This is a genomic window from Colwellia psychrerythraea (assembly GCF_000764185.1).
Lineage (GTDB): Bacteria > Pseudomonadota > Gammaproteobacteria > Enterobacterales > Alteromonadaceae > Colwellia > Colwellia psychrerythraea_B.
This window is the reverse complement of sequence record NZ_JQEC01000057.1, coordinates 173015-230685: the sequence shown is the minus strand read 5'-3', so window position 1 is coordinate 230685 and position 57671 is coordinate 173015. Positions and strand designations below refer to the sequence as shown.

Genomic DNA, 57671 nt, shown 5'->3' with positions numbered 1-57671 from the left:
GCCAATTGCAGTATGGGCAGAAACGCAATATTCACAGGCATTTTTCTCAGCTAAGCCTAAAGCAATACGTTCTTTAGTTTTAGCAGTTAACTCTCCTTCGTTCGCGATAGTATGCAAACCTAAAAATGCTTTTAAAGCTGCAGGTGAATTAGCAAAAACTTTTAAAAAATTTGGCACCATGCCAAGTTGGCTTGTTATCGCGCTATAAAGCTCTGCTTGCTCTGGGTTTGCTTGCTCAGGGGTTACTAAATTAATACGGCTCATTTTTATTCCTTACTTTTATGTTTGTGTAAATAAATTTTTCGCTAGTTGTGTTATTTACTCAACTAAAGGTTAATGCTGTTAACCAGCGATGAAGTTATTGTGAAACAAAACGGTTTAATTAAGAATAGGCATGATTTACAATTAATTATTTCAATTTATGAAACAATGAGTAGGTAAAAATACAATGGATCTATTTCATTTAATGAAGGTCTATATTGCCGTTGCTGAAGAACAAGGATTTTCTGCCGCCAGTAGGCGTCTTAATATGTCGGCGCCCACGGTTACTCGAGCTATTGTGCATTTAGAAGACAAGCTAAAAGTTAAACTGCTCAATAGAACCACTCGCTATGTTCGGATGACTGAAGCTGGCACACGTTATTTAGAGGATGCCAAAAGGATTCTGCAAGACGTAAGCATTGCCAACGAAGCTGCATTAGGCATTAATTCAACACCGCAAGGAAAACTGAGTGTCACTGCGCCAGTGCTTTTTGGCCAGCAGTTTGTATTACCAGCCATCACCGACTATTTAACTCGATATCCGCAGACACAAGTAAATGCCGTATTCTTAGATAGAGTGGTTAATTTACTCGAAGAGGGATATGACGTTGGCATTCGTATTGGTGAATTAGTTGACTCAAGCATGCGCGCTAAAAAAGTTGGTAATGTTAGGTTAGTCTTGGTTGCTTCGCCGGAATACTTAAACAAACATGGTATTCCTCAAGATTGTCAGCAACTAGCACAACATACTCTTATCGCCGCCAATACAGGTAGCCTTAATCCTGATTGGCAATTCTTGGTTAACAAACAAAGCCAAACGGTGAAAATAAAACCTAGATTAATCGTGACTACAAATCAAGCGGCAATTAATGCCGCAAAACAGGGTTTAGGTATTACGCGGGTTATTTCATATCAAGTTGCCGATGAGCTTAAGGATAACCAACTAAAAGTTGTCTTAGAAACATTTGAGCATCCCGCTAAACCCATTAATATAGTACATAGAGAAGATAAGTTCTCCTCAGCTAAAGTGAGAAGTTTTATTGATTTACTCGCCAAACAACTGCAAGAAAATTCAGCCTTAAACTAAAGATTGGATTCGTAAAAAAAGAGGTGCATTTCACGCGAGTACTTTTATAAGCATGAGTACTAGCGTGAAATTAAGTTTTCAGTTCGAGCCGTCTTTAAGGTACGTGGACTTAATGCTTTTTCAGCTCATTAGCCTTTAATAACATAGACTTACTTTCTTCAAGGAAGTCACCGGCATAATCACCAAACCAGTCAGAAACAAGGTTAAAGACATCAACAAAGGCATCTTTATCATCAAGGCTGACATCTTCAAGTAGTTCTAAAAATCGGTAGGCAAACCGTTTCATCATGCTAACGTTCTCTTTGTTAGCAAAAATAATATCGGCATATAGGGTGGGGTCTTGAGCAAATAATCGGCCTACCATAACCAACTCTAATCGATAAATAGGTGAGCTCATTGCCACCAATTTTTCAATATCTGCACCTTCACTCATCAAATGATACCCGTAAGCAATAGTCGAGAAATGACGCATTACTTGCACCATCGACATGGCTTCATCATGTTCATGGGCTTCAACCGGATAAATTTTAGCACCCCACACTGTAAACTGCTCAAGTAACCATTGATATTGTTCAGGAAATCGACCTTCACAGCTAATTATAGTTTGTTTAATTAACCCGGTTACATCTGGGCCAAACATTGGATGTAAACCAACAACGGGACCTGCATGCGCCTTTTTCATTTCAAATAAAGGCGACTCTTTGATACTGGTTAAATCAGCAAGAATGCACTCTTTTGGTAAGTTATTAAGGTGATGAATAACCATAGAGGTGAGTCGAATTGGCACAGCAACAATGACTACACTCGCATCAGCTAAAATAGCTTCACTATGTGGCCAATCGTTCTGTTCAATAATATCGACTTGGTAATCTGAGCGTTTAAATAAATCAACAAAAACAGCGCCTAACTGGCCTTTACCGCCAACTACAACAACCTTTTTACACTCGGGGTTCACACAGCGATAACCACTGGCATCTTGGCTAACATACGAATCACGCATTAAGCGGCGTAAAACATCTTCAATTAGATCAGGAGATAAACCGGCGTCACTTGCTTGCAAACGTCTTTTAGCAAACAAACTCGCTTCACGTTTGCCATCGTAAATAGGTTTACCTACACTACTTTTTAATTGTCCTACTTTACTGGTAACGCTTAATCGCCTTTGTAAGAGTTTGACTAAATCACTGTCAATCTCATCAATTTCATCACGTAAACTGGTTAACTTTTTATCAAAGTCAGGATCTGAATTGGTCATTGCTATCTCTTATATAGAACTGCTTATCTTTATCTGATTATCTAAAACACACTATTTAATGCATCTTTTAATGCATTTTTTATAATATTATTGCTCAAGCTTTTAAAATAGAAAACGCGACATTAGCCGCGTTTAAATAGTTTACCTACATATTATAGGCAGAAAATAGTTAAGCAATGCGTGAGCTTAAACATCCCGAAAGTTGAGCATCAGCATCGGCTAATAGCTGCTCTGTTTCGGCAAAATCGATACAAGCGTCGGTAACTGATACACCGTAAGCTAAATCTTCTTTCGCTAAATCGCTACTTTGATTTCCCGCATTGATATTACTTTCTAACATTATACCAATAATCGATTTATTACCCGCACAAATTTGCTCAATAACATCTTGAGCAACCAATGGTTGACGAGTGTAATCTTTGTTCGAGTTACCATGGCTACAATCAACAATAATACCAGCATCAAGGCCTTGTTTAGTTAAAACTTGTTCACACTCAGCGATGCTTTGTGCATCATAGTTAGGCGCAGCGCCTCCACGTAAAATTACATGACCATCTGGGTTGCCACGTGTTTGAATCAAGGCAACCTGCCCTTGACGATTTATCCCCATAAAGTGATGTGGTGAAGCGGCCGATTGTAATGCATTTACTGCCACACCTAAACTACCGTTGGTACCGTTTTTAAAACCAATTGGCATAGATAAACCACTGGCCATTTCACGATGAGTTTGAGATTCGGTAGTACGCGCACCAATCGCAGACCAACTAAAGACTTCAGCAAGGTATTGTGGGCTAATAGGGTCAAGCGCTTCAGTTGCTAATGGTAAACCTAGCTCTGTTAAGTAAAGAATAAGTTCACGAGCTTTTCTCAAACCTGTTTCCACATCAAACGTGCCATCCATATGAGGGTCGTTTATTAAACCTTTCCAACCCACGGTAGTACGCGGCTTTTCAAAGTAAACACGCATAACCACAAATAACGAACCTTTATGTTTATTGTGCAATGCTTTTAGCTGACGAGCGTAATCTTTTGCCGCTTCAACATCATGCACAGAGCAAGGGCCTGAAATAACTAACAAACGCGGATCACGTTTGTGAATAATATCTGAAATAGTTTTACGTGATTGCTGGACAAATTCACGACCTTTTTCAGAAAGTGGTAATTCAGCACGTATTGCTTCAGGGGTGATTAATACATGTTCTGCATTCACATGAATGTCATTCGAGCTAGTTGGTACTGCTGATAATTGCTTGGCTGTTGACATGGTTTTATCCTTTATTTGTTTCTTTTTCCACAATGTGGAGCTCTAAAGTGTGTTTACGCTAGCTAAATAAACAGATTAAACATGTGAAATTAAAGGCAGGAGAACAGCTTAAAATAAGGGTTTCAGCTCAACCAAAAACAAAAACAAGAAATCGTAAAGATTTAAATACGCGATTTGTACCGTTATAATTACACTCTTTTTAAAGGATGTATAGTGTTAAAACGTAATAATTAGTTAAAATTTTCATAAAAACTTTAGTTAACATTTATCAACAAAGATTATGCCTAGCAATACAGCAATTTAACCGATGCATTAACAGATATTATTTTTGTGTACTGTCAAGTGAAAGTGCATTGCATTTGGCTGATAAAGCAAAGTTCAGCTTATTACTGGCAATGATTGTCAATGGCTGGTTATGCCGACTATTGTTAAGCTAGAATTCAGTTTATCGGCACAGTGAAAATGAAAGCAATTAAGTTTTCAAAAGGTTTAGGGGGAAATTAAATACACGTTTTTAATATAGGTAACTGCGCACGGCACGTTTAACGGCTTATGTTATTACGTGTATAATTCTTTTTAATAAGGACTATTCGTAAAAGTTAACAGGTAAACATTTCAATGAAGAAATTAGCAATACCTCTCACCATTATCTCTGCATGTTGCCTGTGTATTGACAGCCATGCACAAAGTACAATACATTGGTTCAACGACAGTGTCTTGGACTCAGCACAGCGAGTTCAAGACACTAATGTTCATATATCAACATTAGCTGATACTTCTCAGTTATTGATGAAGTCCCTGCCTCAATACCAATTTAGCACTGAATATATTCAAAGCCAGAGCATTGCCAGATTATTAAAAAAACTTCCAAATAGTTGCGCACCTAACAGAATAAAGACCCCTGAACGACTAAAAGATAATATTTACAGTTTACCGCTTAATATTTATTTAAGTTTAAAGCTGTATTATAAAAAAAACATGAAGTCTTCTATATTGCCCAAAAATGCCCTTGATGAAAACAAGCGTTTAAAATCATTAGCAGCATTATTTACGGGTAAATCAACTTACACTTTGGGAGTTAATGACGGCCGATCTTTTGGTATATTCTTAGATGCTCAAATAGCAGCACTGGAAAAGCATAATTTAGTGGTAAGAAGTGGGACTGAATCGACTACATCGCTAGTCAAAATGTTAATAAAAGATCGCATAGATTACACCATTGAATACCCTGTTAATGTGCATAGAGTATTAAAAGAGACTGCTGCAAACATATCACTTGAATCATTAGAAATAGTAGGTTCACCAAGTTATATCGTCGGTTATGTCGCCTGCAGTAAAAGTGCTGTTGGAAAACATGTTATTAAGGATATTAATGCTGCATTACAAAAACTGTATCACAGTGCTGATTTTTACCAGGCACACACTCGTTATTTAGATAAAAATGATATAGCCAACTTCAATCGCGCTTACCAAGAAACATTTCAAGTGGGTGTGCCCACAAGCAAGAAATAGACTTCTAACAAATGTATGCAGAGCAATAGGCTTGAACATGAGGGCAAAGTCTGCGCTATTCACACAAATTCCCTCATTAAATCAGCCTATTAAAATATATAAAATAGAAAGGGCATTCATGGCATTTGGTGATCAGATCTATCGCTAAGTAAAACTAATAAACACCTCTGACTCTGTCCTACTTATTAAGCTTCCTTCCATATTCATTAACTATCAACAATAAAAAAACCATTAAAAACATACAGATATTAAATTAACATTTAATACCTCAAAACGCCACCAAATAAATACGCAATAAAAAACAGATTTATTGCATACGTATTCAATATAGATAACGATGACATCGTCTGATTTTTAAGCAAATATGCAACGGCACTAAAATTAAGAAAATGGATTTATCAACAAGCTTAATAATAATTATAAATAGGACCTAAAATGAGCTATAAAATAACTAAAAATTTGATTACTACCGGCTTAGCAATTGCTTTACCACTTTTAACTATAGCGCCAGTACAAGCTGCCCCTCAGCCAACGACCTTTGTACATTTATTTGAATGGAATTGGCAAGACGTCGCTAAAGAATGTGAAGATTACCTTGGCCCTAAGGGCTATGCGGCAGTACAAGTATCACCACCCAATGAACATATCCAAGGCTCACAATGGTGGACACGCTATCAACCAGTAAGTTATCAGCTACAAAGTCGCGGTGGTGATCGAGGCCAGTTCATCGATATGGTTAATCGATGTAAGGCCGTAGGGGTAGACATTTACGTTGATGCCATTATTAACCATATGGCAAATGGCAGTGGTGTAGGTACTGCAGGCAGTAACTATGGCAATAAAAATTATCCAATGTTTAGCCCACAAGACTTCCATACTAGCTGTGCAATCAATGATTATAGTAATCGCTGGCAAGTACAGAACTGTGAATTAGTTGGATTAGCTGATTTAAATACCGGATCAGCTTATGTACAGGAAACGCTAGCAGCTTATTTAAACGACTTAACTAACATAGGTGTTGCTGGTTTTCGATTTGACGCCTCAAAACATATGTCAGTCAGTGACATTCAAGGTGTATTGGCTAAGGTCAATGCTAGCCCGTTAGTCTTTCAAGAAGTAATAGACCAAGGTGGCGAGGCCATCAGTGCAGCAGAATATACCAGTGCAGGTTTAGTGACTGAGTTCAAATATACCACCCAACTCGGTAATACCTTCAAAAATGGCAAATTAGCTTGGTTAAGTACCTTTGGTGAAAGCTGGGGTTTTATGGCTAGTAGCTCTGCCGTTGTTTTTGTTGATAACCATGATAACCAACGTGGCCACGGTGGTGGTGGCAATGTAATAACGTTTGCAGACGGCCGTTTATACGATTTAGCCAATGTATTTATGTTAGCTTATCCTTATGGTTACCCAAAGGTAATGTCTAGTTATGACTACCACGGTGATACTGATAAAGGGGCACCTAGTGTATTTGTTCATAATAATGGCAACTTAGAATGCTTTGGCGACAAGTGGCAGTGTGAGCACAGATGGTCTTACATTTCAGGTGCTGTCGATTTTAGAAATAATACCGCAGATAACTGGAGTACGACCAATTGGTGGGATAATGGTAATAACCAAATAGCCTTTGGCCGTGGTAGCTCCGGTTATGTAGCTATTAACAAAGAAGACTCTTCCCTAACAACAACATTAAGCACCAATATGGCTGCTGGCACATACTGTAATGTACTTAAAGGGGAATTATCTATTGATGGTCAATCTTGTAGTGGTGAAAGTATCTCAGTAAACAATGATGGAACAATCAATGCCAATGTAAGTGCTTGGGATGCCTTTGCAATTCACCAAGGTGCTAAAACTAATGGTGTAGTCATTCCACCAACCGATGCAGACTGGCAGCGTACAGTGATATTTATGCAAGCACAGACACAAAGCGGACAAGATATGTTCATTCGTGGCGGTATCGATCATAACTATGCTAACAGTCAATTAGGCAGGAACTGTCAAAGCAGTAACTTTGATTGTGCCATGCCAATCAAACATAACAACCTACGAAATAGCACTACAACACTATGGAAAAATAATGAAAACTATTTAGATTGGTATGGTAGTGAAATCAATCAAAACACCACAACTGAAGGTACACCACTTGATTGGACTACTAATGTTTGGCCAAGTAGTTGGGGGACATTACGCACCACAGCCATTGATGGATTTGGCGAAGATCCTTTAAATAGTTGGGGTTTACATTACTGGATGATAGATGTTGATATGGATTGCAGTAAAGCTGTTGATGGTAAGTTTGAAGTGAAAGCTTTCATTAAAAATGGCCAAGGCTGGGAAGGTGACATTGCCCAAGCAGACGCTACTTACAGTTCAAACAATCATTTCGCCCAATGTGGCAAGATTAACAAGTTCGAGTTTAATAGTAATCAAGTTGAAATCAAAAACTTTTAACTTGTTTACAAGTAAACTGACTAAACTTTTAACTTTCATACTATAGTCCATAAAAAAAGCGCCTTGCGGCGCTTTTTATTGTTCAAGTACTAGAGACCTACTAAAAAACTAGTGTTTATGCACCGTGAACAATACGTTTATCAATCAAGTTTTCTACAACACTTGGATCTGCCAAGGTTGAAGTATCACCTAAGCTATCAACATCGTTTTCAGCAATCTTACGTAAGATGCGACGCATGATTTTACCTGAACGTGTTTTAGGTAAACCCGGTGCCCATTGAATATAATCAGGTTTAGCAAAACGGCCTAATTCTTTAGCGACAAATTCACGTAGTTCAACATTTAGCTCATCTGACTCAGTCGCATTACCCATTAAGGTCACGTAACAATATACGCCTTGGCCTTTAATTTCATGTGGGTAACCAACAACTGCAGCTTCAGCAACTGCTGGATGAAGTACTAAGGCGCTTTCAATTTCAGCAGTGCCCAACCTGTGACCTGATACGTTTAATACATCATCAACACGACCAGTGATCCAGTAGAAACCATCTTCATCACGTTTCGCGCCATCACCGGTAAAGTAATTACCAGGATATTGACCTAAATAAGTTTGATAGAAACGATTATGATCGCCATAAACCGTACGTAATTGTCCTGGCCAACTTGCCGTCATGACTAACAGACCTGCATTTTCACCTTCTAAAGTATTGCCTTCTTTATCAAATAACGCTGGTTGTACACCAAAGAATGGCTTACCGGCACAACCTGGTTTCATGTCTACAGCACCAGGTAGTGAGGTAATTAAAATACCACCGGTTTCTGTTTGCCACCACGTATCAACAACTGGGCAATTACTCTTACCAACCACTTCGTAATACCAATGCCATGCTTCAGGGTTAATTGGCTCACCTACCGTACCTAACAAACGTAACGATGATAAATCAGATGCGTTAACTAAGTCATCACCAATACTCATTAATGCACGAATAGCTGTTGGCGCAGTATAGAATACGTTAACTTTATGTTTTTCACATACTTGCCAAAAACGACCAGCATCAGGGTATGTTGGCACTCCTTCAAAGACTAAGGTAGTTGCACCGTTAGCTAACGGACCGTAAAAAATATAAGAGTGACCAGTGATCCAACCTGCATCGGCAGTACACCAGTAAATTTCACCTTCTTTATAATCAAAGACATATTTATGCGTCATGGCAGCGTAAAGAATATAACCACCACAAGTATGTACTACACCTTTTGGCGTGCCTGTTGAGCCGGAGGTGTACAGAATAAACAATGGATCTTCTGCATCCATAATTTCTGGTTCACATACTGCAGCTTGTTTAGCTACGGCTTCTTCGTAGTTAATATCTACTTTTTCATTCCAAGCAACATCCCCACCTGTGCGGGCAATAACAATGACTGAATGAACATTTGGACAATCGACAACGGCCGCATCAACATTTGATTTAAGCGGAATACGCTTACCACCACGTAAAGATTCATCTGCGGTGATAACAACTTTACAATCAGCATCAAGTACACGGGCTTTAATCGATTCTGTAGAGAAACCACCAAATACTACCGAGTGAATAGCGCCGATACGGGCACAGGCTAACATGGCGTAACCCACTTCAGGGATCATCGGCATGTAGATACAAACACGATCGCCTTTTTTAACGCCACGTTCTTTTAATAAATTGGCAAAACGACAAACATGGTCGTGTAATTCTTGATAAGTAACTTTACCGTCATCCGTTGGATCATCACCTTCAAATATGATGGCGGTATCATTGGCTTTAGTCGCTAAATGGCGGTCAATACAGTTATAACTTACGTTCAGTTTAGCGCCAGAGAACCAGCTAATTTCAGAGTTTTTAAGGTCAACTTTACTTACGCTATCCCAAGGTTGATACCAATCAATAAATTCTTTTGCTTGCTCGCCCCAAAATTCATCGGGTTGTTCAATTGATTGTTTGTACATAGCATCGTAAGTTGCTGCATCAATATGAGTATGCGCTTTAGCTTTTTCAGACACTGGATAACGTAATTTTAATTCTTTCATTCTCTCTTCCTTCGGACTTAACTTGAGGTGATTAACTTGAAGTATTTTTAAATCGTTTCTTATAATTTTCTTATAGTAGTTCTTTATATTTTTTTTATATCGCTACGACCAATATTCTTTGGCTATTATTTATAACTTTATTTGAGCATGGCTACTTGGCCATAATTTATTACCCATATTTTATTGAACATATCTTATTGAGCATAGTTTTAACGTATTGCTTGCTCTATTTCCAGCAATAAAGTTTTCGCTCGTTCTACCGCTAGCAATAATTGCTTAACTAACATGCTAGAATTTTTAATTTTATATTCATATACGGCTTTAGTCTTAATTTACGTTTTTACTCTATATTTTTTACTATTAACTGTAAATAAATGTAACCATGCAATTACAATAACATTGAACCCCACCAATGACAACGCTGTCATAACCATAAATAAAAGCGGAATTTTATTGTCTATAGACGGAGATATAAAAACAAAAAAAGCACCCGCCGAGAAGCTGAGTGCTTTTTGTGAGGGTTTGCACCATAGATTATTTTTATTGATTGATAAAAACCGCATCAATAATTAACGATAACTGTATTTAAAGCTTGAGGTAGTCAAAAATTTATTTTGACTACTATATACGAGGCATATGCAGACATAAAAAAACCGAGCACTTGGCTCGGTTTTATTAATAAAGATTAAACGACTAACTATTCGTCATCAAAATCAATATCTTCTTCATCTCTTGGCGTAAAGGTTCTAATACCTTCTTTAGCGATGATTTCAATATAAAATGAAGTTAAACCTTCAACTTGAGTTTGATCAATGCGTTTATTAATATCTGATAATTGAACTGGCTCTGCTTCTTCTTTGGTATTACCAAATTGACAATCAAAGTCCCAGTAATCTGCACCCGCTGGTAATTTTTTATTGCGTTCTCTTTTCAGGTATTTCTTAACTTCATGTTTTACCGCGTCAACGCGTCTTTCAAGTTTTACTTTTTCATGGGTTAATTCAAATGTTTTTTTCATGGTTGGCCTTTAGTCAATGGCTACAATTGTTCGCTATTTAGCGCGAGCATAGGTATATATAAATCAATGCCGACTATTTTACGTTACTTTTAGCCAAGTAGCGAGATAGTGATGGCAACACAGGTAAAAAAACATGCTGCTGCCATTATTACTCTATTACAGTGACAACTTCTGGCCGGTAACAAGCACCAATGAACTTAAATCGATAACATAGCTGTTGTAGCGGCAAGCAGGTGGTGCTTAGTATTCGGCTCTACAGATGCATGACCAGAAGCTTCACTGAGAACAAGTGTTGATTTAGGTAATTGTTGGTGTAATAACCAAGCATTATCTGCCGGACAAACAATGTCATAACGACCATGAACTATTGCCGTAGGAATATCTTTTATTTTATCGCAATTGGCTAAAATTTGATTGTCAGTTAAAAAACAATCATTGACCATGTAATGCGCCTCATGACGAGCTAACGTCCAAGCATGATCATCGCCCGTTGCTGCATCAACAAATGCTTGGTCTGGTATTAAAGTACAACAACGAATTTCCCAAATACTCCACGCTGTAGCAATTTTTTGGGCTAGTTCTTTATCTTCACCAACTAACATCGCATAAGCAGCTTTAGTTGTCGCTTGTTCTCTGCCTAGTGGTAGAACATCTAAATAATCTTGCCAATAATCAGGGAATATACGTGTGGCGCCACCGCCTGAGAATGTCCAGTTAGTATCAACATCTCTGCCTAAGAAAATACCGCGTAAAACAAGGCTGGTAACACTTTGAGGATGAGTTTGAGCATACACTAAAGATAGAGTTGACCCCCACGAGCCACCAAAAACATGCCATTGCTGTATGTTTAAATGTTGGCGAATCTTCTCAATATCTTCAACTAAAAAGGTTGTTTCATTATTGTCTAAACAACCGTGCGGTAAGGAACGACCACAACCACGTTGATCAAATAGAATTATATGGTATTGCTCAGGATCAAAAAATCGTCTGTCATTAGTTGAACAGCCACCACCTGGTCCGCCATGAATAAATAACACCGGCTGACCTTCAGGGTTACCACATTGCTCTACATAAATTTGATGTTGCCCATCAACATCAAATAAGAAATCATTAAAAGGAGATATTTCAGGGTAAAATTCATTCAAGGTAGTCATTATGTCTATTCTCTTTATGCTAATTATTCTAATGAGGAACAGCCAAGTTGGTTAAGTTAATAAATCACTTAACCAACTTAGCTTTACTTAGTTTTGGTTTTAGAACTGGTATATTCAGTTAGGATTTAGCGCTAGTTTTTAACTCAGATCTAGAGCATATTTTTTTAAAATTTCAATAGGCACTATTTCTAAGGCTTTAATATGTGTTTTTCTTAAGTGAACTCTTGGCGCTCTATCACCTTGATAAGCTTCTAACCAGCGCATCGCACATAAACACCAAGTATCACCGGCTTTTATGCCTTTGAAATTAACTTCCGGTACGGGTGTTGATAAATCATTGCCCTTAAAACGTGAAAATTCTAGAAACTGCTGACTAGCTTCAATGCAAACAGTATGTGAGCCAGCATCTTGCTCACAAGTATTACACTTATTATCTCGAAAAAATCCGGTTACCGGATCACCGCCACAGGCAACTAACTCTTCACCAAAAACATTAATTGATTCATCCATTTCCATATCTTTTCTCATTGGTATGACAGTTGAACCCATCTTATACCAGTTACGATTTAAAGTGCAGAATTTCAATGACAATTAAAATGACTTTTGCTTGGAGGGTAATTACAAATATAGGAGTGATTTTTGTTTATTATCTTGCAGTCACCTCTCTGATAAACTCAACATAAAACAGTATTAATTACTCTTCATAATAAGGAACTAAAGTGCGGATCGTAGTACTTTTGCCTTCAATGGAGGAATAACTAATTGAGTAGCCATATTTACTGGCTCCTTCGACAATAGTTCTTGTACCTATGCCGTGTACTTTACCGTCGCCATGTTGGAATAATATTGTTTTATCTAATTCTTCTTGGCTCATGCCTTTACCATTATCAGTAAAGGTTCCCACTAAATAAGTCTCTTTCATCTCGATATGTACATCAAGTATTGTGGCTCCTGCGGCAATAGCATTACTGACAATATTTTCACGCAAGCGTACCAATTCGACTGGATTTAAATAAGCCTTTTTGGGCTCATCTATCATAGTGACTTGTAAGTTTATTTTTATATTATAAATTTCCATTAGCTTATCGTAAGCAGGCTTTGAGTTTTTAAGGAAGTGCTCCTGCACAGAAATCAATAAGAAATTTTTATCTGTCTGCGCTGATTCATCTGAGTCTTGATATGTTTGCGCGAGCTCATGTGATAAATCTCTAGCCCTAAGTAAACCTTTCGTCACTCGCTCAGCATAAACGTTCTGCTGTAACTCAGGGTTATTGAGCAGCAATATTTCAAAAGACCCCATGGCGATACCCAAATGATTATTTACATCATGGTTTAAAAACAATACATTTTTATTTTCACTCATAGATAAGGTTTTTTTATTTATGCCCTGTTATATAACGTAGACTATTGTAGTAAAAAAATCCGTTGCTTAAGCTATCAATACAAGAGTTAACTATGTATTTCATACTATTAATGCAAATAACCGATCTAGTTAGCCATTTTAATAAAACCTATTAGCGTAGTTATACAAAGAAATGTATAACAGAAGACAGATAGAAATAATTTAAGATTAAAGTGAGTATTGCGCTCAAATAAGGCATCAAAAAACCTATTATTTCGGACTATTTTAATTTAAGTTAACTTTTTATTATTCGCTCACTCGCGTACTAACCGGTTTAAAGCAAAAAAGCATCCTAAGACGCTTTTACCACGGCACTCATTAACTAATTCAGCATAGCTAATTGCACTTTATAATGTTGTTGCTCTCGCTCAACATACTTACCCCATTGCAGCGCGGTCTTTTTAGTGCTGATAAATTTTGACGCTTTAGCAAAAGATACCAAAGAAGATTCAAAGTGTTTAAGATTAAAATTAGCCATGCCTTGAATTAAGTGCATATTAGCAATCTCTTTAACTTTATTAACCTTACCTTTTTTATACTCAGCGTAACGAGCCAAGGCTAACTTTGACGAGCTTATCGCCTGTTGCCATTGTTCAGTATTTAAGTAAGTTTGCGCTAATAAAGCATCTGACTCGCCTGACTGTGCAATTGCACTAATACGAATCAACACCTTGATAGCTTTATTATTTTCTTTAGCGGCAAGGTAAGCTCGGGCAAGAGTGCTAAGGTTATATTTATCAGCAAAAACACTACCTTTTGCAATGGCTTGTTCCAAAATCCTAGCACTTTTATAAGGCGCACCATGAAATAAATACAGCTGCGATAAAGTAAGAACATCTGCCGACTTAATAATATAACCAGCTTGATAAGCCGCCTCCATTACCGCCATTTGTTTGTCTTCTTCAGCTATTTCACCGTACATACTTGCAAGTTGTAACCAATATTGTGGTTTATCATATAAACGCACTAGCTTTTCCATTACCTTGGTTACTTGCCTCGGTTGCTTAAGCTCATAATAACTAGCGCGTTGTAAAGTAAGCCAGTTTTCTTTCGGTAGCTTGTTTTTGACTTCAACAAGATTAATCGCCCTTTCAATATGTTTTAAGCTACTGACAAAGTTTTTGTCTTGATACAAAACTTGCGCAAATAACATTTCTTGATTAGCCGTTAATTCTTTAGCATTAGACTTTCGCCACTGAGTTAAATAAGCAAATGCCTCTTTATAGTTTTGTTGCTGCATGCTTAATTGCGCTAAAGAATAGAGTGTTGAAATGATCAAACTATCAGGAATAGCGGTCTCAGCAATAACTCTGTTAAAGCTATCAACAGCTAAATCAATATCGTCATTGCCATAATACATAAAACCGTAAAAATTGAATAACATCGCGCGCTCATAACTATTTAAACTATCAAGGCGATCTTCTACTTCTGCTAATACCGCAAAACCTTCTATTTTGTCACCTTCATCAGCTAGTTGCTGCGCCCTTGCTAATTGTGCATAAACGCGATTACGCATGGCTGGTACTTTTTTGCTTGCGCGATAACTTTGTTTTTTAACTGCCGCTTTGTCACTATTATCTACCGAACTGTCTACAGCAAAACTTTTATTAACTGTAAACATGACAAGTAGTATCAATGCTGATGTTAGTAGTAAGGCGTTTTTACTATTCATTATCTTAATCCTTATTTATTTGTTAATTTTTAACCATCAATCTCAAAACTAATTTTGTTTTGTACGCCAGCAACTTCCATTGCAATACCATCAACAACACGTGGTTTGTATTTGAACTTTGCCACCGCATCAAGAGCAGCTCTATCAAATACTCCCTCAGGTTTCGCTTGCACTACCATGGCATTACTAACAGCCCCTGTTTTGGTCACTACAAACTCAACAATAACAAACCCTTCAATACCACGAGACTGTGCTCTACGCGGGTAAACGGCAGCAACCTTAACAATCGGTAAATAATCACCATCACCACTGTCTAAACTCAAACCACCTGACAAGCCCATATCAGTTTGTATATCTGCGGCAAAACTACTTTTTATTGCATTGGTATTTGGATTAGCCTGTTGCATTTTAGGTGCTGTCATTGGCGGTGGTGGCTCTTTGGGTTTAGCTGGTTTTTGTGGCTTACGCTCTTTTTTAACGATTGCTTCATCTTTTTTTAAGCGGATAAAGTCAAGTACATTACCCTTGGCAGGGTCTGTCATCACTTCATTGCCACCAGCAATTAATTTCTGCATGCCCAAAAGTAAAAGAAAAGTCATACTTAATGCCAATGCTCCTGCTATCGCATATCGAGCGCCACTGCGTACTATGATTCGTTTCGACATATGTTGTGACATGTGCTGTGACATATTCCGTGACATATCAAGCCTCTTGCGCAGCAATTGAGACATCATAAACACCAGCAGCACGGGCCGAGTCCATTACCTTTATTAAGGTCTCGGTAGTAGATTTTTTATCTGCTTGAATAACCACAGTTCCTTGTGGGTTTTCTGCTTTTAGGCGTTCAATATTCGCTTGTACGCTACGGATATCAACTTTACGTTTATTGATCCAAATATCACCTTTATCACTAATAGCAACTAAGATATTGGCACGTTCTTTTTTTACTGCGGTAGCCGCTTCCGGCCGATTAACATCAATACCGGCTTCTTTAACAAATGAAGCAGTGACAATAAAAAAGATTAACAAGATAAAGACCACATCAAGCATGGGGGTCATATCTATTTCTTCTTTCTCATCTTGATCTTGTAACATTTGGTTTAAGTGACGCATAACTAACTCCTAAAACTTCTATTTTTTAGATAACTACTTCACTAAATACAAAGCAGCTAACTGTTGTTAATTTAATGGCTAACCGCCAAGTTATCAGCGAGTAACTCTGCTTCTTTTTTGGCATTTCGGCGTAACCAGGTCACTGTAAATACTCCTGACAAGGAACCAACCATACCTGCCATGGTAGGAATCGTTGCCCGTGATACACCCGAGGCCATTGACCTAGCATTTCCACTGCCCGAGATTGCCATGACATCAAACACTTCAATCATGCCTGTTACTGTGCCAAGTAAACCTAACAAGGGGCACAACACCACTAAAGATTGAATGAGTACTAAATTACGGTTTAGCTTAGTGGTACCGCGAGAAATTAATGCTTTACGTATTTGCTGGCTGTACCAAGACGTTTGCTCGTTTCGACCTTGCCAGACACTAACCATGTGTTTCTTTACACTGCGATAACTGTAAAAAACAAAAACAAAGCGTTCAAAAATCAGCAACCACATAATGAAGATTACGGCGGCAATGACGATTAAAACTTGCCCACCAGTATCCATAAATTCAGTTATTGCACTCGCGGCGTCGTTAAATTCCGTTAGCAAAATCACTATTTATGCTCCTTGACCTGCAAGTGTTTGGCTTTGAACTATCTCAGTTTTCTCAACTAGCTCAGCTGATTCTGCATTTTCGGCAATGATACCGGTACTTTCTTGTTGTAAAATATTAATAATGTTACGACTACGACCATTTAAGTAAGCAAATATAAAGACCATTGGAATGGCAACAACTAAACCTAGAACGGTAGTGACAAGGGCTTGAGAAATACCGCCAGCCATGAGCTTAGGATCACCAGTACCAAACAAAGTAATCGCTTGGAAGGTATTAATCATACCTGTTACCGTACCGAGTAATCCGATTAGCGGTGCAACGACTGAGATGATTTTAATTAAGGTGAGACGCTTTGATAACTTAGGCACTTCTCTTAAAATAGACTCAGACAATTTAAGCTCTAAGGTTTCGGTATCTAAATGTGGATTATTCTCTTTAACCTGCATAACACGACCCAGTGGGTTGTCACTCGATGCAGTGGATGATTTAAGCTGACGTTCAACTTTAGAGCCTATAATAACTAAGCTCACTAAACGCTCTAGCGCGATTAACAGACCAACAAAACCAATAGCCAAAATGATATAACCCACAGGTCCACCTTGGTCGACACGCTCTTTCAAGTCAGGTGCTTGCACCAATAAACTTAAGATTGAACCACCCGTTGGGTCTAAAGCAAAAGCAGTTGTTGCACCTTTATTATTAATTAACTCACTGGTAGTAGCTAAATATCGACTAGAGGGTTGTCTAATAAGCTCAGCAACAGTGCCGGTTTCATCTATGTACTCTAAGTACTTACCGTCTGAAATTAAGTTAAAACCTCCTACACGGGTAACAGCAGAATTTTTGCGGTCGCCATTGGCTAAAACAACTTCACGAGTAAAGGTTGTCACTTTACCGCTTTGGGTCATTTCACGTTGTAATTCAAACCATAAACGTTCAATGTCGTTAATGGATGCAAGTTTTGAACTTGAACCCATGCTCTGTGCAAATTCATCTAAAAACAGCCCTCGTCCGGGGATTTGTGCCGATATAACTGAGGTTTGAAACTTACTGCGGGTATCACCTGAAACTTGTTGCAGCACACCAAATAGCTCTTTTAATTCACCTAAACGTTTATCTAACGCTTCGGCCCTATTAGCCAGTTTCACTTCATTATCGCTAAAGTTTTGCTCAAGTTTTATACTTAGTACTAAAGCGTTATCACGTTGATAACTCATGTCATTCAGCATATTTTGCTGTTGGTTAACTTTGGCTTTAAATTGACTTTCTCTGGTTTTGTTTTGCTTAGTTTGTGTAATTTGACCTTGCGCTAGTTGGTTTAATAAATCATCTAGATTCACTGCCTCTTGTGCGTAGCTAATACCCACACTACTAAAAGCAGCTAAGGCGAGTGAAAGAACAGAAGTAGTCATTGCCTGCTTGCCGTTGCTATTGAATATTTTAGAAAGAATAGTCATTATTAATTACTCTGCTGGTGTCGAAGATTGGTTAATGGACACTACCGCCCCTGAGATAGGTACAAGAATTAGGTCTGGCGCTAGTTGTTTTCGCGCAATACGTAAGGCTTTATTAATGCCTAAACGATAGTCTTGCGATAAGGTTTTCCATTGCCCTGTTTGGCCGGTTTTTCCTGATAATTTCTGCCATTCCCCCAAACGACTACCATCTCGAGTTTGATACACTAAGCTCACTCGGCCGATACGTAAAAAATCAACATCCATTTTTTTACCTTCAATAGGTAAAACACCGCTATAAGCCTCAATAGTTCGGCCGTAATCAACTTCAATTTGGTATGCCTCTACTACACGGCGAAACTTCTCAGAAACGGCTATATCAGCACGTTTCATCATAGATTTTAAATCAGCAACACGCTTGGTACGCTCATTGGGTAAGAAAGGCACATCAAGCTTAACAAAAGCAGCTAAGGTACTAATCATACGTGCCATTAAAGGTGATATTTGGCGTTCAATAACACTCACTTCTTCCATCGACTTTGCTATTTGAGCTAATTCAGTTAATTGACTATCAAGCTGTGTTTGCATTTGTTGGTTATAAATACTGAGACCATCAACTTCTTTTGTTACCACATGAAATTGCTGTAGCTTAGTTTGTACTTGCTCAGTTAAGTTATTTACTCTCTGTTGTGATTTTACGGCAGATTGGTTAATTTTTTGACCTGCATTAACAACCTTACTTAATGAGGTTTCACTGGATGGATCAGTAGCATTTGCTGAAGTAGCAAAGATTAAGCTACTAGCACTAAGGCTAAGGTATAAGCTTGCTTTGGCGAGTTTAGACAACTTCATCGGTTTACCCTTTCTCTTAATCTCTTATTAATAAGAGTCTGATAAATTATAAATACCAAGAGTAATCTGCATTGTTAAATGCTCTTATTGGTATCCAAGAATGTGACAAAGTGTACCGAGGGAATATGACAGTTAAACTGAAGAAATATTACGCTTGTATTGCATTAAGATGTCACTTAAATGACAAGAAAAAAAGAGAACGATCAGACTTTAATTCGGAATAACAAGATATATCTGCACTATCACTTGATATGTTGGGACTGAGCAATTATAGTGCGCGTGAAATGGATTTTGACACCTAAACATTCAACTTGTTGATATTGTTAGATGTTACGATGAGCTCATATCCATTCACTTCTCCTCAGGAGCTTAAATCTACATATATAAAGGATATATATAATGAAAAAACATGCATTTCTACTTGGTTTATCTTTACTTTCTTCTACTGTTTTAGCCGATAATTACAATACCCAAGTTGATTTTGACTACCTCACTGTTGATGATTTCGATATCATAAAACTTGAAGGTACTTACTACTTTGACAGTGTAACTACTGATAATACCGCTTGGGCAGAAGCCGCTTTTATGGGCAGAAACAATAGCGCCTCTGTTAGTTACTTAGATTTTGATGGTGCTGCTTACGCATTGACTTTAGGTGGCGACTATTTCTATAACGACATATTTGTTGGCTTGGATGTTACATATACTGATACAGACTATGGCAGTAGCGATACTAACGTTTCCGGCGAAGTAGGTTACTTTTTCGCTCAAAACTGGTTAGTTTCTATTTCTGGTAATGATGAAGATTTTTCAGATTCTTTAGCACTTAATACAAAATACATTGCAACATTAGCTGATGAAGCATTTATCAATTTAGAAGCTTCATTTCTTAATGATGATAATGATTTTACTGCCGCTGCCGATTACTACTGGACAGCTCAATCAAGTGTTGGTGTAGACCTTTCTACTGAAGATGGCTATAACTTTGGTCTTAGTGCTCAACATTTCTTCACACCTGCTATTTCAGCGCGTCTTGGTTATATGTCATTGGATGACGATGATGCAATTGTTATTGGTTTATCTGGTCGCTTTTAATCATTAAAGAAAATTAACCAGTAGATAACTAATAGGTAGGGAGGACAATATCTCCCTACCTTCCTTTTCCCATTGTTAGGTTGAGCGAATTTTAGAACCAATAAATGGCCCAGCTTTACTGGTATTGCTAAATTTTTGTTTCACTTTCACATTAGCAACCAGGCCGTTAATCTCTATCTCAACTTGGCCTTTGAGCTGAAGTGCTTGTAAAAATTATTTGCTGTTATTTTACTTAAAAAGCAATGTGCCAGTACCTACCTCTTCAAGGTTAACTTGCTTGTAACCCTTACTATTTGAATCTACGCTCTTATTTTTGTTTTCAACTGCATAGGCATTGCTACTAATACCAAGAATCATAAGCAGAGTTATAATCGGAGCTATAGCTGAAAAAATAAAAATAGAATGAAAAATGTCGAGCAACCATCAGTAAAAAATAAAGGGAGTTAATGATAGCTCGACCAAAGTTGGGAGGGGCTGAAAGCTTAATTTATATCAGCTAATGTTTGCGTTTGTGCAAGCACTTGCTTTGGTATAATGACTTGCTGTGTTGTTACTTCAGGTGTTGTTACTTCAGCCGCAGATACTTTCTGCTCTAGTACTTTCTGCTTTGCTACTTTCTGCTCAGAAGAAGTCATATGATTTTGAGCTACGTCCTGCTCAGAGACAATAACTTGCTCTTGGGCAAATAATTGCACATCAACACGACGCTCATTGAAGTTACTACTTGTAGTACGGTTAGCTTGCATAGACTGACTTTCACCAAATGCTTCAGTGTTAATATACTGTTCATCAACACCTAGGTTAACAAGCATTGTTTTCACCGACTCAATTCTTGCTTGAGATAGTTTTAAGTTACTTGCTTCGCTGCCACTTGGATCGGAATAACCTGACAGGTGCACCGTCAACTCAGGGTTATCTTGCATCATCATAGCTAAATGCTCAATTTGGGCAGTGTAGAAAGATTCAACTTGTGCTGAGTCTACTTCAAAGCGAAGGTTTAACTTAAGTTGCTCTAATTTATCAGCATGGTTTAATGTTTTTTCTGTCAACGCTAACTCCTGTGTTAACAGCTGTTGAGTTTTCTCACTTTGCGCCAGACGTTCTTCCAAGCTCTGCTTGTCATTACTCAGCGATTGCATTGCCATTTTGTTTTTGACTAAATGTATCTCTGCGAGTTCTATTTGATCTTTTTGTTCCTGAGAATGGCCAATAAATAAGCCTATAGTACCGGCAACGATTAAACCAACAGGACCGGCAATCAAGCCACCAATTACAGCACCTGTGCTTAGTCCAATTATTTCATTGCTATTGTCACTGCTAATATCATTTTTACTCGTCGTTGATGAAGCCATAGCAGGAGTCATTGCCAGTGTTAAAATAATGCTTGTGGCGATTAGTTGTTTTTTCATAGTTGTACCCTCAATAATTTATTTAATATGTCTTAAAGTCATTTACTATTTTTAAGATTGGTTAATGTTGCTTACGGGATCTATTAAACAACAATGAAAGGGCAAAAGAGGGGTTGAATAATGGCAATGTAATGAGCAATTGTGGCGAAAAAAGGGCAATCACCGTTTGACTCTATTTATGTTGGATTTTATGGTAGATAATGTTGAACAATAGTTTAATGACATCATTTATCTCTGCATATAAATAACGTCATAAACGCTGCCACTAATTTTTCACACTAAACAATGTCGTTAAAAGGACGCTCAATGAGCCGAAGTATTGCTATCGTTGAAGACGATATTTCCATCAGAAAAAATTATACTGAGCTTTTAGAAAAGCAAGGTTATAAAGTACAAGCTTACAGTAATCGCAAGCAAGCCCAGCAAGCTTTAACAGAGAAGTTACCTGATTTGGCAATAATTGATATTGGTTTAGAAGATGAGATCGATGGTGGATTTACCTTGTGCCAAGCATTGCGTCAATTATCAAGTTCATTACCTATTATTTTTCTAACGGCCCGTGATAATGACTTTGATACCGTCAGTGGTTTAAGAATGGGCGCAGATGATTATTTAACTAAAGATATTAGCTTACCGCATATGCTCGCCCGAATTGCTGCGCTGTTTAGACGAATTGAAGCAATTCATAAACCCACAAGCAATGAAGACAATATTATTTGTGGCTCACTCACTTTATGTTTAGAGCGCATGTTAGTTCATTGGCAACAGCAGTTAATTGAGCTTACCGTAACCGAGTTTTGGTTAGTGCACTCTTTAATTAGAGTGCCTGGGCATGTAAAAAGCCGCCAGCAACTGATGGAAGATGCCAAAGTGTTTGTTGATGACAGCACTATTACCTCTCACATCAAGCGTATTCGTAAAAAATTCATCTTATTAGATAATAATTTTGACTGTATCGATGCAGTTTACGGCATGGGTTATCGATGGAAAGAGGATAATTTATCTGAGCATCAAGCGGACTAATAATGAAATTTAATCGCTTCTCCTTTCGCTTCGGTTTAAGAATAAAGTTATTTTTGCTTTCTCTCTTTTTATTCGCGATCCCATTATTAGGTTATCAATACGTATGGGAAATGGAAAAATATTTACGTGTTGGCCAAGAAAAAACCTTAATGGGTACAGTTCGTGCAGTCGCAACGGCTCTTCATGAACGGCCAAAGTTATTTAATCGACAAGCCAGTTTCTTACCGTCAGTACAAAAAGGCCGAGATTTATACGCCTACCCTATTGTTGATCCTATCCAACTCGACGGAAAATTAGATGATTGGCATAATCAACAGCGATCATTAAATTACCAACAAGATTATTTAATTGAAGGACATGATATTTATCAACCACAAAGTATCTCTTTTCAACATATGGTGGGTAAATACCGTGATCATCTTTACGCCTATTTTTCAGTAACAGACGACAGCGTTGTTTATAGAGCTGAAAACAGTTTAAAAATAGATAGAAATGACTTATTACAAATTGCATTCATTACCCCTGAAGGTGATTTTCGTCGCTATATTATCTCAACCAAAGCGCCTGGCTGGGTAACCGCTTATGAGATTGATCTTAATGCATCCACAGGCTTATCCAACACTTCAACAAACAGCTCGCAAGACAGTTCCTTCGATAATAAACCTTTAGCTCCAGAGCCCAGAATTCAGGGAGTATGGATTGAAACAGAGCAAGGCTACACTATTGAATTACGACTGCCATTAACCTTATTAGGAAGCCAATTAAGTTTTGCGATTAGTGACATTGATCAACACCGCAAAGATCAAAAAATCACCTTAGGTACGTCACCATTTAAGCAAGCAGATCAATTAGGCACAGTTTTATTACCTTCCCCTGAAATTGAACGTATTTTAAAAGGTTTAGATCATAGTGAATCTCGAATATGGGTAGTCGACAAGCATGGTCGAGTATTAGCAAAAGCCGGTGATATTAAAAATTCAGTCGGTGTTTGGGGAAAAATGACCAAGCCTGCTCTTAAAGACACTTGGTACCGGCCATTTCAACAGCAATTATTAGCAATATATGACAAAATTTTAACGACACCACCCAAAGATTTTAATGATCAACTATATGACGTAGCTCACTTACAAGGTAGTCATCTAACAAAGGCATTAAATGGTAAACACGGCGCAACTTGGCGTTTAACAACAGATAATAAAGCCGTTATTTTATCTGCTGCTTATCCAATATACAGTGATGGCGAAGTAAAAGGCGCGGTCATTGCTGAAGAAACCACTAATGGTATTAGAACCTTAAGAAATCAAGCGTTACAAAGTTGGTTTAACGTTATTTTAGCGGTAATGGGATTGGGTACCTTTGCCCTGTTTGTGTTTGCATCTCGCACCTCAAATCGAATTCGAGCATTGCGTAACCAAACAGAACAAGCGATTGATGAACAAGGTAAAATAATTAACCCCATAGCAATAAGCAAGGCATCTGATGAAGTTGGTGATTTACAGCGTAGTTTCGCTTTAATGGTTCAACGCTTAAGCCAATATACACAATACCTTCAAGGCATGTCGGCAAGTTTATCCCATGAATTAAGAACGCCCGTAGCCGTGGTAAAATCGTCTCTCGAATCGTTAGAACTTGATTTACCCGCCAGCCAAGATAACGTCTACATGCATAGAGCAAAAGAAGGCGTTAATCGCTTATCTACCATTTTAACGTTAATGAGCGAAGCCACTCGCTTAGAGCAAAGTTTACAAAATACCGAGCGGGTAAGTTATGCCATAGACGAAGTTGTTTCGGGATGCGTGCAAGGTTACCAATTAACTCAACCTCAGCAAGCTTTTACGCTTTCAATCGATGCATTTGACGATAGCGTAAGCAATAAAGAAAACCAGGTTAATGGTGGGCCCGAACTACTTGCCCAACTTTTAGATAAATTACTGGCCAATGCAGTAGAGTTTTCTACGATAAATACCAATATAGATATAAAACTAATACGTAAAAATGATCTCTTTATTTTAACCATTGGCAATATAGGTGAATTATTACCTACAGCGATGCAAGATCGTTTGTTTGATTCTATGGTATCAGTACGCAAGAATAAGCAAAGTCAGCAGCCCCATTTAGGTTTAGGCCTTTACATTGCTCAGCTAATTGCACACTTTCACTATGGTATCGTTGAATTAATTAATAATAAAAATGCGACTGGTGTTGATGCCATAGTAACGATTCCCACAGCAAAAAAATAAAGATTAGTCCGTGCAGTAATTATAATTATCGGAGAGTAATTAAGTTCCATATCAAGTATTAAATATTCTTACTGAAATTGCTAAAAAATCTCAATCACTGAAGCTTATAATGATCACTTTGTGCGCTTAGTTGACGTTATCTGCTGGTTGTTCTTTAGGTCAACTGATAGCCATAAGCTGACATTAGGTTTATACCTGTACTTGAAACTTGTTAGCCTAAAACTGCCACATATAATTTAAATATGTCTATTAATTTACACCTAAAATCTTATTCAATATTTTTCGTACAAATATCTACCCAATCTCAAAATCGGACAATAGAATCAACTAGAGCCCACATAAAATTAGAGTAATAAATCTAATGCGCTTTCGCCCTCAAAGTGCCATAGAAACCTCTAATCTCGTGATCTAAATTTAAAGTATGTAGCAGACCATGTCACATGTTTTTTATCATGTGTTCAATTAAAGAATTATACTGTTGCAATGGGACTGTTCATATCTTCAGTTTTGATTGTAACTACTGTCTCAATAGGATGATCCACTATGAGATATTGCTTCATTTGTGATAAGTATTGCCAGTTATATGGTTGCTCTCTTATACATTTTTCTAAACGTGTGTACACAAGTTTGGAAACAGCGTCTGATTTTAGGAGTTCAGGTCTTATGGGCTCGTGAATTTTAATTTCAAGCCTTCCATTTTTAAAGTCGGCAACACCTGAGACTACAGCAGCCCCTGTTTTTGAAACCATATACTCTATTCCTGACATGCCTGCCATTATTTTATTGAACATAGGTACAGCTATAAAAGCACTACTGTACTGAAATATGTCTGGGTACATTGATAACCACATACCATTTCTTAAAGATCTAATGGATTTAACTAGATCTCTAGTGTTGTTATGAAAAATTAATATATCTTCTTCATCGCTATCAAATACTTCTAAGTGTTTAGCGTTTCCTGAATTAACATCTTTAGAATCAAAGAAAGTACCTAATTTACTTTTATTGGCGGTTAAAAAATTGCTTAAACCAATAGCAGCAATTGATTGTATGGATTGGTGAGGTGTTATTATTATTGCCCCTTCGTTACTTTTTGCAAGTAACAAGGCCTGTGGGTGTATTTTGTAATCTACAAATTCCGTTATGAACTTGATTCGAGACTTTGGCGATAATTTTCCATACCACCGCTGTAAAAGTTGACCTCTAGAAAAGGTTATGAAGTGCTTTATTGTGTCGATTTCAGCCTTATTATTGCTATAGCCGAAGAAGTAAGTCAGGTTATATTTAATTACGGTCTTATTTACTGAAATAATGTACTTATAATAACCCATTATCCAGGCAAATATCGAAATAACATACAACGCAGCTTTCATACAACTTTCTCTTTTTGATGGCGTAAGATCAGTTTTTTTAGGGCTTCTTTCTTTATCTTCATTGGAATTGAATAAAAGGGAAAATACCTCGATATATTTTCGAGACTCGTATCATTTTTGCTACTCTTTATATACTCAGTAATGATTGTAGTAATGTCATTCACTATTTTGACTTTACCTTCCCTTGAGTTCATATCTGCAAAGCACGAACTAATTGCATAATCATCCATTTTGATATAACTGATAATATTCTCTGAATTTTTTAGCAATGCAAAAATTGTAAGGGGTAACTCATAATCTAGCGTTAATACTGATGTATTTACATTAAAGTTAGCAGGTTCTACATCTGTATCAGGGGTATAAATAAAAATAGTCTTTTCTACTTCTTTCCACTTAGCTTTAAACTCAAGGTATGTGCATTGAGTATTATTACTTAATTTATTACTTGCTCCTAGTTTACAAATTTTATAATCAGTATTATCTTTTACATATTTATAGAATATATCATTGTCTGTCTGATTAAATGATTCAAAAAAAAGAACATTATGGTTTCCATTAAAGGTATCAATTCGATCATAAGTTTTTGTTATGTTCCGCAACCACCTATTTACACAGTTCTTTAACTTAAACTTAACACTAGTTTCCTTCTTAAGAACCTTTGATAAAACATAATTAAAATCACCTTGATTTGCCATTATAAAGCTCCCTATTCCTATATGAGTTACTGACTAAATGAATGGTTCGCATTGTGATCCTTAATATGCCGACAACCATAAATAACATTAAGATAAGCCCTAACACTCCACCAAGTAACGTCATAATAGTTATTTCCGAATTAACTCCATCATAAAGGCTCTTAAGTAGGTTGAGTTGATTATTGAAGAAGCTGGCTATTAGTAAAATGTAAAGAACAGCTATAGCGATATAGCAATATGCAAATACAATATTCCTCACACCTACTGACCTAAACGAAAACAGACCTCTAGCCACATAACTATGAAGGTTATTAACATCAAGTACATCGCACAAAATCCAGTATCCATCAAACTTAAACAAAGGATTTAAAGTAAATATAATTGATATTGTAATTAGATTACTAGCTGATATTGCCGTAGCACTTTCAAACACAATTCCATAAGAGATGACTACCAACAGAAATATTAATTGGAAAAATACACCACCAAATGAAACCCATGCACGTTCAGATTTAGTTAGTTTCCAACTTTCATTTACATCAGCATACAGAATGGGAAATATATAATACAATCCGAAACCAATTTCACCTGCCTTACCGGTGTATTTTGTCAGCGCACTAGCATGACCAATTTCGTGAAATATCACACTCAAAAAATATAATAGTAAAATAAGTATTGGGTCACTTAAAAAAAGAAATTGATTAAACTCTATTACTCTAATTTCTTCACCATATATGCCAAAACAATAAAATAGTAAAACAGCTAAAATGATAAGTTGTGTTTTTGTAAAGAGAATTGTAAAGGGTTTCGATAATGTTGTTACTGACTTACTACTCAATAGCTCTAAAGTAAAAATAAAACCTTCAAGACCATGCTTTTTATTATCGACCCCATCACCAAGTAAACTTAGTTTATGCAAACCTTCGATAACACTTTTGGAAATTAACCCGTTGTTTTTACAATATAGATCAAATTCATCTGCTGTATTGGAGTGCGATTGGACTTTTTCTAGGAATAGGTTTAATTCGGGGGATATTTCACTATAACTACCATTTATTTTTAGTAGATATCGTTCAGCCTCATTAGAGACTGAAAGTGAAAATTTTGAAAATTTTATTGGAAATTCCATTTCCTGTATATTTCCGATTTTAATTAATAAAAGAGGCCTAAGCCTCTATGAAATTATAAGTATTACTTAATATGGGTTACTACATGAATTTGGTTGAATACCATCTTCGCATGGTTCCAATATTTGCGCATCAGTTACTGCGGTGCTAATGATCTGCATCTCTAAACGTGTGTCTAGTTGTTCTACATCAAAAATACTACTATCCATTATTTTCTCCATTTTTTATTGTTCGAGGTTACCCTCTATTCCTTTTGGTACGATACCAGAAGTGAATTCTTTTAGAATCAATTCTCAAATAATTACCTTGAATTATATTTACAGAATAAATAAATCTTGTAAAGATTTATTTAACATTGGAATATTCACTCATACTTATTATTGAAACTAAGTCTGGTCTCCTTAATAGTTACTGTAACTCTAGACTAGTTGCTAGCGTTGCAAAGACCATACATAGCCATAGAACTATTAAATATTTAATGCACAAAAAATCACGTAAATTGATGTTAATCGAATGTCCGGTTTCGGTGTTTTTATTAAAGATTGAATTTTAATTATTCAAGTCTTTACATGAAATATTAGAACAACTTCATTATAGGATTCAAGGCAGCTTAGTCGGCTCACTTGACGCTAGGTAAGCCAAAGCTAACGTCCGGTTTCGTATCTAAGTGAACATAAATGTGCCCAACCTTGGGGACTAATTTAGGTCAGTAATGTGGTAAAAACTGAACGGGTTTACTGAAAATTTAGTAAAAAATTTGTGCGTATTTCAATTTGATTAACAAAGTAAAAACGCAGTATAGTTTTCGAAAACCATACTGCGTATATAATTAAAATTACAAACGATTAATTTTGCTAAAAATCCCATTTCAAGGCGACTTCAAAAGATACCCCTCGAGTTTCACTGCGCATTAACGTGTCTTCAAACTCAAGTTCCTTATCTTGATTTAAGATATTTTGTACCTTAAATTTCAACGTTGATGAGTATGTTGGATAGTAGGTATAGACCATATCAAGGGAATGGAATGGTTGCTCATACGCATCATCCTTACCATCTATTCCCGGTATGATTATACGCTCAGCAAATACGTTATAAGCAAGTGTTGCACTGTGATTGCCATTAGGTGCATCCCAACCTAAGTTCATATTAACCACCCAAGGTGAATGTCCGGTCATGGCACGTGTAGGGTTAGTAATAGTGGTAGAAACCCCCGTTTGCTCAACCACTTTTTGAGTATCTATGTTTATCTCTGACTCACTTATCGTAAAATTACTAGATAAGAAGAAGTCTCCGCCATGCATACCGGCAAAGTCCCCCAAGAAGGCAAAGTCTTTTAAAAACTCTACTTCAAGTCCATAAACATAACCGTCTTCTGCATTGGCAATTCTGATTAAGGGTGGGCCATCTTGTGCCGGTGATTGTACTGCTTCTATAGGTTGGTCCATATCCTTGTAGAATAAACCAAACGAAAGGTTATCACCTGTAGGTAAGTACCATTCCCAACGCAAATCATAATTATCAATGGCGGTACTATTTACGCTTGGCGTACCACCAATCGGAAAACCGGTCAAAGGGTCAATATAAGTAGCTGGCGCTACCTCTCGAATATCGGGACGGATGGTGGTTTGTGCATAGGAAGCACGAAACTGCATTTCATTATTGAGCAAATAAGTGAGCGCTAATGCGCCAAAAACATCATCCTCTTTAAACGCAAGTGCAGCTAAATCATCTGTTGTAGGCTGTGCAGGTAAATCGAATTGACCTGTTGCGGGATCTAATGGTGCAACAACTTGACGAAAATCTTCATAACGTAGCCCTAAGTTTACTCTCCACTTTTGTGCAATGAAAAAGTCACTATCAATAAAGTAAGCATCTACCAACTGAGCCGAGTAGTAATCATCACCATCAATAGAGGTATCATTAAGAATTAGTTCATTCGCTGTTAACGGCTGATTTAGCATGACATCATCATTTAAAATGACAGCCATTTGATATCCACTAAAGTCTAAATTGTCAAAGGCAAGCGTGTTGATATCTATACGTCTTGCCATAGCATCACGGGTCTTTTCGATAAAATTACCGCCGGCTTTGATCTCTAATTCGACATTACTAAAGTTAACCGGTAAAGAAAAGCTAAAACCATAGTTTTCAACCTTATCATCTAAGTCTTGAAAGCTATAACGAGAAGCTTTTTTCGCGTTGCGTAGTGAGCTTTCATTGATGGGGTCAAAGATACCATCTTCTGCTTGGCTATTAGAGCCGTCGGCAATGATATAGCGGGTTGATATATTGCCAGGAGCATAACGGTTCGAACGGGCATCAGAGTAAAACCAATCTGCACCTAAGTTCCAAAGTCCAGCGAAGTTATGTGTGCCTCTAATTTGATTGGCGATCATTTCTCGCTCTTCATAAATAACTTCACTATCACGTATTCTTACCCCATCACTAATGGTGTTATTACTGTTATTGCCGAGTTTATCGCGTATTTCATCTCGGGTGTCGTGCAAAATTAACGAACTGAAATCAATGCGGTGATCACGTTGAAACTCTAAGCCAACATTGAACATGGCTGAAAACCGTACTGTATGTTCAGTAGAGTGAATATCATCAAAACCACGTACCATAGACCAGCTATCCCCCTCGCCTTCCCTACCTTCTTGGAAGGTAAAGTCCTGCCCTTCATACTCTTCTGATACTTGCCATTTATTATCATACGAAACAGCGGTTAAGAAACCTAAGCGGAAGTCGTCAAAATCAAAACGATTACCTAAGGTGACATCAAAGCCGGTATTAGGATTAATACTGGTAGCTTGTGGGTCATAGTCACGGTTCAACTGTGCAGCAATTTCACGATTTTCTTGCTGTGACAAGTCATTTAAAGAAGTACGACTTTGCCATAATTTTTGCAGTGCTTGTGGCGCAGCACGGGTACCATCATCCATGCCATACCAATCATCTTCACCGCCGTTATAACTTAAGCCATCATCAAAATTATTGCTGTTACCACCCAACTTGCCTTGCATGGTAAAAACAAAATCCGTTGGAATTGTTTTTAGACGTATATCAACATTACCGCCAGCAAAATGCGCTGGCATGTTAGCAGAATACGATTTTTGTACTGACAATGACTCTATAATAGATGCGGGAAATAAATCCAGCGGGATCACTGTACGTGTTGGATCTGGGCTCGGTACTGCGGCACCATTAAGTTGCGTACTAGAAAACCGCTCACCTAAACCACGCACATAAATGTACTTGCCATCAACCAAAGTGATACCCGTTACTCGGCGTAATGCCGCAGCGGCATCAGAGTCACCGGTACGTGATATTTGCTCCGCACCAAGGATATCAGCAATAAAAGCTTGGTTTTTTCGCTCTTGCATGACTGCACTAGCGGTACCTTTTAAGCGACTTGCTTTGACAATCACTTCTTCCATCGCCTGCTCATCAACATTATCTTGTTGCGCTGACTCAGCATAAGCGTTTGATAAACCACAGCTAGCGGCCAGTGCCAGAGTGAGCATGGAGTATTTGAATTTTGTTTTCATTGAAAACCTCTTGAAACTTCTTTACCGGGAAAAGAAAAAACAACCCGCTGCAACCTAGTCATTCGCGAGGGCTAGGAGCCTAGTTTAATGACCCTAGAATCAGGACTAGAAATAACCAGAATGACCTGTGCTTTCTATATAATTAATTTGCGGTAGAAACTAACATGCGAGATAAATTAAAATGCTGTAGTCGCTAATTGTTCTTAGAGCAACTACAGCATTGAGTTTTATCGCTTATTAATCTTCTAAACCAACAGTCCAGTTAGCCGTCCAGTTATTCTCTGCTGAGACTGCACCTATGTGTGTGGCACTTTCGAAAAATGCGTGACCGGTAAAATCTTTCGCTGGGGTAGCATCGATAGTGAAAATTCCGTTCAGTACCGCAGCTATATCAGCAGCAGTGCTATTATTAACATTCAAGCTAGGGTTTTGATTCAATGCCCAATCCTCGGTATTTAACAGCACTGATGTATCTTCTGCTTTAGCACTTTTAAAGTTCTCACTACAAGCGAATACTGAGTTTGAAATAACCGTTTCACCGGCGATTGCTTGCTCAGCAGTAACGGAACTCGTTGCGCCACCTTCAATTTCTAAACACTCGCCAGCAGCATTGGTAACGACAAAGTTATGTAATTGTGCCTTAGTGCCTTCACGTAAATAAATACCTTCAGAATCTTTATCCGCGGTATCAAAGGCGTTACCTATGATAGTCATGTTGGCAATGGTAGGGTTAGATTGTGGTAACTTGTTTGGCATAGAGCCGTCGTTATCACCTTCAATGCCACGGTTAGCTGCACTATTATCTGGTGCATGTTTCACTAATACATATTGCAAGTTGCCACGGTAACCGTTATCCCAATCAACGCTATCATCTTGGTTAGAGGTCAATACCACATACTTGGCATTTACTGTACCGCCGAAGAACTCAATACCATCATCAGCATTTTCATGTACTTGAATATATTCTACTTTTGTACCTGAGCCGACACCGCCAAAAGTAATACCATTTAGCTCGTTATCCGGGGCAATTTCATAACCCGCATGTTTAACGACGACATAACGTAGAGTGCCTGAACTATCGCTATCATTAGTGCCGCCAAATACCGCTCCTTCTTGCACCCCCTCTACTTGTAAAGCACAGTCACTGCCATCCGTTGGACATTTGTTTGACTGAGCATTGCCTAACAGCACAATACCGCCCCATTGACCTGCAGTAGTCTCACCGCCGGTGATATCTTCACTGGAAGTAAAAGTAATTGGCGCGCTGGCACTACCATTGGCTTCAATTTTTGAATCACGACTAACAACGAGGTAATCACCACCTGAGCGACCAAATATAGTGGTGCCTGCTTCAATGTTTAACGTGGCACTATTGGTTTTATCATCACCAATAAATACTGGACCACTTAAGGCATACAAGTTATTTGCCGTTAAGGTTAAATTAGTGGTGATGGTGCCTGATAGTTGACATGTTGTGGTTACACCATCAGCGGGTGAAATGGCGCTAGTACCTGTTGGACAACCTTGTGTTTCTGCTGGGGCGGTAACAACACCACCACCAAAGCCAAATGCCCAACCTTGTCGCCAATCATTGTTAGTAGCATCAGAGCCGTCGAATGCGCCAATATAATCAACACTGTCAAACCAAGCATCCTGGGTAGTGGCAACATCTTGTCCAGCATTATCAGCAATTAATGGCGAACCACTATCAGGTATACCCGTTTCACCAATAAGAATTGAATTGCTGATGCTGTTTGATGGCTCTGTTGTAAACCAAGTTGCTAAATCAAGTAACACTGATTTATCTTCGGCTTTAGCATCTTTGAAGTTTTCATTGTTATTACAAGCCATCACTACATTTTGCATAACAATTTTACCGTTATTAGCATTATCAACGGTTACTGATGAAGTTGCACCGCCTTCAAGCTCAAAGCACTCGCCCATTTCACTTGGACCAGTAATAAGAGTATTAAAGATTTTAGCGGCTGTGCCTTCACGTAAATAAATACCTTCAGAGTCTTTATCTGCGGTATCAAAATTATTGCCGATAATGGTCATGTTGGCGATGGTCGGGTTTGATTGTGGCTCTTTATCAGGGCTTGAACCGTCGTTATCACCTTCTATAGCGCGGTTTGCTTCACCTGCATTTTTCGCATGCTCAATATAGATATGTTGAAGTTTACCTTTAAAGCCGTTATCCCAATCAACACTGTCATCTCTGTTGCCCGTTAACACTAAATGTTTAGCATTTACTGCACCACCAAAGAACTCAACACCATCATCAGCATTAGCATGAACTTGGATATAATCAACGACAGTGCCAGAGCCAACACCACCAAAAGTAATGCCGTTTAATTCATTATCTGGAGCAATTTCAAACCCAGCGTACTTAACAACTACATATTTTAAAATACCTGAATTATCTTGCCAATCAGTACCACCAAATACTGCCCCTTCGGCCACACCTTCAACTTGTAGTGCACAATCACTGCCATCAGTTGGACATTTGTTTGATGGCGCATTACCTAAAATAACTAAACCACCCCATTGTCCTGCGGTTGTCGCTTCGCCTTTAACATCTTGAATAGATGTCAAAATAATTGGCTTAGTTTTACTACCCTCTGCCATTATTTGAGCATCACGATGAACAACAATGTAGTCATTACCTGATTGACCAAACAGTACCGCGCCTGGCTCGATGGTAAGCACAACATCAGTATCTGGATTACGTGTTTTGGCTTTTTGATTGTCAGTGCTTCGTGATTGAGAAGCTTGTACAGCAACACCACCCACTTCCAAAGCACCACTAATTGCGTACATAACCGGCTTACCATCAAAGTTTGCCACCAAGGTGGTACTTTCATTAATAATGCTGTCTAACACTTGTACTTGTACATCAAAACCAAGACTAGCTGATACTTCTGCACTTAAAGTGGTGTTGGCTTTACCCGGTAAAGACTTACCATCACCAGGGCCTGGTGTTACTGGCGCTGGGTTTTCAATAATAGTATCACCTACTGAATTATCGACATCAGAAGTTAAGTTGATATCACCACCACAAGCCGTTAAACCTAAGCTTAAGGCTGTTGCTACTATACTGAATTTAAATTTTTTTTTAGTTTGCATTTCATTTGCTCCGCAGCAATTAATGAAGGATTAATTTTCACCAAATATGTGCAACCATTTGTTTAAGTTACGCACCCTTGGGTGATTAATTGTTCGTACAATGTAAATTTGATTACATAATAAGGCGGACAAATGACAGAAATGTTTTAGAACTATGACCTTTTGATGTCGTTAACATTGCAGAAAAATGACAAACATAAACATGAAATAAGAAAAAATTTACTTCTAACAAAGGCATGGCAGTTGTTTGTGAATACAGCTGTGAATAACTTATCGTTAATCCAGCCCATAAAAATTAGTTTTAAAAAACCTCTAAAACCAACATCAGTCCTGGCAAAACCTTTGCTGGTGATAAAGTGTCATGGCTTAATTTTAAATAGAGCTTCATTAGTTGTTTTTTTGTTTTTTTGTTTTTTTGACTCAATAAAGGTAATAGCCAATTCATCGACAAATTATCGACAAATTATCGTTAAATATTAGCTAAATGATTGAAAAATAGCGTGAGATAAAAGTAATAATAAGCTATACCTAAGGCATAGATTATTCTTCGGTACAGAAAATTTAAATGGACTCAGATAAAACACACGGAAAACCCGTTACTTTGCGCTATAAAATCAGTGAATTCATTATTCGTTATTCCTTAAAAATAGCGGTATTGCTGATGGTTACAGGCATAATTAGTGCCTATTTTTTTCTAGCGAGCACCGCACAAACACTTACCAAGCAAACATCACAACTCAATGCGCAACGCTACTTAGAAGCTTTATCGGCCTTTCGTACTCTTTATACCGAAGAAGTCGTTAATACCGCTAAAAAACAAAATATCACCATAAGTCACGACTACAAGAACATCAAAAATGCCATCCCTTTGCCAGCAACTTTAAGTATGGCGTTAGGCAAAGAAATAGGTAAATTTCAATCAGGTGCTAAGACTTTTTTATATAGTCCCTATCCATTCCCTTGGCGAGCAAAAGAAAACAAAGCGATATTTAGTCAGGACTTCTCTCAGCAAGCATGGGATAGCTTAACCGATAACCCGAAAAAAGCCTTCTTTCGCTTTGAGGAAGTAAATGGCCAGATGTCGATACGATATGCGATTGCCGATGTCATGCGCGAAGGTTGTATTGATTGTCATAACAACCATGCACAAACTCCGAAGAATGATTGGCAACTCGGTGATGTAAGGGGAGTTATGGAAGTAATTTTACCCATTAATAAAGCCCAATTTGCCGCACAATCATCCCTACAAGCCACTTTCATTGTTTTGTTTACTATGATGGGCCTTATCACAATAGTACTCTTTATCTTTTTCAGTCGAATTAAAAAAGATGCCAAAAAACTGGCCGATTCAAATTTAGAGATGATGGACAAGCAGCAACAAGTCAATTTTGCCAATGAGGAAATGAGTTTAGCTATTGAACAGCTAGAACTTAAGGCAATAGAATTAGTTAGCAGTAACCAAGTAAAGGCTGACTTTATGGCTACTATGAGTCATGAAATTCGCACACCACTCAATGGTGTTATTGGTATGCTGAGTTTATTAAAGCAAAGTGAGATGAGCCATGAACAAAATCATCACACTCACCTAGCAACGGTAAGTGCCAGCTCATTATTGAACATCATCAATGACATTCTTGATTTTTCCAAAATTGAAGCAGATAAGCTATTCATTGAATCAGTAGAAATACATCTAGCTGATCTGGTTACTAACCTAAGCTCAACTATGGCACATATTGCCCACGAAAAAGGTTTAGAGCTCATCGTTGACGTTGCACAATTAAAGCATGTAGTGGCTAGAGGTGATCCTCATAGGATCAAGCAAATCCTCAGCAATCTAATCAGTAATGCCATTAAATTTACCGCAAAAGGTGAAGTTGTAATTAGCACCAACATAAGCGTTATTGATGATACTAAGTTGCAGTTTTCTTGTTCAGTAAAAGATACCGGCATCGGTATCGAGCAATCAAAATTAGACTCTATGTTTGAACGTTTTACTCAAGAAGATAGCTCAACAACACGCCAGTACGGCGGTACTGGTTTGGGGTTAGCAATAGTAAGAAAATTATGCCAACTGATGCATGGCGACATTACGGTGACTAGTCAACAAGGCCGAGGCAGCACTTTTAGTTTTACCTTGTTATTAGAGTCTTGCCGCTCAGTAAAAGCAGAGTTGCCACAATTAGACTTATCAGAATATCGAATATTAATAGTTGATGATAATAAAACCAATAGGGAAGTTTTGCATGGGCAATTAACGCTTTGGGGCGCCTGTGTTCGTCAAGCCGATAGTGCCAAGTCTGCATTAGCCTACTTAACTGAAAGCTTAAAAAAAGCAAAAGATAAACAGTTCGACATGGCCATTTTAGATATGCATATGCCCGAAATGAACGGTGCTCAACTGGGGCAGCAGATAAAAGCCAATAACAAATTAGCACATTTAAAACTCATTATGCTCACCTCTCTAGCTAGACCTGGCGATGCTCAATATTTTGCTAGTTTAGGTTTTGATTTCAGCTTACCTAAACCCGTGATCACAGCAGATCTAGCAAATGCAATAATTCAAGTAGTCAATGGCAATGAGCCAACAAAAACACAACCGGCTTTACCCGTAAAAAATGATACTAAAAAAATAACAGTTAAACCTTTACCCAAATCTACTCGCATATTATTAGTAGAAGATAATTCCATAAACCAAATTGTTGCTAAGAGTCTATTAACCAACTTAGGTGCGCAAGTTGAGATAGCGAGTAATGGCAAAGAGGCACTTTCATGTTTAGAGAATGAGCATTTTGATGCGGTGTTAATGGATTGTCAGATGCCAATAATGGACGGTTATACCGCGACTAAAGCTATTAGAAAATCTCATAGGGATTATACAGATATTTACATTATTGCCATGACAGCGAATGCTATGAGTGGTGACCGAGATAAGTGTATTGCTGCAGGTATGAATGACTACTTAACTAAACCTGTCGATATTATTGCTTTAGAAAATAGCCTATTAAAAGCATTAAACCTACCTTTGGATCAAATCGAAGCTATTACGCCACAGATAAATGAACCAAAGGTAACTGAACCAAAGGTAACTGAACCAAAGGTAACTAACAATGATACTGAAGTTAAACCCGACGAGCCTTCTGTTAGTAGCAATGCTTGGGGTAAAGAAGAATTCTATAAAAGGGTTGGCCAAAACCAGCAATTAGCTGAACGTATAGTGACTATGTATTGCCAAGATATGCCCGCAGAAATTGATAAGTTAAGCCAAGCAATTACAGCTAAGGATGATAAAGAAATTGAGGCTATTGCTCATAAAGTAAAGGGCTCAAGTGCTAACCTTGAAGCAACGATACTCGCTCAATGCGCACTTGAGATAGAGCTTGCTGTTAAAGAAAATAATAGTGACGAAATTGAATTGTTATCGATTAAGCTTAAAGATGATTTTGCTGAATTAATAGCCGAGCTTGAAGGTTTTCTCGCATATAATATGCAATAACGTCATAGCATCTATTTATCGCTTTAAATTGCCTATAGTGATGGCTGTACATAGTACTTTGACACCATGACAGCCATTACCTACAATACTCACTCTTACCTTATGCATACTAATCATTGATGAAGAAGCAAGCAATGCCAAATCAAGCCCTACCTAATAACGAAACTAATAACAAAACTGATATAACAACAGTCATCGCATTTTTTAAAACCCTACAAGATAAAATTTGTCTAGCTTTAGAAGAAGCTGACGGCTCAGGAAAGTTTGTTGAAGATAATTGGCAACGAAAAGAAGGCGGTGGAGGCAGAACTCGCGTGATGACCAATGGCACTGTTGTTGAACAAGGCGGGGTGAACTTTTCCGTGGTTTCAGGCGATAAATTACCGCCATCAGCAACAGCTCATCGACCTGAGCTTGCTGGTAGAACTTGGCAAGCTTGTGGTGTATCGCTGGTTATTCATCCAAAAAACCCACATATTCCAACATCACACGCTAATGTTCGCTTTTTCATTGCAGAAAAAGAAGGTGAAGATCCTGTTTGGTGGTTTGGTGGTGGTTTTGATTTAACGCCTTTTTATCCAAAACATGAAGATGTAGAGCATTGGCATCAAACCGCTTTTGATTTATGTCAGCCATTTGGCGAAAGTGTTTATAACGATCATAAAAAATGGTGTGATGAATACTTCTTTTTAAAACATCGTGATGAAACACGTGGTGTTGGAGGGTTATTTTTTGACGATTTAAACCAGTGGGGTTTCGATACTTGTTTTGACTATGTCAAAGCTGTAGGCCAAGGGTTTCTTGATGCTTATGTACCTATTATGCAGCGCCGTAAAGACGATGAATACAGCGAGAATGAACGCCAATTCCAGCTATATCGTCGTGGCCGCTATGTAGAATTCAATTTAGTCTTTGATCGAGGTACTTTGTTTGGTTTGCAATCGGGTGGTAGAACAGAATCTATTTTGATGTCTATGCCACCACTGGCGCGTTGGGAATATAACTTTCAAGCGGATGAAGGTAGTTGCGAGGCTCAATTAGCAGATTATTTAAGTCCAAAAGATTGGCTAAAGGTTTTATAAACAAAGCTGTGAAAGCTTAAAAGAATACTAACGTAGTAAATCGTTAAAATAAAAGTCTTATTTAATAAGGGCTAGCAATAAGCTGCTAAGCCGCCATTAAATAAGACTCTCGTCTTAGATTCTTTGTTTTACGTTGATATGAACCTTTACCCTTTTTAGCTTTTACAACCTGCATTTTATAAACTTTTGAAGTGACCAACGCCGCTAAGAAGTTACCTTTAATTTGTCCTCTGCCCAGCTCAGTTTCGTTATTGCCAACTTTCGCTAATGGCTTCTTTTGTTTACTCATGATTTACCCTTTTAAAGTGTCTTACTTATTTAACCTAAAGTTAGGAGGTTAAGTTCATTACCTCCAATGTAGTACTTTTGTATTATACGCATTAAACCCTAAATAATCAGGAGATACTATTTTTCTTGTGAGTCTACGCGTAAACTAAATGCCAACTTCCCCTTTTATTCTCTTATCAAATACAAGGACATTCAAGTAATAATGATCATTCAACAGCACAGTCATGATATTGAAACGCCAACAGGTACTATGCGTACTTATGTTTATCGCCCACAAGCAACAGGCAAGTTTCCTACTATTATTTTTTATTCTGAAATTTTCCAACAAACAGCGCCCATAGCAAGAACCGCTGCTCTGATGGCCGGTCATGGCTTTGTGGTACTCGTTCCAGAAGTTTTTCATGAATTAAACCCTATTGGCACTGTATTAGGTTATGACGATGCAGGTAAAGATAAAGGTAACCAAGACAAGTGGACTAAACCTTTAGAACACCATGATAGCGATACTCAAGCTTTAGTCCACTATATTCAACAACTAGAATATTGCACAGGGAAAATTGGTACCATGGGCGTTTGCATTGGCGGTCATTTAGCTTATCGTGCCGCTTTAAATGAAAATATTTTATCCGCCGCTTGTTTATATCCTACCGACATCCACTCATGTGACTTACCGAGCGGTAAAGGTAATGATTCTCTAACACGCACTAAAGACATTAAAGCCGAATTGCTAATGATTTTTGGCAAGCAAGATCCACACATTCCGGATGAAGGTCGCATGATCATTCACAAAAACCTTTTGGCTTCAGGCAATGTTTTCTCATGGCATGAATTTAATGCCTCTCATGCTTTTATGCGAGACGAAGGCGAGCGCTACGATCCTCAACTTGCATTAAGAGTATACGGCATGTCAGTTGAGCTATTTCAGCGTACTTTAGCTTAACTGAGTATTAGTCTAGATTCGTTCAGATTAGATTAGGAAAATAAAGTGATACGATGTTTCATTTACCTCAAATGAAACATCGTTTGGTAGTAATACCAATTACACTAATAAATTGATCAACGTAGAGTTATATTAGCGAGCTTAGAACAAGAAAGATTACTTAAACATAGTAATTCTATATTTTTTTAATTTTGTGCCGTTATTAGTTTGCAAATAAACTCCCAAAGGGCGAGTTTAAAAGGCATACATGCAGCGTTATTAATTTTGAGAAGGGAATACCATTCTCTTCAATCAATGCCTTGCCTCTACGCCTTTTAATTCTCGCTAAGTGGTCAATTAATTAATGTACTTGGTATAGTTATTTTACTGGCAAATAATGAGCAGACTCTACCTTAATATCACCACCTTGCTCTGCAAGTAAAGAGATCAACTGCTCTGGTAGAATGGGTTTACTAAACCAGTAGCCTTGAATTTCTTCACAGCCTAAGCCCCGTAAAAAATCAACATGGCTTTCTTCTTCGACGCCCTCGGCAATAAGCGATAAATTCAAACTTTTCCCTAAAGAAACAATGGTTTTGATAATGGCTCTATCTTCATCATTTTCATGGCAATCACGAATAAATGATTGGTCAATCTTCAACTTATCAATGGGGAAACGCTTTAAATAAGACAGGGATGAATAACCTGTACCAAAGTCATCTATTGATAGATGTAATCCTGTTGATTTAAGCTGCTGAAGCACAGCAAGGGTAACTTCTTCATTGTGCATGAAGACACCTTCAGTAATTTCTAATTCAAGGTTGTGTGGTGGTAGCCCCACATCAGCAAGGGCATTTCGTACTGAGTGACAAAATTGAGGATGAGTAAATTGGCGAGGTGATACATTAACCGCAACAATAATGTCGATATAACCCAAATCAACTAACTGTTTAGCAAACTGGCAAGCTTGTTCTAATATCCATTGACCTATAGGAATGATTAACCCTGATTGTTCAGCCAACGGAATAAAGTTTACTGGTGATATAATGTCACCGCCGTGTCGCCAGCGAACTAAAGTTTCAATGCCTGTAACTCGATTACTTTGAATATCTAGTTGTGGTTGAAAAACTAAGAACAATTCTTTTTTAGCAACAGCATGACGTAACTTATTAATTAATTCTATATTTTTTTGGCTATTTTCTGAAAACCTAGGCTCATAAAGACAAAAGTTATTATGTTCATCCTCGCTAGCAATGACTAAGGCGTTATGGGCACTTTTTATAAGGAAATTTCTATCATCACCATGGATGGGATAACAGCCATAGCCAAAATCTAATTCAACAAAAAATTCGCCACACTGAGTCAATAATGGCTGCTCTGCCACGTCACTAACAAGCTTAGTGAGTTGTTGCAATGCTAGTGAATTATTACTTTTACTACACAATAAACCAAACTGGCTATCGTTAGTTTGGTAAAATAAAACACCTGTGGGTAGTGCGAGAGAAATATTTTTAGCTAGTGTATTAACCAGTGCTTCTGTTGCTTCTAAACCTAGAGCACTCACTTTTTCATCAAAAGATCTAATAGAAAAAATGCCAATAGAGAACTTTTCACCTGCCTTAATAGCATTATCAATGTCATTATTAAATTTATACTGGTTTGGCAAATTTGTCGCTTGGTTATAAAATGCTAGCAGGTTGACTCGCTCTTCCGCTAATTTACGCTCGGTAACATCCTTTATGTGAATATCATAGGCATCTATTTCTTCATGCCAATAGACACTGATGTGTAAAACATGATCATTAAGCACTTGTTCAACAACACTATTATGCTCGTTCTGAGAGCTTAATTGCTGCCTTAAGGAAAGAAAATTATTTGGCAATAAGTACTCTACCTCTTCAGCTTTATAACCAACACTTACTAATAACTTATCACAAGCAGGATTAGCAAAGACAACCTCTCCTAGATTATTAACACTTAAAATAGGGTTGGGATTTCGATGTGAAAACAATGCTAAACGAGTGTTTTTTGCTTGTGTGAGCATATACAGTCGAAGATACCAAGACGTTATACCTGCAATAAGTACAATAGCAATTCCATAAACAATCACTAACCAATGCGATATTGCCATTTGCTTTAAAGTTGCTTGATGACCTTCATCGACTGTTTTTTTAGTTTGCATCTCAATAGATTTAAGCGTCGGCAATAATTGCCGTCTTATTGTTGAGACCTTTGTTAAAATAACACGCATCTCATCCCAATTATCTTCATCAACCTGCATCGCTTGATAAAAATTATCAAACAAAACCTCAATATCTTGCTGCCCTTTAACAATGATAGCCGCCTCCTTTTCAAAGCGAATTTGCTTCAAAATAATAGCTAAATGCATATTAAAGGTATTTTTAACCACTGCTGAGGACTTAAGAAAGCTGTCATTTTCTTGTGAGCGGTAATATTCATAAATAACCCTTTCTTGCTCACTCAAGTCTGCCATTAATTCATTAATGCTGGTTAATATCGGAATACGATTACTCACTAAATCGATAGCATTAGTTTTGACATTTTCTGTAGATTGATAAACCACGAATGATAAAGCTAATCCCATAAAAATGGCAAAGGCTGCTAACAATGACGCTCGTAGTAAATAAGGTTTGCTGATTGATGCCATGGTGAGTCCTTGCTTTTTAGGGCGTTTCATTAATTACTTTACTCGTTTATATATGACAGGTTTTTATCAGAAAAAATTACAGAAAATAGAAAGTATCTTTAAACACTGCTCTGACAGTAAAGGGGTTGTGCTGATGAAATGCAAGCTTTCTTTCTCAGCGGGGTTGGTGCGGCAATATTTTTAACATTAAATACAAAAAAGCCTGAATAATTGCTTATTCAGGCTTTTTATCAAACTTTCTTTACAGAAAACTGTATAAAAAATATTTCTATTTCTTAGCCAATTTTTCTTTAATACGTGCTTTACGGCCAGATAGCTCGCGCAAGTAGTAAAGTTTAGCTTGACGAACATCACCACGACGTATCACTGATATTGAATCAACAATTGGGCTATGTGTCTGGAATACACGCTCTACACCAACACCGTTCGAGATTTTACGAACAGTGAAAGCAGAATGTAAGCCGCGGTTTTTAACAGCAAGGATAACACCTTCAAATGCTTGAAGACGTGATTTATCACCTTCTGTAACTTTTACTTGAACTACAACAGTATCGCCTGGAGCGAATGTTGGTAGATCTGTTTTTAATTGCTCTTGTTCGAGCATTTCAAGAATTTTACTCATAATACCTTCTTCCTAGTATGCACAGTCTAAGTGGTTTGCTTCGCTTGTTTCTTAATCAGAGCAAGCGCTTTTTCCTGCTCAGCTGTCAGAGCTAGGTTTGTTAATAATTCGGGTCTTCTAGTCCACGTTCTAAGCAAAGATTGCTCTTGTCGCCATAGACGTATATGTTCATGATTACCACTAAGCAATACTTTCGGTACTGACATTTCTTCTCCGTGAGGAGTAGTCATTACTTCTGGCCTGGTGTAATGAGGACAGTCTAATAAACCGTTAGAGAAGGAGTCCTGCTCTGCTGATTCTTTATGTCCTAAAACGCCTGGCACTAAGCGTGCTACAGCATCTATCACATTCATCGCAGGGAGTTCACCACCACTTAAAATGTAATCGCCAATCGACCATTCCTCGTCAATATCTGACGCGATTAATCGCTCGTCTATGCCTTCATATCTCCCAGCAATAAATACTAGTCGATCATGTTGTGCTAATTCACTTACGCCCTGTTGATCAAGCTTTCGTCCTTGCGGAGATAAGTAAATAACTTTAGCCTTTGTACCACCATGAATGGCAGCATCAGCGTCTGCAGCTTTACGCGCCTCAGCTATAGCATCACGTAATGGTTGCACCATCATTAACATGCCCGGACCACCGCCATAAGGACGATCATCAACGGTACGATGTTTATCATGGGTAAAGTCTCTTGGATTCCATAACTGAAATTCAATTAACCCATTACGAATCGCTCGGCCAGTTACCCCGTACTCCGTGATAGCATTAAACATTTCGGGAAAAAGGCTTATAACCCCAATCCACATTTTGTTTTTCTCTTTAATAGAGGTAGTGCTAGTCACAAGTTAAAAACCCGGATCCCAGTCAACACAAATTTGTTTATTTTCGATGCTAACCGACTCAATAACTTGTTCAAAAAGATAAGGGATTAACCGCTCTTTTTTACTAAAACCATCATTTAAGTTAGCTTTCACAACCAGTACATCATTAGCGCCAGTTTCCATCATGTCTGAAACTACACCCAGGTCGTAACCCTTGTTAGTCACAACAGACATACCTATTAAATCGCGCCAGTAAAAATCATCTTGCGATAATTCTGGCAACGCTGCTTCACCGGTTTGTATTTCTGAGCCGACTAATGCTTGCGCTTCATCTCTGTCATCAATACCTGCCACTTTCACAATTAGGCCTTTGTTATGCTTGCGCCAATCAGTTATTTCAACTGTTTGTGTGTTATTCCCTAATTTTAATGACCAAGGGAAATAGTCAAGTATGGCATCAGTTTCATCAGTGAATGAATGAACTTTCAACCAACCTTTGATGCCATAAACAGCGCCTACTTTACCTAAGGTGATCTGTTGTTCTTTACTCACAAAATTCTCCTTCTACCTACTAAGTAATTAAGCCGCAGTTGCGTCTTTAACTAACTTAGCCACACGATCAGATACTGTCGCACCTTGACCTACCCAATGGGTAATACGGTCTAGATCTAAGCGTAACTTCTCTGCTTGACCTTGTGCTGTTGGGTTGAAGAAACCAACTTTCTCGATGAAACGACCATCGCGAGAGTTACGGCTATCTGCAACAACAACCTGATAGAATGGACGCTTTTTAGCGCCGCCACGAGCTAAACGAATGGTAACCATATCGTCCTCTATATATGTTAAGTGTTAAAACGGATTTTCCAGACACTTCCTGCCGCCAAGCGACAGAAAAGCTCGCGTATTTTACGCTTCTAGTATATTTTTACAAGCTTTATTTCTCTATCGTGTACAAGAGAGGGTCATTCGGCCTTCACTAGTCTTGCATGGTCATGATGTAAAGTGCGGTATGGGTAATTAAATAGTCAGTTATTTTTTACCATGATGGCGATAGCAAAAGTTGCTCAAAAGCTTTCGCGTCAACAGGCCTACTAAAGTGGTATCCTTGCATAGAGTCAACATTGTTAGCATCCATAAATTTATGCTGTTCGCTAGTTTCAACGCCCTCTGCAGTAATGTGTAATTTTAACTGCTTAGCTAAGGCAATAATGGCTCTTATAGCTATAACATTACCTGCGCTTGTTGAGATGTTTTTTATGAAACTACCATCAATTTTCAATTTATTAAGCTTAAACTTAGACAGATATTTAATTGATGAATAACCAGTGCCAAAATCATCTAGGGCGATAGAGATACCTAGTTCGTGCAACTGCCTAAGTTGTACTATGGATAACTTAGCATCCTTCATCAGTGCTTTTTCGGAAAACTCTAACTCTAAATACTGAGGTTCTAAATGACTACTCGCAAGAGAATCAGCAACTGTGGAGGAAAAATCCTTTATACCTAATTGCATAACAGACATATTAATTGCTATCACTAATCTAGGGTAACCTTGGTGCTGCCAAGTTTTGTTTTGCAAACAAGCTTGGCTGAGCACCCACTCACCAATCTTGGGAATGATACCTATCTCTTCAGCGATAGGAATAAATACATCTGGCGGTAAATCCCCTAACAATTCATTATGCCAACGCAATAATGCTTCAACGCCAATAATTTCACTTGAAACAGTTGAAATTATTGGCTGGTAATGTAGGCTGAATTCTTCCTTCTCCATTGCATCCAGTAATTGTTCAGCTATTTTTTTCTTACTGTCTACTTGGCTTTGTAGCTCTTTAGAGAAAAAAGCTAAGCTATTGCGTCCTTGCTCCTTAGCAAAACACATCGCAGTATCTGCATTTTTAATTAATTCTTTACTGTGCTCGCCATCATTAGGGGATAACGCAATGCCAATATTGCTGGTTATATACATTTCTTGCATAGAAATCCGGTAACATTTAGCAAGCTTCACCATTAACTTAGCTGCAAAATCATTGATATCTTCAGTAGGTGAAAGTGATTCAAGTATAATAATAAATTCGACACCTGTAATTCTTGCTAAAGTATCACCTGAACGTAACTCACTTGATAAACGCTTAGCAGCCTGTTGCAATAACTTATCGCCCCCTTCATGACCTTGTTTATCATTAATCGCCTTAAAATCTTCAATACCAATGAATAGTACGGCAATTGATGTATTGCTTCTTGCGGCACGCGCTAAAGCATGCTCTAAACGATTTAGGCAAAGTTCTTGGTTAGGAAGGTTAGTTAGGTTATCAAAGAAAGCTAGACGCTTAATTTCTTCTTCAGCAACATATTGTAGCTTCATCTTTTTACGTAAATATAAACTATAACGAGACAATAGCATTAATATGCCAAGGGCTGAAATACTAATTAGAGTAATAATTTCATTTAATTGAAATTTTTGTTGGTTACTAGATAATTGCATAATAAATGCAGGCACATCGACAAACCTGCTTGACCACAGCAGAGCAAAGGTAATGAGCACTATAAATATACTTTCAAATACAAAAGCAAAACGTTCAAAAAAACCGACTTTAATTTGCTCATTTTCTTGAGAGTTGACAACAGTTTTGTTTGAGTTTTTTTTAGCCATAAAGTCGAGTACCCCAATTAAAATCCATAACTAAAGTTAAAAACCAGAGTCCATCATTTAATTGAATAGATAAACAGTGATATCAATGCCAATACTCACCGTCATTAGTTAAGCGCTTAACATCAAAAGCGTTGATAAATTAGGTGGCAGATAGATAAGTATAGCTAGGCAATGACAAAAGCGTGAACAAGCAGTAAAAAATGGACTTTTTAATATTATCGTTTAGGTAAAAGGCTTTGAGCAGCCTTTTTGAAGGGTTCTAAATATATTTGCAGTAAACTATTGTGGCCTTTGTGATTAACACTAATACCATAAGTTATTTTATCAACTTGCGATGCTTTAATATGACAACAAAACAGCCTATCCCATAACGCCAAGGCGGCACCAAAGTTACTATCAAAGTGTTTTGGGTTATCACTATGGTGAATTTGATGTTGAGCAGGACTAATTAAATAATTTTCAACTTTATCTCCCCAGCTTAACCAGATATGACTATGGCGTAAGTTTGAGCCAAAGAAGTTAAACAAAAACACCAAAGCGTTAGCGCCTAAAATGTCATACATCTTTAATGTCGGCCCAAAGAAGTAATAACACAGCCCGACAACAAAGCCTTGGGTTAATGTCATTCTAAAGGCATATAGTAAGCTCTCAACCGGATGGCTACGGTAAATGGTAAAAGGTGTTAGCACTAAAGCTGAATGGTGTACTTTATGAAACTCCCATAAGACTGGGATTTTATGCAAAATATAGTGTAAATAAAAACGAGTAAAATCATCAAACAAAAACAGTAGTACAGTGAAGATGGTAACAATTACAGCACTAGATAATACAATAGGTTCAATATAACCAAAAACAAACTCAAAGGCTGATGAAACACCGATAGCAATGGGTGCCATGGTAATAACAATCAGGGGAAAAAGAGCTGATTTGATCAGCTTGTTTACCACTAAGAGTACATAATCATGTCGTGCTGATTTATGTGTGTAAACTGATTTTGGAAAAACAAAGCGTAAGAAAGGCAGCAGGGAAAAACTAGAAAATTTCAGCCAATAAACAGGAATAGCCAAGGCTAGTGCAGAAAATAGATAAACAATGTAAATGCGTTTATTAGCATCAAAAAAATATTGGCTGAGCTCAGTTATATTAATTGATAAAAAATCCAGCACAAAACCGCCTAACAATTTTTAAAATAGGGATAGATTTAGAGCAGTATACTAAATCAAAACTCTGAATTGTGCGTTGATTTAGCGTAATAGTGCTTACAATACATCAAATAACACATAAATACGGCACACTTATAGCGCATACCGTATATGTGGTATTTTTTAAAAGTTATATTGATAACCAACAAACATTTGCTGTGGTTTACTTGGTCTTGCACCATAAGGTCTACGACTTACAATTTCTTGGCTATCAAGAATATTATCCGCCTTAAGATAAACTTTACCGTATTGGCCAAGATAATAACTTGCTGATAGATCTACTACCATAGAAGACTCTGTTACTTCACCTGATAAAATCACATCTTCACCTGAAGCCTCGAGCATTTCACCAACATAACGGGCAATAAAGTTTATATCCCACTGCTCTGCCGTTAAACCTAAATTAAGCGTTAATTGATGTTCGGCAAGGTAAGGCAAACCATCACCGGCAGTAATTGTGCCCCACATAGGAAAGTCCGACTCAAAACTATTTTTAAATTCTGAATCTGAATAGGTATAAACTACTGACATAGGTAACTCTAACGCTTCGCTGAGCTTAGCTGTATAACTGGTAGTGAATTCCAAACCGTAAACATCAACTTCACTACCGTTAAACTCTTTATCTAAGCTATCACCACAAGATGATGCTGCAGAGAACGAACAACTCTCTTTTAAGTTGCTCATGTCGTTATAAAAGAATATCACCTCAGCTTGCAGAGCTCCTTGATAAAAACGGCCACCGAATTCGTAGTTAACACTATTTTCAATTTCAGTTTCAGGACCTTCTTTAGGGCTTGTTGGGATAAAGCCTTCATGCACACCAAATAATAAACCTAGGTTTTCATTGACTGTATAAAACAAACTCAAACTAGGTAACCAAATATGAGAGCTTTTCTTTTGCCAGTCATCTTCTTCACCAACAACACGATTTTGATAAGTTGAATCAATAAATTCACCACGCAAACCTAATGTGATATCAAGGGCATCGTATTTAATGGTATCTTTAAAGAAAACAGCGATAGCATCAGTTTTTTCACGGTTGGTTGTGGTTTTTACTTGTTCACTACCATCATTAATTAAATGACCTTCACGCATATCAAAAGTATCTTCAGTATGATTACGTTCAATTTGATCTTGGTGAAAACGAGCACCAACATTGAATTTATGAGCTAAACCAAAAAGCTGTTGCTCAAAATAAAGCTCGGTTTGAATACCTTGTGAGTAATATTCACGAGCGTTATCACCAACAATAATTTTTTCTTCTTCTAGAACACTGTTAGCATCACCGGTTAATATTTGATAATAATGTGCGTTAGTACCGTCTTGATCTTCATCATTTGGATTAGCCAGTATCTCTTGTAGGTCAGGACCGCCTTTAAAACCATTTATTTTAAACCATGAACGTTCAAAATTATTGCGATAAACACGGGTGGTGATATCAAAATTATTGGTTTGCATAAAGTGAGTAAACTGAAATTGCTCATGCTGCCAATCCATATTGTCTAATTCACTGGCGGCATATCTGCGATCTGGATTTGTATAAAAGTCGTCATCGGTTAAACCAAGATAAGTTTCATTCGACTTTTCGTCTGCATAAGAGACTTTTAAGCCAAAAGTATGATCAACACTACCCGTTGTTAAGTCATAGCGAAACTTGGCCATGATGTCGTTTTTATCAAAGCCAGTATTACCATCGCCGTTATCATAAATCGTCGAACCGCCACCATCAAGCTCTTTAAAACCATCGGCTTGCATATTAATTGCTTCAACTAATACACCAAGACCTCCAATTTTTGTACCATAATAACCATGGGCTTTAGTATAACCATCCGCGCCAGCAGACAGGTCAATCATGCCTTCTTGCGCATCTGGTACTGCACGGGTTGTCATATTCAGCGCGCCAGCAACAGTGTTAGGGCCATACTTTATTGCCGCAGGCCCTTTAAATACTTCAAGAGAAGTCATTTTAGACATCATAGGGAAGTAATAGGCGGCAGGAGCAGAATAAGGCGCAGGCCCTATTAGGATACCATCTTCCATCACGGTGATTTTTTTACTACGTTCAGGTGTCGCACCGCGAAAGCCGATATTAGGTCTTAAACCATAACCATCTTCTTCTCTAATGTTAACGCCAGGCACGTTATATAAAACACGATTGATATCATCAAACTTAAATTTTTCTAACTCAGCTTCACCAATTAAAGTGGCTGAGCCACCTTCGGTTCTTAATTTATTGCCGTGTCCAATAATTTGAATGCGCTCAACATAGTCAATTTTTTTAACAACGTTAGCGGTGGCAGCAATATTACTGGCGATACTCGTGTTTGTTTGGACATTTTCACCCGAGCTTTTAGCTATAGCATCCTCTGCTGCTATAGCTGTTGAAACAGGTATTAAACCCGCAGATAAAGCAATAGATAGTGCAATGACGGTTGCTGATAAAGTAAATTTATTTGTTGCCGTTTTATTATTAAGCATTAATCATTGTCTCCAGCAGAAGTTTTTGGTAACTCTAAAGCTAAGCTGGTAATAAAGTCGCTTTTTAGTTTATCGGTAATATTTTTTACGTCGCCATGGGTTACTAAGACTTTATCGGAGTCATTAGCTAATGTTGATGCCAAAGACTGTTGATAATTTTTCGTTTCTTCAATAGCAAGCGCTAAATGATCATTTATAGTAGCTGCGGTAACTTCATCACCAACATCTGTTAAATAATGACTAAAACCTAACGCATCAGTCTCACCAGCAGTTAAGCTGCCTTGCATAAACATCTTCAGCGCTTGCAGGTTGTTGGTGATATTTGTGATCGAGTGATTTGCAAAATTAGACTCGACTGATTCAGGGCAGGCTTGTGAGCCACATTCATTGGCAAATAAACCTAGCGGTTTAGCTAATTTACTATCTTTAGTAAAGTTATCTAAATAGAAAATAGCATCACTTAATTTATTTACTGCGTCATGTTGCGTAGCAAAGTCACTGCCGACAGTACCTGCACTTTTAAGTTTAGCGGCATAACCACCCGTGCCATCACTGCCTTGCCAAGCGGTTAATAACTCTATAGCATTATTTTTAATATCTGCTGCGACTTCACTGGCAAATTCACAGCGAGCTACTTTACGGTATTGCTCGGTTTGGTTATTCCACTGTGTAGGTACTGTAGAGCCTGTGCAAGTATGAGCAAGATTATCACTAAACAGTAGAAACTCTAAGGCAACCATGCTTTTACGCGACGCTGTACGTGTAGCAATGTTATAAGGCTGACCATTTACACTACCTGCTTTAAAGTAAGTAACGTCAAGATCAACACCACAGGTATTTTTCGTCGGCCATGAATAAATATTATTACGTAAACCACCATCAATAAGAAATTGTGAAAATTGCATCATTTCGGCTTGCTGCCAGCTGTTCATAGCAGTTTGCCAACTTTCTTTTGCTAGTACTTTGGCATCATTAACTAATGTATCACTACTATTACCTAGAGCAAGTGCCGACTCTTGTACACAGTAGTTACTGATTGCTTGTTGCTGCTCAGAGGCTAGGGAAGAAAACTGCTGATAAGTTGGCGTGATGACCTTATCAACGATACTGGTTATTAATTTACCTTGATCAAAATCAGTATTGGTGTCTTGGCTATCATTAAAGCCAACACCATTTGTGCTGGTGGACTCTTCACCACATGCACTAATAATAAACACTGAGGCGAGTGCTACGGAAATAAGCTTCTTATTGATTGAAAGAGCAAAAGAGCGTGTAGGGGAATATTTCATGATTACTGTACCTTAAATTTACCTTTAGATTACCAATAGATTACCTATAGATTATCTTTAGACTGCCTTTAGACGACCTAACCTTTAACAACAATTAGCAGCTATCCATTTATGCTAATTACCTTTTTTACTTATTAATGCTTAAAACGCAACAAAGCTCGAACAACATCCCTGTTCAAGCTTTGTTTAAAATTTTAACTTGTTAGCCTTAGGTATTAGCGTCCCAGACTAACAATAAACGTTTACCAGTTAGCAACGTTTTCAGTATCAAAACTTAATGCCGCTTCTAAGATATCACGCGCCTTAATAAGGTCGGCTTGATAAGCCTCGATAGCCACCGCACCAACTAATACAGGTGCATCTTTCAATAACACATGCATTGCTTCAAATTGCGCATCAGTCATTGGCGAGTATGGGTTAAACTGTAAACCTAAAGCAAAACCTTTTAATTCAGAGAAGTGCTTAGCTGTATCGCTAAAACTAAAGTCAGCAGTACCTACTTTGTCTAAATCGCCATGTAAATCATTGATATAATGGACAACTGTACCAGCAACCGCATTCTCCCAAGCTTTAACTGCTGTATCACGGTAACCTAATAACTCATTCATTTGTGCTTCAGTTAAAGCCATACCAGCATTATCATTAATTAGCTTACGACCCATTAAGAAAGCATCCATAGCTTGCTTAGTGTAATCAGTTGCTGCAGCATTATCTTTTGAACCACGATCACGTTTCGCGGCATTTATTGAATTACCGAAGTTCTTCTCTGAGGTTAAGTCAATTACGCCATCGCCATCAGTATCATGTTGACCGTTCCAGTCACTACGACCATCTTCATCAGATGATACCTTACCGGCGATTTCATTGTCGTTATATGCTAAATAATCACGCGCTGCGCCAAAGTAGCCAAAACCTTCATCAAACTGATGTTCTAACTTGGTGTAGTCTTTAGTACCTTCTTTATCACCAGAAACATTATCTGTGGCTAAACCTTTTTCTTCATCTAAATAATCATCAGTTGCTTGTGAATAGGTTACTGACATTAATAAGAATTTTTGAATTAACTGATTTAAATCAGTGCCGTTATCAGTTACATAAACAGGGATTTTAGTACTAGTAATTGGATCAAAACGTTCACTACCTAAATTATCAATGGCTATATCAGCAATTTGTTGGAAGTAAGTATCAATCAAATCAACAGGTGTAGTTGAACCTTTTGCGCCCCAACCAGCAAACTCTGTTGACCAATCTTTATGTTGACCGCCAGTATCTTGGCCTGCTACTTTTTCTTTTAAGCTTTTATAACTACCAGATAGCTCATTAAATAACTTTTGCTTCGCTGTAGTGAAAGTGATTGCAAGGTTATCCCATGACAGCTCATCGGCATTATATAGGCTGTTCAACTTAGCGATAACATCAGCTTTAGTCGTTAAAGTACTGTCGTCTAGATCTGCTTGTAAACCACCTTTACCAATGTAATGTTTCAGCTCTGCAATTAACGCGTGACGTGCTGACTGGCCGCCGTAAGAAACACTTGATTTAGTTTCATCACCTACTTTGCTCATAAAGCCGTAATAATCAAGCATATCATTTACTTCAATAGTAAATGCTTGAGTTAGGCTATTGTTATCACTGTCCGTTACTGTGATATCAAAAGTTACACTGGTTTCTTTTTCGTAATCAAGTGCATATTCTGGAGCTAGGCTTAATGTAGCGCCTGAAATAACAAAGTTTTCATTGTTCGTTGTGTAAGTAAAAGAATCTTTAAGATCTAAGTCAACAACAGAAAGATCAGCAATCTTAGTCCCTTTAGCATTTTCATCAACTGAAACATTTGATAGCTTGATGTCTGTCGGTGCAAGATTTAATAATTCTTTAATATCATCACTTGAACAAGCGCTTAGTGTTGAGGTTGCTACCATTACGGCTATGGCGAGTGCTTTTCTTTGAAATTTCATTACTACTCCAATTGAGCTCATTAGTACCTTAAATTATTCCCTCAAAGAACACACAGAGAGAAACAAAGTCTTAAAATACAGAGCTATTTTGTATTATTTTTAATTGCGGGCATAATACACAAAGTTGAACATAAATGCGAATAAATCTCATAAAGATGTGGGTTAATGTTACTTTTATTGATATATAGCAAAGAAAGTTACAAATAGCTAAATTCATGTATCAGCATAAAGATAATTAAAACAGCTAAAATTCGATTTCTCTAAGCAACTGAAAGTTATATTTACTCTTATCAATAAGGGTTGAACATAGCAGCATGCAATGTTTACAGCTCATGTAATACCGGAGAAAGGTGCATTATAATCAGCATAGTTATTTTTTAGCTGGCTAACAACTGAACTTATTACCGGTAATAAAAAAGGCCGCGAATGCGACCTTTGATAAGAACAATTAAAAATTTATTTATAGCGTTAGCGGCCGAACATGCCTCCGCCTCCGCCCATTCCACCACCAGGTGGCATCATGCCTTGCATGCTACGCATCATCTTTTTCATGCCACCTTTACCTGACATTTTCTTCATCATTTTTTGCATCTGAGTAAATTGCTTAAGTAGCTTATTTACATCTTGAATTTGAGTACCAGAGCCCGCAGCAATACGACGTTTACGTGATCCTTTAATAACATCAGGACGCTCGCGCTCGCCTGGCGTCATAGAGTTAATGATGGCTTCCATTTGTACAGTTATTTTATCATCCATTTGATCTTTAATTTTATCAGACATGTTACCCATGCCAGGGAGCTTATCCATCATACCCATCATACCGCCCATGTTTTTCATTTGGACGAGTTGATCACGAAAATCTTCTAAATTAAAACCTTTGCCACTTTTAACTTTTTTAGCTAATTTCTCAGCCTGCTTTCTATCAACTTTTTGTTCAATCTCTTCAACTAATGAGAGTACATCACCCATACCTAAAATACGTGAGGCAATACGATCTGGATGGAATGGCTCTAATGCTTCAATTTTTTCACCAACCCCCATAAATTTAATAGGCTTGCCAGTGATATGACGAATTGATAAAGCAGCACCGCCGCGAGCATCACCATCGGTTTTCGTTAATATAATACCGGTTAGTGGTAATGCATCATTAAAGGCCTTGGCGGTATTAGCCGCATCTTGACCTGTCATGGCATCAACAGTAAATAAGGTTTCTATTGGGTTGATTGCAGCATGAAGTTGCTGAATTTCTCCCATCATGTCTTCATCAACATGTAAACGGCCAGCGGTATCTACAATTAATACATCGAAGAAGTTCTTTTTGGCATGTTCGATAGCAGCAGTCGCGATATCAATTGGTTTTTGTTTAATGTCACTTGGAAAAAAGCCAACATTGATTTCATTAGCTAGAGTTTCAAGCTGCTTAATAGCCGCAGGGCGATAGACATCGGCACTAACGACCAATACTTTTTTCTTTTCTCGTTCTGTTAAAAATTTCGCTAACTTGGCTACAGAGGTAGTTTTACCTGCACCTTGCAAGCCAGCCATCAAGACTATTGCCGGAGGAGCCGCTTTTAAATCAAGGGCTTCGTTGACATCACCCATGGCAGCTTCAAGTTCTTTTTGTACAATCTTGACAAAAACTTGACCTGGTGAGAGGCTTTTAGAAACATCAGTGCCAACAGCCTGCTCTTTTACTTTAGCAATAAATTCACGAATAACGGGTAAAGCAACATCCGCTTCAAGTAATGCCATACGTACTTCACGTAAGGTTTCTTTAATATTGTCTTCGGTTAAACGGCCACGGCCACTAATGTTTTTAAGCGTTTTACTTAAGCGATCGGAAAGATTGTCAAACATGAAATACTCTAACAGCAAAATATTGATAAGGTTAATGCTGCTATTATACCCAGATTTCCCTTAGATGCGACAACAGATAAATCCCGCCTATGATTTATTGCTAATAATGCTCATAAAATAATAATTTACTCGGTAGTTTGCTTGCCTTCATTTAATAAACTAATTATTGCTTTAATCATAAGGTAACCTTTGTTTTCTTTAATTTAAGTCAATACTTTGCGCTAATCACATGGCGCTATAGATTTTATCTGATAGAATCAATTTTTTAATGCATATTTGAGTTGCTCTAGGGGTTTTTGTGGATTTTTTGGTTATAGGTTCAAGTTTAGCATTTCTGCTTTATATGCTTGCGACGTTGGCGATCGTCACACGCTTGTTCCACCCTAAAGGACCAAATATCACTTTAGTTTTAAGTTTAGCCGCGGCAGCTATTATTGTGCATGGCTTTAATGACGCTTTATTATTTTTCTCGCAAGACACCATCAACTTTAGTTTACCCAATGTGATCTCCTTAGTCAGCTTGATTATCACCGTTGTAATTACCCTGGTGGCATTACGCTTTAAAGTTAATTTATTACTACCGGTGATATATGGCTTTACTGGGTTATGGCAATTAGTCATTATTTTTATTCCACCTATTGACTCTATCCCCTTAGTGATAGGGAAAGTCATTTTATTAAGCCATATCAGTTTTGCCCTAATTGCCTATTGTGTATTAATAATTGCTACTTTATTTGCTTTTCAAGTTACCTATATCAACCTGAAGTTGAAGAGTAAAAATTTAACTGCTGTCGCACATTTACCGCCACTTATGCAAGTTGAAAAGCAACTTTTTAACATCTTAACAGTGGGTACAGCCATACTATTTGTCAGTGAAATTATTGGTTTTACTTTCTTAGATGGCTTTTTGGCAAAAGAAAATGCCCATAAAACAGTACTTTCACTGCTTTCATTTGCCATTTATTGTTTAATCCTTTGGGGGCACTTTGCAAAAGGTTGGCGTGGTCACCGAGTATTAGTTCTTATGGTTAGTGCCAGTGGTTTACTCACTTTAGCCTACTTTGGTAGTCGTTTCGTTAGAGAGTTTATTCTATAAATACCACGGCTCCCCCTACCTTTGTAGCAATGACATCTTGGTACTTGTCGCAATAACACTGCTGGTATAAGCTAGCAGTGTTACTCAGTTATTTAATTTTTACTTTAGCTAAAGGAAACCCTTTTTTTGGACAGTATATCCACCCAGATGCTCTTTACCATTCTTGGCATCTTAATATTTATTTCTGCCTATTTTTCAAGCTCTGAAACCGGCATGATGTCACTCAATCGTTATCGCTTACGCCACCTTGAAAAGCAAAAGCATAAAGGCGCTAAACGGGTAAGTAAGTTACTTAGTCGACCAGATCGCCTTATTGGTTTAATTCTTATTGGTAACAACCTAGTTAATATTGCTGCTTCTGCTATTGCAACTATCATTGCTTTACGTCTTTCTAGCGAAGTTGGCATATCCGAAGATTTAGGAGTATTAATTGC

The 57671-nt window shown here is 37.7% G+C and carries 44 protein-coding genes (2 of these 44 running past the window's edge); 11 read left to right on the top strand and 33 right to left on the bottom strand.

The annotated features are described in order from the left end of the window. Positions 1 to 264: the beginning of a carboxymuconolactone decarboxylase family protein gene (locus GAB14E_RS03125; RefSeq protein ID WP_033084052.1), read on the bottom strand. Its footprint begins 279 nt before the window's first position; the window shows 264 of its 543 coding nt (coding positions 1–264); its start codon is at positions 262 to 264; the stop codon falls past the left edge of the window. A 184-nt stretch (positions 265 to 448) separates the two neighbouring features. Here GAB14E_RS03125 and GAB14E_RS03130 point away from each other — a divergent pair, with 184 nt between their 5' ends. Beyond that, positions 449 to 1348: a LysR family transcriptional regulator gene (locus GAB14E_RS03130; protein WP_197061240.1), complete on the top strand. Its 900-nt coding sequence runs from the start codon at positions 449 to 451 to the stop codon at positions 1346 to 1348. Between the two features lie 109 nt (positions 1349 to 1457). On the opposite strand, the gene tyrA is transcribed toward GAB14E_RS03130, so the two are convergent. Further along, positions 1458 to 2603 (bottom strand): bifunctional chorismate mutase/prephenate dehydrogenase, encoded by a 1146-nt coding sequence (tyrA, locus tag GAB14E_RS03135; RefSeq protein WP_033084051.1) that lies wholly within the window; start codon positions 2601 to 2603, stop codon positions 1458 to 1460. Positions 2604 to 2772: 169 nt separating this feature from the next. Next, on the bottom strand, positions 2773 to 3867 hold the full coding sequence (locus GAB14E_RS03140; protein ID WP_052094025.1) for a 3-deoxy-7-phosphoheptulonate synthase: 1095 nt from the start codon (positions 3865 to 3867) through the stop codon (positions 2773 to 2775). Between the two features lie 618 nt (positions 3868 to 4485). On the opposite strand from GAB14E_RS03140, the gene GAB14E_RS03145 reads away from it, so the two are divergent. Further along, positions 4486 to 5379 (top strand): hypothetical protein, encoded by an 894-nt coding sequence (locus GAB14E_RS03145; protein WP_033084050.1) that lies wholly within the window; start codon positions 4486 to 4488, stop codon positions 5377 to 5379. Between the two features lie 435 nt (positions 5380 to 5814). Next, positions 5815 to 7833 (top strand): alpha-amylase, encoded by a 2019-nt coding sequence (locus GAB14E_RS03150; protein WP_033084049.1) that lies wholly within the window; start codon positions 5815 to 5817, stop codon positions 7831 to 7833. A gap of 115 nt (positions 7834 to 7948) precedes the next feature. Here the strand turns inward: GAB14E_RS03150 and acs are convergent, their stop codons facing one another. From acs to GAB14E_RS03205, 11 genes are all read right to left on the bottom strand, one after another. Next, positions 7949 to 9895, bottom strand: a complete 1947-nt coding sequence (gene acs / locus GAB14E_RS03155; RefSeq protein WP_033084048.1) for an acetate--CoA ligase — start codon at positions 9893 to 9895, stop codon at positions 7949 to 7951. 697 nt (positions 9896 to 10592) lie between these two features. Continuing rightward, on the bottom strand, positions 10593 to 10913 hold the full coding sequence (locus GAB14E_RS03160; protein WP_033084047.1) for a DUF6172 family protein: 321 nt from the start codon (positions 10911 to 10913) through the stop codon (positions 10593 to 10595). A 197-nt stretch (positions 10914 to 11110) separates the two neighbouring features. Further along, positions 11111 to 12067 carry a prolyl aminopeptidase gene (gene pip / locus GAB14E_RS03165; RefSeq protein ID WP_033084046.1) on the bottom strand — a complete coding sequence of 319 codons (957 nt, stop codon included), beginning with the start codon at positions 12065 to 12067 and terminating at the stop codon, positions 11111 to 11113. A gap of 138 nt (positions 12068 to 12205) precedes the next feature. Continuing rightward, positions 12206 to 12583, bottom strand: a complete 378-nt coding sequence (locus GAB14E_RS03170; protein ID WP_033084112.1) for a DUF2237 family protein — start codon at positions 12581 to 12583, stop codon at positions 12206 to 12208. A gap of 178 nt (positions 12584 to 12761) precedes the next feature. Then, complete coding sequence (locus GAB14E_RS03175) at positions 12762 to 13430, bottom strand: sensor histidine kinase (RefSeq protein WP_033084045.1); 669 nt, start codon at positions 13428 to 13430, stop codon at positions 12762 to 12764. A 361-nt stretch (positions 13431 to 13791) separates the two neighbouring features. Next, positions 13792 to 15141: a tetratricopeptide repeat protein gene (locus tag GAB14E_RS03180; protein WP_033084044.1), complete on the bottom strand. Its 1350-nt coding sequence runs from the start codon at positions 15139 to 15141 to the stop codon at positions 13792 to 13794. Between the two features lie 29 nt (positions 15142 to 15170). After that, positions 15171 to 15806, bottom strand: a complete 636-nt coding sequence (locus GAB14E_RS03185) for an energy transducer TonB (protein ID WP_033084111.1) — start codon at positions 15804 to 15806, stop codon at positions 15171 to 15173. Between the two features lie 37 nt (positions 15807 to 15843). Next, positions 15844 to 16254 (bottom strand): ExbD/TolR family protein, encoded by a 411-nt coding sequence (locus GAB14E_RS03190; RefSeq protein WP_033084043.1) that lies wholly within the window; start codon positions 16252 to 16254, stop codon positions 15844 to 15846. Between the two features lie 71 nt (positions 16255 to 16325). After that, a complete protein-coding gene (locus tag GAB14E_RS03195) occupies positions 16326 to 16811 on the bottom strand; it encodes a MotA/TolQ/ExbB proton channel family protein (RefSeq protein WP_414734068.1) in 486 nt (161 codons plus the stop codon). Between the two features lie 54 nt (positions 16812 to 16865). Beyond that, positions 16866 to 18320 carry a MotA/TolQ/ExbB proton channel family protein gene (locus GAB14E_RS03200; RefSeq protein ID WP_081967900.1) on the bottom strand — a complete coding sequence of 485 codons (1455 nt, stop codon included), beginning with the start codon at positions 18318 to 18320 and terminating at the stop codon, positions 16866 to 16868. Positions 18321 to 18326: 6 nt separating this feature from the next. Further along, a complete protein-coding gene (locus GAB14E_RS03205) occupies positions 18327 to 19169 on the bottom strand; it encodes a DUF3450 domain-containing protein (protein WP_033084040.1) in 843 nt (280 codons plus the stop codon). Positions 19170 to 19568: 399 nt separating this feature from the next. Here GAB14E_RS03205 and GAB14E_RS03210 point away from each other — a divergent pair, with 399 nt between their 5' ends. Then, complete coding sequence (locus tag GAB14E_RS03210) at positions 19569 to 20264, top strand: putative porin (RefSeq protein ID WP_033084039.1); 696 nt, start codon at positions 19569 to 19571, stop codon at positions 20262 to 20264. A gap of 482 nt (positions 20265 to 20746) precedes the next feature. On the opposite strand, the gene pdsO is transcribed toward GAB14E_RS03210, so the two are convergent. Further along, positions 20747 to 21673: a sortase-associated OmpA-like protein PdsO gene (gene pdsO, locus GAB14E_RS03215; protein WP_033084038.1), complete on the bottom strand. Its 927-nt coding sequence runs from the start codon at positions 21671 to 21673 to the stop codon at positions 20747 to 20749. Positions 21674 to 21979: 306 nt separating this feature from the next. Here pdsO and pdsR point away from each other — a divergent pair, with 306 nt between their 5' ends. Then, complete coding sequence (pdsR, locus tag GAB14E_RS03220; RefSeq protein ID WP_033084037.1) at positions 21980 to 22696, top strand: proteobacterial dedicated sortase system response regulator; 717 nt, start codon at positions 21980 to 21982, stop codon at positions 22694 to 22696. Between the two features lie 2 nt (positions 22697 to 22698). Next, entirely contained in the window at positions 22699 to 24936 is a 2238-nt protein-coding gene (pdsS, locus tag GAB14E_RS03225; protein WP_033084036.1) for a proteobacterial dedicated sortase system histidine kinase, read from the top strand. Between the two features lie 470 nt (positions 24937 to 25406). On the opposite strand, the gene GAB14E_RS03230 is transcribed toward pdsS, so the two are convergent. The 6 genes from GAB14E_RS03230 to GAB14E_RS03250 form a co-directional block, all read right to left on the bottom strand. After that, positions 25407 to 26309, bottom strand: a complete 903-nt coding sequence (locus GAB14E_RS03230; RefSeq protein WP_033084035.1) for an LpxL/LpxP family acyltransferase — start codon at positions 26307 to 26309, stop codon at positions 25407 to 25409. After that, on the bottom strand, positions 26306 to 27004 hold the full coding sequence (locus GAB14E_RS03235) for a hypothetical protein (protein WP_033084034.1): 699 nt from the start codon (positions 27002 to 27004) through the stop codon (positions 26306 to 26308). Before GAB14E_RS03235 ends, GAB14E_RS03230 begins: the two co-directional genes overlap by 4 nt. Next, on the bottom strand, positions 26988 to 28133 hold the full coding sequence (locus GAB14E_RS03240) for a zinc metalloprotease (RefSeq protein ID WP_033084033.1): 1146 nt from the start codon (positions 28131 to 28133) through the stop codon (positions 26988 to 26990). Before GAB14E_RS03240 ends, GAB14E_RS03235 begins: the two co-directional genes overlap by 17 nt. A gap of 66 nt (positions 28134 to 28199) precedes the next feature. Then, positions 28200 to 28340: a hypothetical protein gene (locus GAB14E_RS24945; RefSeq protein WP_156115787.1), complete on the bottom strand. Its 141-nt coding sequence runs from the start codon at positions 28338 to 28340 to the stop codon at positions 28200 to 28202. A gap of 645 nt (positions 28341 to 28985) precedes the next feature. Beyond that, positions 28986 to 31679, bottom strand: a complete 2694-nt coding sequence (locus GAB14E_RS03245; protein WP_033084032.1) for a TonB-dependent receptor domain-containing protein — start codon at positions 31677 to 31679, stop codon at positions 28986 to 28988. Positions 31680 to 31916: 237 nt separating this feature from the next. Further along, entirely contained in the window at positions 31917 to 34805 is a 2889-nt protein-coding gene (locus tag GAB14E_RS03250) for a hypothetical protein (RefSeq protein ID WP_033084031.1), read from the bottom strand. Positions 34806 to 35370: 565 nt separating this feature from the next. Here GAB14E_RS03250 and GAB14E_RS0123425 point away from each other — a divergent pair. Together GAB14E_RS0123425 and hemF are read left to right on the top strand one after the other, a co-directional pair. After that, positions 35371 to 38298 carry a response regulator gene (locus GAB14E_RS0123425; protein WP_052094023.1) on the top strand — a complete coding sequence of 976 codons (2928 nt, stop codon included), beginning with the start codon at positions 35371 to 35373 and terminating at the stop codon, positions 38296 to 38298. Positions 38299 to 38432: 134 nt separating this feature from the next. After that, positions 38433 to 39380, top strand: a complete 948-nt coding sequence (gene hemF, locus GAB14E_RS03255; protein WP_052094020.1) for an oxygen-dependent coproporphyrinogen oxidase — start codon at positions 38433 to 38435, stop codon at positions 39378 to 39380. 85 nt (positions 39381 to 39465) lie between these two features. Here hemF and arfA read toward each other — a convergent pair whose 3' ends face one another. Next, the gene (arfA, locus tag GAB14E_RS03260; protein WP_033084030.1) at positions 39466 to 39669 is read right to left on the bottom strand and encodes an alternative ribosome rescue factor ArfA; all 204 of its coding nucleotides are present in this window, start codon (positions 39667 to 39669) and stop codon (positions 39466 to 39468) included. Between the two features lie 201 nt (positions 39670 to 39870). On the opposite strand from arfA, the gene GAB14E_RS03265 reads away from it, so the two are divergent. After that, complete coding sequence (locus GAB14E_RS03265) at positions 39871 to 40608, top strand: dienelactone hydrolase family protein (RefSeq protein ID WP_033084029.1); 738 nt, start codon at positions 39871 to 39873, stop codon at positions 40606 to 40608. 358 nt (positions 40609 to 40966) lie between these two features. On the opposite strand, the gene GAB14E_RS03270 is transcribed toward GAB14E_RS03265, so the two are convergent. The 11 genes from GAB14E_RS03270 to ffh form a co-directional block, all read right to left on the bottom strand. Continuing rightward, complete coding sequence (locus tag GAB14E_RS03270; RefSeq protein ID WP_033084028.1) at positions 40967 to 43285, bottom strand: sensor domain-containing protein; 2319 nt, start codon at positions 43283 to 43285, stop codon at positions 40967 to 40969. A gap of 238 nt (positions 43286 to 43523) precedes the next feature. Beyond that, positions 43524 to 43877 carry a 50S ribosomal protein L19 gene (gene rplS / locus GAB14E_RS03275; RefSeq protein ID WP_033084027.1) on the bottom strand — a complete coding sequence of 118 codons (354 nt, stop codon included), beginning with the start codon at positions 43875 to 43877 and terminating at the stop codon, positions 43524 to 43526. A 26-nt stretch (positions 43878 to 43903) separates the two neighbouring features. After that, positions 43904 to 44689, bottom strand: coding sequence for a tRNA (guanosine(37)-N1)-methyltransferase TrmD (gene trmD / locus GAB14E_RS03280; protein ID WP_033084026.1), 786 nt, complete (start codon positions 44687 to 44689; stop codon positions 43904 to 43906). Positions 44690 to 44728: 39 nt separating this feature from the next. Beyond that, complete coding sequence (rimM, locus tag GAB14E_RS03285) at positions 44729 to 45256, bottom strand: ribosome maturation factor RimM (RefSeq protein ID WP_033084025.1); 528 nt, start codon at positions 45254 to 45256, stop codon at positions 44729 to 44731. Between the two features lie 27 nt (positions 45257 to 45283). Continuing rightward, positions 45284 to 45529 carry a 30S ribosomal protein S16 gene (rpsP, locus tag GAB14E_RS03290; protein WP_011044805.1) on the bottom strand — a complete coding sequence of 82 codons (246 nt, stop codon included), beginning with the start codon at positions 45527 to 45529 and terminating at the stop codon, positions 45284 to 45286. A gap of 211 nt (positions 45530 to 45740) precedes the next feature. Continuing rightward, positions 45741 to 47357, bottom strand: a complete 1617-nt coding sequence (locus tag GAB14E_RS03295) for a putative bifunctional diguanylate cyclase/phosphodiesterase (RefSeq protein WP_033084024.1) — start codon at positions 47355 to 47357, stop codon at positions 45741 to 45743. Between the two features lie 215 nt (positions 47358 to 47572). After that, positions 47573 to 48523 carry a sterol desaturase family protein gene (locus tag GAB14E_RS03300; RefSeq protein WP_033084023.1) on the bottom strand — a complete coding sequence of 317 codons (951 nt, stop codon included), beginning with the start codon at positions 48521 to 48523 and terminating at the stop codon, positions 47573 to 47575. A 159-nt stretch (positions 48524 to 48682) separates the two neighbouring features. After that, positions 48683 to 51037, bottom strand: a complete 2355-nt coding sequence (locus tag GAB14E_RS03305) for a TonB-dependent receptor family protein (RefSeq protein WP_033084022.1) — start codon at positions 51035 to 51037, stop codon at positions 48683 to 48685. Continuing rightward, positions 51037 to 52326, bottom strand: a complete 1290-nt coding sequence (locus GAB14E_RS03310; protein WP_052094018.1) for an imelysin family protein — start codon at positions 52324 to 52326, stop codon at positions 51037 to 51039. The genes GAB14E_RS03305 and GAB14E_RS03310 overlap by 1 nt, the downstream gene beginning before the upstream one ends. Positions 52327 to 52568: 242 nt before the next feature. Further along, entirely contained in the window at positions 52569 to 54284 is a 1716-nt protein-coding gene (locus GAB14E_RS03315) for a DUF4856 domain-containing protein (RefSeq protein ID WP_033084021.1), read from the bottom strand. A gap of 468 nt (positions 54285 to 54752) precedes the next feature. Further along, the gene (gene ffh, locus GAB14E_RS03320) at positions 54753 to 56141 is read right to left on the bottom strand and encodes a signal recognition particle protein (protein WP_033084020.1); all 1389 of its coding nucleotides are present in this window, start codon (positions 56139 to 56141) and stop codon (positions 54753 to 54755) included. Positions 56142 to 56439: 298 nt separating this feature from the next. Between ffh and GAB14E_RS03325 the strand changes: the two genes are divergently transcribed. Together GAB14E_RS03325 and GAB14E_RS03330 are read left to right on the top strand one after the other, a co-directional pair. Continuing rightward, positions 56440 to 57237, top strand: a complete 798-nt coding sequence (locus tag GAB14E_RS03325) for a cytochrome C assembly family protein (RefSeq protein WP_052094015.1) — start codon at positions 56440 to 56442, stop codon at positions 57235 to 57237. Between the two features lie 126 nt (positions 57238 to 57363). Continuing rightward, positions 57364 to 57671, top strand: partial view of an HlyC/CorC family transporter gene (locus GAB14E_RS03330; protein WP_033084019.1) — the 5' portion only. The gene runs 997 nt beyond the window's last position; 308 of the gene's 1305 nt are visible here — the first part of the coding sequence; its start codon is at positions 57364 to 57366; its stop codon lies off the right edge, out of view.

Bases quoted from the DNA above. Each gene is read 5' to 3' on its own strand.
- acs (WP_033084048.1), bottom strand. From the start codon at position 9,895: ATGAAAGAATTAAAATTACGTTATCCAGTGTCTGAAAAAGCTAAAGCG.
- arfA (WP_033084030.1), bottom strand. From the start codon at position 39,669: ATGAGTAAACAAAAGAAGCCATTAGCGAAAGTTGGCAATAACGAAACT.
- rplS (WP_033084027.1), bottom strand. From the start codon at position 43,877: ATGAGTAAAATTCTTGAAATGCTCGAACAAGAGCAATTAAAAACAGAT.
- GAB14E_RS24945 (WP_156115787.1), bottom strand. From the start codon at position 28,340: ATGGATAGTAGTATTTTTGATGTAGAACAACTAGACACACGTTTAGAG.
- GAB14E_RS03200 (WP_081967900.1), bottom strand. From the start codon at position 18,320: ATGACTATTCTTTCTAAAATATTCAATAGCAACGGCAAGCAGGCAATG.
- pdsR (WP_033084037.1), top strand. From the start codon at position 21,980: ATGAGCCGAAGTATTGCTATCGTTGAAGACGATATTTCCATCAGAAAA.
- GAB14E_RS03145 (WP_033084050.1), top strand. From the start codon at position 4,486: ATGAAGAAATTAGCAATACCTCTCACCATTATCTCTGCATGTTGCCTG.
- tyrA (WP_033084051.1), bottom strand. From the start codon at position 2,603: ATGACCAATTCAGATCCTGACTTTGATAAAAAGTTAACCAGTTTACGT.
- GAB14E_RS03310 (WP_052094018.1), bottom strand. From the start codon at position 52,326: ATGAAATATTCCCCTACACGCTCTTTTGCTCTTTCAATCAATAAGAAG.
- GAB14E_RS03250 (WP_033084031.1), bottom strand. From the start codon at position 34,805: ATGCAAACTAAAAAAAAATTTAAATTCAGTATAGTAGCAACAGCCTTA.
- GAB14E_RS03190 (WP_033084043.1), bottom strand. From the start codon at position 16,254: ATGCGTCACTTAAACCAAATGTTACAAGATCAAGATGAGAAAGAAGAA.
- GAB14E_RS03170 (WP_033084112.1), bottom strand. From the start codon at position 12,583: ATGGAAATGGATGAATCAATTAATGTTTTTGGTGAAGAGTTAGTTGCC.
- GAB14E_RS03195 (WP_414734068.1), bottom strand. From the start codon at position 16,811: ATGGATACTGGTGGGCAAGTTTTAATCGTCATTGCCGCCGTAATCTTC.
- GAB14E_RS03235 (WP_033084034.1), bottom strand. From the start codon at position 27,004: ATGGCAAATCAAGGTGATTTTAATTATGTTTTATCAAAGGTTCTTAAG.
- pip (WP_033084046.1), bottom strand. From the start codon at position 12,067: ATGACTACCTTGAATGAATTTTACCCTGAAATATCTCCTTTTAATGAT.
- GAB14E_RS03185 (WP_033084111.1), bottom strand. From the start codon at position 15,806: ATGTCGAAACGAATCATAGTACGCAGTGGCGCTCGATATGCGATAGCA.
- pdsO (WP_033084038.1), bottom strand. From the start codon at position 21,673: ATGAAAAAACAACTAATCGCCACAAGCATTATTTTAACACTGGCAATG.
- GAB14E_RS03150 (WP_033084049.1), top strand. From the start codon at position 5,815: ATGAGCTATAAAATAACTAAAAATTTGATTACTACCGGCTTAGCAATT.
- GAB14E_RS03160 (WP_033084047.1), bottom strand. From the start codon at position 10,913: ATGAAAAAAACATTTGAATTAACCCATGAAAAAGTAAAACTTGAAAGA.
- GAB14E_RS03245 (WP_033084032.1), bottom strand. From the start codon at position 31,679: ATGAAAACAAAATTCAAATACTCCATGCTCACTCTGGCACTGGCCGCT.
- GAB14E_RS03140 (WP_052094025.1), bottom strand. From the start codon at position 3,867: ATGTCAACAGCCAAGCAATTATCAGCAGTACCAACTAGCTCGAATGAC.
- GAB14E_RS03315 (WP_033084021.1), bottom strand. From the start codon at position 54,284: ATGAAATTTCAAAGAAAAGCACTCGCCATAGCCGTAATGGTAGCAACC.
- GAB14E_RS03205 (WP_033084040.1), bottom strand. From the start codon at position 19,169: ATGAAGTTGTCTAAACTCGCCAAAGCAAGCTTATACCTTAGCCTTAGT.
- GAB14E_RS03130 (WP_197061240.1), top strand. From the start codon at position 449: ATGGATCTATTTCATTTAATGAAGGTCTATATTGCCGTTGCTGAAGAA.
- GAB14E_RS03270 (WP_033084028.1), bottom strand. From the start codon at position 43,285: ATGAAACGCCCTAAAAAGCAAGGACTCACCATGGCATCAATCAGCAAA.
- pdsS (WP_033084036.1), top strand. From the start codon at position 22,699: ATGAAATTTAATCGCTTCTCCTTTCGCTTCGGTTTAAGAATAAAGTTA.
- trmD (WP_033084026.1), bottom strand. From the start codon at position 44,689: ATGTGGATTGGGGTTATAAGCCTTTTTCCCGAAATGTTTAATGCTATC.
- GAB14E_RS03240 (WP_033084033.1), bottom strand. From the start codon at position 28,133: ATGGAATTTCCAATAAAATTTTCAAAATTTTCACTTTCAGTCTCTAAT.
- GAB14E_RS03265 (WP_033084029.1), top strand. From the start codon at position 39,871: ATGATCATTCAACAGCACAGTCATGATATTGAAACGCCAACAGGTACT.
- GAB14E_RS03180 (WP_033084044.1), bottom strand. From the start codon at position 15,141: ATGAATAGTAAAAACGCCTTACTACTAACATCAGCATTGATACTACTT.
- ffh (WP_033084020.1), bottom strand. From the start codon at position 56,141: ATGTTTGACAATCTTTCCGATCGCTTAAGTAAAACGCTTAAAAACATT.
- GAB14E_RS0123425 (WP_052094023.1), top strand. From the start codon at position 35,371: ATGGACTCAGATAAAACACACGGAAAACCCGTTACTTTGCGCTATAAA.
- GAB14E_RS03295 (WP_033084024.1), bottom strand. From the start codon at position 47,357: ATGGCTAAAAAAAACTCAAACAAAACTGTTGTCAACTCTCAAGAAAAT.
- rpsP (WP_011044805.1), bottom strand. From the start codon at position 45,529: ATGGTTACCATTCGTTTAGCTCGTGGCGGCGCTAAAAAGCGTCCATTC.
- GAB14E_RS03175 (WP_033084045.1), bottom strand. From the start codon at position 13,430: ATGAGTGAAAATAAAAATGTATTGTTTTTAAACCATGATGTAAATAAT.
- GAB14E_RS03210 (WP_033084039.1), top strand. From the start codon at position 19,569: ATGAAAAAACATGCATTTCTACTTGGTTTATCTTTACTTTCTTCTACT.
- hemF (WP_052094020.1), top strand. From the start codon at position 38,433: ATGCCAAATCAAGCCCTACCTAATAACGAAACTAATAACAAAACTGAT.
- GAB14E_RS03230 (WP_033084035.1), bottom strand. From the start codon at position 26,309: ATGAAAGCTGCGTTGTATGTTATTTCGATATTTGCCTGGATAATGGGT.
- GAB14E_RS03305 (WP_033084022.1), bottom strand. From the start codon at position 51,037: ATGCTTAATAATAAAACGGCAACAAATAAATTTACTTTATCAGCAACC.